Here is a 48,666-nt window from a genome sequence, read left to right on the forward strand (position 1 = left end):
GTCGATCTGGTCGTAAGCCTTGGCTTCGCCGCCGAACTTGGCTGCCAGAACGGTTGCGATCGCAGCCGTCAGGGTGGTCTTGCCGTGGTCAACGTGACCGATGGTGCCGACGTTCACGTGCGGCTTGGTACGTTCAAACTTGCCTTTTGCCATTTTTTCGACTCCGAAAAAAAATACCTAAATCAACACAACAAGGGTCAAAGCGCCCCCTGACAGGGGGCGCCGAAGAACGTGGTGCCCATGGCGGGAATCGGACCCGCGACCTCTCCCTTACCAAGGGAGTGCTCTACCACTGAGCCACATGGGCATCTGAAGGCCACCAGGCACTTCAAAAAAACTACTCAAGCAAACCGATGCTGGAGCGGGAGACGGGAATCGAACCCGCGTCATTAGCTTGGAAGGCTAGGGTTCTACCATTGAACTACTCCCGCCAAACAATGACAGGATCACTCCCGACACTACCGGCGCTTTTGATCGCCACTCACATCAATTCACTCGCTGGTGGAGGAGGCTGGATTCGAACCAGCGTAGGCGTAAGCCAACAGATTTACAGTCTGCCCCCTTTAGCCACTCGGGCACCCCTCCAGCGAATCTCGAACTATAACACAGTTTTTTAGGCCGTTTTACTTTCTTGTTCGAGCCGCATGTCCCTAAGAACCTGCGAGACCACGATTATGAGTTATTTTTTGACCCGTTTTGGGCTTTTTGGACAAATTTCTTCAATTGCCCTCAACTTTTTATGCTGCACCGCACAAATCATGTCAGGATGGCTGAATGTACACCTTCCCCACTCCCACGGAGTCGCCCAAACGTCTGAGTCTTGCCCTCCAGGGCGGAGGGGCACATGGCGCCTTCACCTGGGGTGTCCTTGATGCCCTTCTTGAAGATGAGCACTTCGATTTCGATGGCATCAGCGGCGCGAGCGCCGGTGCCATCAATGCGGTGGCGCTGGCCCAGGGCTACCTGGGTCACGCCCCCGGCAACGGAGAGCGCGCGGCGATCAGAACCTCTGCCCGAAAGACATTGCGGCTGATTTGGGAAGGCGTGGTATCGCTGGGCAGCGTCGGAGCCCTGACACAGAGCGTGATGCACATGATGCTCAACACGGGCATGGGTGGACACATGCTGCAAAGCGCCATGGCCCCCTGGATGTCGCCGTCGCAGATGAATCCGATGGATATCAATCCGTTGCGCAAGCTGCTGGCGGCCCACATCGACTTCGAAGGGATGGCACGGCTGCATTCTCCGCGCGTGTTTGTCTCGGCCACCCACGTGCGCACGGGGCTGGCCAAGGTTTTTTCTGGCCGGCAACTCGATTTGCAAGCCGTCATGGCATCAACTTGCCTGCCCATGGTGTTTAGGACGGTCGAGATCGATGGTGAGCCGTTCTGGGATGGTGGCTACTCCAGCAATCCACCCCTGGTTCCGCTGATCAAGCAGTGCGATGCCCAAGACATTCTGGTCGTGCAGATCAATCCACTGCAGCGCCACGAAACGCCGCACTCACAACAGGACATCCTGGACCGGGTGAACGAGCTGACCTTCAACGCCAGCCTGCTCGACCAGATGCGAAACGTTGAATTCATCAACCACCTGATCGAACGTGGACGGATGCAGGAAGGTGAAGACTACCGCCGCATTCGCCTGCATCGCATCGATGGTGGTCAATCCCTGGACGAACTCCCCGCCTCCAGCAAGGTGGCCGCTGACGGCAACATGATCGAGCACCTCTTCGAGATGGGGCGAGACGCGGCAAGGCACTGGCTGAAGCGCCACACCGAGGATGTGGGCGTGCGCACAACGCTGCGTCTGCCCAAATCCTGAGCAGCAGGCCGCCGAGTATCAGCCCATGCTTGTTTGCTGATCGCGCCAGGCCCGGGCCTGTGAGAAATGCCCGCAACCGATGAAAGGTGCAGGCGGACGCAGCGCAGACAAGGGCGACGGGTGATTGGACAGAAGAACCAGATGGCGCGACGCATCGATCATGGGGCGCTTGCTTTGCGCATGGGCGCCCCACAGCATGAAGACCACGGGGCGGGGACCCTGGGCCACATGCCGAATCACCGCATCGGTCAACAGTTCCCAGCCACGACCGGCATGGCTGGCGGGCTGCCCTTCCTCCACCGTGAGGCAGGTGTTGAGCAACAACACCCCTTGCTGCGCCCAACGAACCAGACTGCCACCCGGCGTGGGAAACGCCGGGAAAGGGGTCCCAAGATCACGCTGCAATTCCTTGAAGATATTGCGCAGCGACGGCGGCAATGGCACACCAGGCGCCACCGAGAAGGCCAAGCCCTCCGCCTGGCCACGTCCATGGTAGGGATCCTGCCCCAAGATGACGACACGCACCGCCTCGGGCGGTGTCAGCAGGAGTGCCCGCAATGGCTGAGGAGGAAACACCGTGGCACCCGCGTGCAGCCGCTGCTGAAGAAAGTCCAGCAATTGCACGCCTGATGGCGCCGCAAAAAACTCATCCACCAGCGCCTGCCACCCGCCTGCCACGGGCCAATCAGCCGGATCGGCCGAGCCCAGTTGGTCTGGCACGGGCAGTTGGGCTGCATCGATCGATTCCGACATTCCGTCCTCCGAATGCAAGTCAGGCAAACAAATGAGCCAGTGCCTCGCCGGGATCCTTGGCACGCATGAAGGCCTCACCGACCAGGAAGGCATGCACTTGCGCCTCGCGCATGCGCTGTACGTCCGCCGGCCCAAGGATGCCCGACTCCGTCACCAGCAATCGGTCTGCCGGCACGTCAGCCAACATGCCCAGCGTGGTGTCCAGACTGACCTCAAAAGTACGAAGGTTGCGATTGTTGATGCCCACCAGCGGTGTTTTGAGGCGCAAGGCTCGCTCCAGTTCCGGGCGATCGTGCACTTCGACCAGCACCGCCATGTCCAGGCTACGAGCCACGGCCTCCAGATCGGCCATCTGGGCGTCGTCCAGACAGGCGGCAATCAGCAGGATGCAGTCGGCACCCATCACCCGGGCCTCGTAGACCTGGTAGGGATCAATCATGAAATCCTTGCGCAGCACCGGCAGCGCACAGGAGGCTCGGGCCTGTTTGAGGTAGTCCACGCTGCCTTGGAAAAACTGCTTGTCCGTCAACACCGACAGACAGGCCGCGCCATGTTCGGCGTAGCTCTGCGCAATATCAGCCGGGATGAAGTCAGCCCGCAGCACGCCTTTGGACGGGCTGGCCTTCTTGATCTCGGCAATCACCGCAGCCTGACCGGCAGCCACCTTGGAGCGCATCGCGCCAATGAAGTCCCGCGTCAGCACACGGCTCTCGGCGTCGGTGCGCATCGCCGCCAAGGACACTTTCTTGAGGCCGGCCGCCACCTCCTCACGCTTGACGGCCACGATCTTGTTCAAAATATCACTCATGTTCTTGCGGGCTCTGAGAGCCGTTTTTCAAAATTTTCAGGAACACCCGGTGCAAGCCCCAACCGACACCTACAAAAAGTGCCGAAACACCGAGTGCGATCCAAGTACCGGGGTCTTGCCACAGGCTCATGGCAGGGGCCTCAAAGTGCAGGCGTGAGGGCCTTGGCCGTGGCCACCAGCTCGTTCAGCCGGGTGCGCGCAGCGCCCGATTCCACGGCAGCACGGGCACGCTGCACCCCCTCGGTCATCGAAGGCACCACGTTGGCGGCATACAGTGCCACACCGGCGTTGAGCAACACGATATCGCGGGCCGCTCGCACCGCTGGATCCGGGCTGTTGTCCAGCACGGCCAAGAGCAATTCACGGGACTGCTCCGGCGTGTCGACTTTCAGGGCACGGTTACTGGCCATGGGCAAGCCGAAGTCTTCGGGATGGATCTCGTACTCACGCACCTCGCCGTCCTTGAGCTCGCCCACCAACGTGGCAGCCCCCAGGCTGACCTCGTCCATGCCATCGCGTCCGTAGACCACCACGGCATGTTCGGCCCCCAGGCGCTGCAAAGCGCGCACCTGGATGCCCACCAGATCAGGATGGAACACCCCCATCAGAATATTGGGCGCTTCAGCCGGGTTGGTCAGCGGCCCGAGGATGTTGAAGATGGTGCGCACCCCCAGTTCCTTGCGCACGGCCGCCACATTCTTCATGGCGGGGTGATGGTTGGGGGCGAACATGAAGCCAATGCCGGTTTGCTGGATGCAGCGGGCAATCGCCTCGGGCGTGAGGTTGATATTGACGCCCAGCGCCTCCAGCACATCGGCACTGCCCGATTTGCTCGACACACTGCGCCCGCCGTGCTTGCTCACCTTGGCCCCAGCGGCGGCAGCCACAAACATCGAGCAGGTGCTGATGTTGAACGTGTGCGAGCCATCCCCCCCGGTCCCGACGATGTCCACCAGGTGCGTCTTGTCGGCCACATGCACCTTGGTTGAAAACTCCCGCATGACCTGTGCGGCCGCAGTGATCTCGCCAATGGTCTCTTTCTTGACACGCAGCCCGGTGATGAGGGCCGCCGTCATCACCGACGACAACTCGCCGCGCATGATGGCACGCATGAGGTCGAGCATTTCGTCGTGAAAAATCTCGCGGTGCTCAATGGTGCGCTGAAGCGCTTCCTGAGGGGTGATAGGCATGGAAATCTCCTGAGAGGTCATGACGTTTCGCGCTCAAGGCGCGGGACGATCCGAAAAAGCCAGCTTGAGGCCGAAGCCGATGAACATCGCCCCAGCCACGCGATCCAGCCAATGCAAGCCGCGCTGCACTGCGCCAAGGCGACGGGCCATCCAGGCGGCGGCCAGCGCCCAGCCCAAATTGACCGGAATGGCGTTGAGGTTGAACAACACCCCGAGCAACACAAACGCCAGCGCCTTGTTGTCGGTCCCCGGCGCGATGAATTGAGGCACAAAGGCGAGAAAGAAAATCGCCACCTTGGGGTTGAGCACATTGGTCCAGAAGCCCCCCACGAAGACACGCTTCAGGCTCTGAGTGGCGGGCCCGGATGGCATCAACTCGGCGTCAGGCACCAGACTCGCACCCGAAGCACGGGCGAGCAACATGCGAAGCCCCATCCAAACCAGATAACCGGCCCCCAGCCACTTGAGCACCGTGAAAGCCGTGGCCGACGTGGCCAACAAGGCGCCGACGCCCACGGAAGCGGCCGCGATGTGAACGAAACAACCCGCGGTGATCCCCAAGCCGGCAACCACCCCGGCGCGCACGCCGGAGCGCAGGGCATGGGAGACGATGTACAACACATCGGGCCCTGGCGTGAGGTTCAGCAACCAGCCAGCCAGCACAAACAACAGCAGGTGATGGGCATCCGGCATGGTCACGGCTCCCGCTTCAACTTTGAACGCGATGGCGCACCGGCAGCCCTGCCGGAACCAGCCGATCGGGCCGCCGGGCCTGCACCGCGGACCTCATGAGCGCACCAGGAAGTTCTTGAGCATGGCGTGCCCATGCTCGGTCAGAATCGACTCAGGGTGGAACTGCACGCCCTCGATGTCCAGTGACTGGTGACGCACGCCCATGATCTCGCCGTCATCTGTCCAGGCGGTCACCTTGAGGTCTGCCGGGCAGGTGCTGCGCTCGATCGCCAGCGAGTGGTAGCGATTCACCGTGAACTGCTCGGGCAAGCCCGCAAAAACACCTTCTTGCGTGGTGGTGATCACACTGGTCTTGCCATGCATGAGCTGCTGTGCCCGGATGATCCGGCCGCCAAAGGCAGCCCCGATGGCCTGATGCCCCAGACACACCCCGAGAATCGGCAGCTTGCCAGCGAAATGCTGGATGGCCGCCACCGAGATACCGGCCTCCGCGGGCGAGCAAGGGCCCGGGGAGATCACCAGGCGATCGGGTGCACGGGCAGCAATGCCCTCAAGGGTGATTTCGTCGTTGCGGAACACCTCGACCTCGGCACCCAATTCGCCAAAATACTGGACGATGTTGAAGGTGAACGAATCGTAGTTGTCCACCATGAGGAGCTTGATCTTGTTCGTCATGGCGTTCACTCCAGGCCTTCTTCAACGAGTTCGGCCGCTCGCAACAGTGCGCGGGCCTTGTGTTCTGTTTCTCTCCACTCCATCTCAGGCACCGAATCGGCCACCACGCCAGCGGCGGCCTGCACATACAGCGTCTGGTCCTTGATCAGGCCGGTGCGGATGGCGATGGCCACGTCCATGTCGCCCGCATAGCTGATGTAGCCGCAGGCGCCACCGTACAAGCCGCGCTTGGTGGGCTCAAGCTGATCGATCAGCTCCATCGCGTGCACCTTGGGTGCCCCCGTGAGAGTGCCTGCCGGAAAGGTCGCCTTCAACACGTCGATGGCGCCCATGCCGTCGTTCAACGTGCCTTCGACGTTGCTCACGATGTGCATCACGTGGCTGTAACGCTCCACCACGAAGGCCTCCGTCACCTTGACCGAACCGATCTTGGCGATGCGGCCGATGTCGTTGCGGGCCAGGTCGATCAGCATCACGTGCTCCGCACGCTCCTTGGGATCGTTGATGAGTTCGACCTCGGCAGCCTTGTCCTTCTCGGGCGTGGCACCCCGTGGACGCGTGCCGGCCAGGGGCCGGATGGTGATCTTCTGCTCTTCGCGGCCATCGATGTCAACGCGCTCCTGGCGCACCAGGATCTCAGGCGACGCCCCCACCACATGGAAATCCCCAAAGTGGTAGTAGTACATGTAAGGCGAGGGATTGAGCGAACGCAGGGCCCGGTACAAGGACAAGGGGCTTTCGGTGTAGCGCTTCTTGATGCGTTGCCCCACCTGCACCTGCATGAAATCACCGGCAGCAATCAGCTCCTTCGCCTTCTCCACGGCCACCAGGTAGTCGGCCTTGGCAAAGTCACGCTCGGCAGGGTAGCCCTGGGTGGCCTTCACCACCGGGGCGCTGACGGAGTACTTGAGTTGATCTTTCAGGTCGCGCAGGCGCTTTTTGGCGTTGGCAAAGGCCTCGGGGGTGGCCGGGTCGGCATAGACAATGAGGTACAGCTTGCCCGACAGGTTGTCGATCACGGCCAACTCTTCGCATTGCAGCAACAGGATGTCGGGCGTGCCCAGGGTGTCGGGGGGGCAGGTCTTCTCAAGCTTTTTCTCGACGTAGCGCACTGCGTCGTAGCCAAAATACCCCGCCAAGCCACCGCAAAAGCGGGGCAAACCAGGACGCAGGGCCACCTTGAAGCGCTTCTGATACGCCGCGATGAAATCCAGAGGATTGCCCTGGTCGGTCTCGATGACCACCCCATCGCGAACCACTTCGGTCTTGGCTTCATCGCCAAAGCCGCTGGCACGCAACAGGGTGCGTGCGGGCAGGCCAATGAAGCTGTAGCGGCCAAAACGCTCCCCCCCTACCACCGACTCCAGCAAAAAGCTGTAGCGGCCACCATCGCGGGCATGGGCCAGCTTCAGGTACAGGGACAAAGGGGTTTCCAGGTCAGCAAACGCCTCTGCAATCAGAGGGATGCGATTGAAGCCCTGCAAGGCAAGGCTCTTGAATTCAAGTTCGGTGATCACGGCAATGAGCCTCCAGCTCTGGCGGCACCGCAGTTCTAAGGAAAGGTGCCGCGTTCATTCATCATCTCAACGGGCCCCGACAAATGGGGCCCCCGGGCGCATGCCGGCGCTGCCCGGACATGCTTGGTCAGTGGTGCACGTGAAATGGCTTGCGCCAGGGCCAAGCTCCCCGGTCGCTGCAACCTGTGATGAACGTGCGGTGAATGAACATGTCGCCAGAGTGTAGCAAACCTGCCAGCCACTCTGGCGCGCCAGTCGCTCAGGCGACGCGCGGCCCCATCGAAAACCCTGTTGCGTCAAACCGACCCACCCGAGGAGACTGCAAACTCAACGATCAAGCCCATCGATCCGGGCCGATCTTCCGTCAACAACACCCATGAGCCTCCGATTCCGCACCATCGCCCTCAGCGCCTGCCTGGCCTGGCCGCTGCTTGTGCAGGCCGCCCCCACCACGGTGCAGGGCGTCAGCTTCGACGACCCCATCGAATTGCAAGGGCGCAAGCTCAGCCTGAACGGCGCAGGGGCCCGCTACAAGGCGGTCTTCAAGGTGTATGCCATGGGCTTGTACCTGGAACGCAAGGCAAGCAGCCCCGAAGACGTGCTGGCCGCGCCTGGCGCCAAGCGCATCAGCATCACCATGCTGCGTGAAATCGATGCCAACGAATTGGGCAAGCTCTTCACCCGGGGCGTGGAGGACAACGCCCCCAAGGGCGAAATGTCCCATCTGATTCCTGGATTGATCCGCATGGGCGAGATCTTTGGCGAGCAGAAGAAGCTGGCTGCCGGCGACACCTTCACCGTCGATTGGCTGCCCGACAGCGGCGCCACCCTCACCGTGCGCGGCAAGGTCCAGGGCGCGCCATTCAAGGAAGCCGCCTTTTTCAACGCCTTGTTGCGCATCTGGCTGGGCCCCAACCCAGCCGACTGGAAGCTCAAGGACGCGCTGTTGGGCAAGCCGTCCTGACCTCGACCGGCCTTCATCCATCCCATTGTTGGCCCCATTGCCTTTCCTTTTGCCCGTCCCTTCGCCCGTTACTGCTGTCAGACCATGAACTACAACAACCTCAGAATCGGCTCCCGCCTGGCCATCGCTTTTGCCACCATCTTGTTGATCACCTTGCTGGTGGCCGGCTTTGGCGTGCAGCGCATCTCGGTGCTGCAACAAGCGGGCGAGCATGTCGCCACGATCGAATTGGAGCAGCAGACCCTGGTCGACGACTGGGCCTCCGACATCCGCATCAATTGGGCCCGTACTGAAGCCCAACTGCGCGCCGTGGACAGCACCTACATTGAACGCCTCAAAAAGGACATTGAAACCACCTCCAGCGGTACGGCCGGCAAGATCAAGCGGCTCGAAGAACTGCTAAAGGACGACGACGGCAAGGCCCAACTGGCCGAAATCCGCCAGGTGCGGGAGGCTTACCGCAACAAGCGGGTCGAACTGGCCAAGCTGCAGTCAATGGGCGAAGACATCAACGGCATGATCGATTCGCAGCTGCACCCGATGGCCGATGGTTACCTGGCCAAACTGGACAGCCTGCGCAAGCGCATGGCCAGTCAACTGGCTCAAGGGCAGGAGCGCAATGCCGCTCTGGCCCAAACCAGCCGCCTCCTGCTGATGGCGGCCGCGGCCCTGGCCGTGGTGCTGGGCGCCTTCATGGCCTGGACCGCCACACGCTCCATCACCCGCCCCGTGCAAGAGGCCGTGGCGGCGGCCACCGCGATTGCCCATGGCGACCTGTCCATCCAGATCCCCACGGGGGCCCAAGACGAAACCGGCCAATTGCTGCGGGCCCTCGCCGACATGCAAGGCCGGCTGGCCGCCCTGGTGGCGGATGTGCGCCGCAACGCAGAGGGTGTGGCCACGGCCAGTGCCGAAATCGCCCAGGGCAACCACGACCTGTCGGCACGCACAGAACACCAGGCCTCGGCCCTGGAGCAAACCGCGGCCTCCATGGAGGAACTGGGCTCCACCGTGCGCCAGAACGCCGACAACGCCCGAGCAGCCAATCAACTGGCGGTGAACGCCTCCACCGTCGCCACGCAGGGTGGCGAAGTGGTGGCCGAGGTGGTCGACACCATGAAAGGCATCAACGAGAGCTCGCGCAAAATTTCAGACATCATTGGCGTGATTGACGGCATTGCCTTCCAGACCAACATCCTGGCCTTGAATGCAGCGGTGGAGGCAGCACGTGCCGGTGAGCAGGGACGAGGCTTTGCCGTGGTGGCCAGCGAAGTGCGCAGCCTGGCCCAACGCAGCGCTGAAGCGGCCAAAGAGATCAAGGGCCTGATCGGCGCCAGTGTCGAGCGGGTGGAGCAAGGCAGCCATCTGGTAGACCGGGCGGGTACCACCATGACCGAAGTGGTCTCTGCCATCCGCCGGGTGACCGACATCGTGGGCGAAATCAGCGCCGCCAGCTCGGAGCAAAGCTCGGGCGTGGCCCAGGTGGGCGAGGCGGTGACGCAGATGGACCAGGCCACTCAGCAAAACGCGGCCCTGGTCGAGCAGTCGGCGGCAGCCGCCGCCAGTCTGCGCAACCAGGCCAGCTTGCTCGTGGATGCGGTGGCCGTGTTCAAACTCAACGCCAGCCAGAGCCGGTCCATCGAGGTCAATACCCCCAGAGCCACCCGGTCGGCCTTGCCACCCAGCACCCCCTACCTGGGCCAGGAGCGCCGCCAGCAACCCGACTCGGACCGTCGCAGCGGAGCCGGAACGGCCAGCCCGGCAGCGCCTGCCTCCAGCAGCGCCAAAGCCACCCACAGCACCAGGTCAGCGTCCAGCGACGCCACCACCACGGCCAAGGCCGCAGCCACCGCCAGCGACGAAGACTGGACCAGTTTCTGAGCCGAGGGCGGGCGCCGCGCAGTGTGCGTCAGCCCAACAGAAGGCGTAACTGATCCAGCGAATCCACAAAACCATCGGCGTCCACCGCCCGGATGGGCTCGCCGTGGTTGTAGCCATAGGTCACCAGCACCACCGGGCAAGCCGCAGCGCGCGCAGCCTGAGCGTCGTTGCTGGAATCGCCCACCATCAAGGTGCGGCCAGGCTCGCTGCGCAGGGCGGCACAGGTTTTCTGCAGTGGCAGAGGGTGCGGCTTCTTGCGCTCAAAAGAGTCGCCACCAAACACTTCGCTGAAGTAGCCCTCCAGGCCCTTGGCCTGCAGCAAGGGCTGTGCAAAAGACAAAGGCTTGTTGGTCAGGCACGCCAGGCGCCAGCCCCGTGCCTGCAGATCCTCCAGGCCCGCCAGAACGCCGGGGTAGACGCTGGAGTAGCCGCCGTTGATGGCCAGGTAGTGCCGCTGGTAGCTGCTCCAGGCGGCGGGGTACAGCGCCTCGACCGCGGCGGGTTCCGTCGCCCCTCCACCCAGCACATGCGCCAATACAGTGCGCAGCAAGTGCTCTGACCCTTTGCCCACCATGTGCTCGATGCGTTGCGGCTTGATGGAGGGCAAGCGCAACTCATCCAGCATGCGGTTGAGGGCCTCGGCAAAGTCGCCCAGGGTGTTCACCAAGGTGCCATCCAGATCCAGGATGGCGGCTTCAAACGGCGTTGAAAGAAGAAAGGAGGAAGAAGACACGGCATCAAGGCGCCCACACGGGCGCAAGCAAAACAGCGATTGTGCGACAGGCCCGGCCCGGCAGCCCGCCCTCGCGCTCGTGTCATCTGCCCGTCAAAGCCATGTCACGCAGACCGACCACAGTCCAGCTCTTTACGCACTGGATACAAAACCCGGAGGGATGCGAGATGTCAAAACCTGTTGTTCATTCGATGCGCCGTGCCTGCACCGCAGGCCTGCTGAGCGCAACGGCCCTGGCGCTGGTCGCCTGCGGCGGCTCCAGCGGTGGCCCCGTGGTGGCGGCCAACACCAAGGCCAGCCTGGCCCTGCTGGAGACCACCGACCTGCACACCAACGTGATGAGCTACGACTACTTCAAGCTGGCCGAGGACACCTCGCTCGGCTATGAACGCGTGGCCACCCTGATCAACAAAGCGCGTGCCGAATTTGCCAACACCGTGCTGCTGGACAACGGAGACACCATCCAGGGCACGGCACTGTCCGACTACCAGGCCTTGATCAACCCGGTGGGCTGCAACCAGTCGTTGGCCATCTACAAGGTCATGAATCAGAGCCAATACGACGGCGGCGGCATCGGCAACCACGAGTTCAATTACGGCCTGCCCTATCTGAACCAGGTCACCGGCAGCGCCTTCCAGGTCGACGGCGTGACCAATGGCGCCACACGCTGTGCGGGTCCGAACTTCCCGCAGGTGCTGGCCAATGTGTACAGCGCCAAGACCAAGGCCCCTCTGTTCAGCCCGTACCAGATCATCACCAAGACGCTGAGGGCCACCGCCCCCGATGGCAGCACGGTGCAGGTCCCGGTCAACATCGGCATCATCGGATTCACCCCCCCCACCATCCTGTCCTGGGACAAGCGCTGGCTGGACGGCAAGGTGTACACCGAAGGGCTGGTGGAAACCGCCCAGAAATACGTGCCCGAGATGCGCAGCAAAGGCGCCGACCTGGTTGTGGCCATCTCGCACGGCGGCCTGGACAACAGCAGCTACGACCCGACCATGGAGAACGGCAACTGGCACCTGTCCAAGGTGCCAGGCATCGACGCCATGCTGATCGGCCACTCGCATCAGATCTTCCCGAACGCCACCAGCACCGTGGCCCAGTTCAACCTGCCCGGGGTGGACAAGGTCAAGGGCACCGTCAATGGCGTCCCCACCGTGATGGCCAACTTCTGGGGCAAGCACCTGGGCGTGATCAAACTGCAATTGGTGCACAACGGCAGCAAGTGGACCGTCGACACCACCGGCACCACCGTCGAAGCCCGCAGCACCCAGAACGCAGACAAGAGCTATGTGGCGGTCGACCCCGCCGTGGCCAGCGCGATTGCCAGCGAACACGCCGCAACCATCCAGTACGTCAAGACGCCGATCGGAAGCACCGACTTCAACATGGCGTCCTACTTCGCCGACGTGGGAGACCCAGGCGCCATCGAGGTGGTGAACCAGGCCCAGGCGTCGTACGTGGCGGCCTACATCGCGGCCAACCTGCCGCAGTACGCCTCGCTGCCGGTGTTGTCGGTCAGCGCGCCTTTCAAAAGCGGCTTTGCCGGCGGCAGTGATTTCACCGATGTGGCCAGCGGGAACGTGGCCATCAACAATGCGGCCGACCTGTACCTGTACCCCAACACCGTGTACGCCGTGCGGGTGCAAGGCAGCGACATCAAGGCCTGGCTCGAAACAGCAGCCACCCGCTTCAACCGCATCGACCCGACCCTGAGCACCGACCAGGCTTTGGTCAGCAGCTACCCCGGCTACAACTTCGACATGTTCACCTCGCCCGACATCCGCTACGAGATTGATGTCACTCAGGCCCAGGGCAGCCGCATCAAGAACCTGAGCTACAAAGGCAAGGCCATCGACCCTGCGGCTTATTTCATCGTGGCCACCAACAACTACCGCGCCAGCGGGGGTGGCAACTTTCCGGGCCTGGATGGCAGCAAGACGATCTACGCGTCGCCGGATGCCAACCGCGACGTGCTGATCAACTACATCAAGACCACCAAGACCCTCACCCGAGCCAGCAATGGCCGTGACCGCAGCTGGCGTTTCACCCAAGTCAGCACGGCCGGCCGGGTCACCTTCAAGTCGGCCCCAGGCAAGCTGGCCCTGGCCACCGCTGCTGGTTTGAACGGCATCAACATGATCAACAACGATGACGGCAGCGGCAAGAACCTGGCTGACTACGCCATCGATCTGAGCCAATGAACGCCGCACTGACTCTGCCGGCCCCCTCCCCGGCGCCCACTTCGTCGCGGCGGGTCTGGCTGGTGGCCGGACTGCCTCTGCTGCTGGCCGCCTGGGGGGTCTGGGGCCTGCACCAACAGATCGATGCGCCCCCGTCAGAGGCCGAGTTGATCCAGTGGGGGGCCCAGGCCCAGGCACGCGACGAACAGGCCACCAGCGTTTTGCGCACATTGGCGCGCAATGGGTTGAAGCCCGCCATGCCCCTGCTGGGCCGGGTGCTCGTGCAACGCGGAGACGCCCGCCTGGTCGCCGAAGGGCGCGACTGGCTGCAGCGCGCCGCCGAGGCCGGAGACGCCACGGCCGCCTTGCAACTGGGCAAGCTGTGGTTCAAAGGGGCGGCCGGCCTGCCCGCCGACACCGACCGCGCGCTGCCCTGGCTGCACCAGGCGGCCGATCAGGGGCAGGATGCGGCGGCCCACTACATTGCCTTGATCCTGAAAAACGGCAGCGCCCAAACCCCGGCGCACCCGCAGGCCGCGGCCCGGTGGATGCGTCGGGCCGCTGAGGCAGGCTGGGCCGATTCCCAGTTTCTGCTCGGGCAGATGCTGCTCCATGGTCAGGGTGTGAAAGCCGACCCGGACCAAGCCCGGGCATGGTTTGAGCGCGCTGCCGAGCAGGATCACCCGGAGGCCAATCTGCAACTGCTGCTGGCGCAAACGCATGCAGAACTGGGCTTGCATCGCCAAGCCGATGTCGAGGCCGAGCGTTGGCGTGAGGCCCAGCACGCGCTGAAGCACCGGCCGGAAGCGCCATGAACGGGGCCGCCTGCGGGTCAGATACCCAGGACGCAGGCCGCCCCTGAGGCTCAGCCCGCCAGTTGAACCCGCATGGCGTCGATGACGGCGCGGTAATCAGGCTTGCCGAAAATGGCGCTGCCTGCCACGAAGGTGTCAGCCCCGGCGGCGGCCACCCGGGCAATGTTGTCGACCTTGATGCCGCCGTCCACTTCGAGGCGGATGTCCTTGCCGCTGGCCTCGATGCGGCGGCGCACGTCTTCGATCTTGCGCAATGCCGAGTCAATGAAGCTCTGGCCACCAAAGCCCGGGTTGACGCTCATGATGAGGATCAGATCCAGGTCTTCGATCACCCAGTCCAGCACGTCCAACGTTTGCGCCGGGTTGAACACCAGCCCGGCCTTCACGCCTTGCGATTTGATGGCCTGGATGCTGCGATGCACATGCCCCGAGGCATCGGGGTGAAAGCTGATGTAGTCGGCACCGGCTTCGGCAAACGCGGCGGCCAGGGCGTCCACGGGTTGCACCATCAAGTGCACGTCGATGGGCACGGCCACGCCTTCGGGCGTGCGCGCATGGGGCTTGAGGGCCTGGCAGATCATGGGCCCGAAGGTCAGATTGGGCACGTAATGGTTGTCCATCACGTCAAAGTGGATCCAGTCGGCGCCGTCGGCGATCACCTGACGGACCTCATCTCCCAGCCGTGCGAAGTCGGCCGACAGGATGGAGGGGGCGATGCGGTAGGGGGTAGGAGCGGAGGTCTTCATGGCGCCAATTGTCGCAGCAGCGCCGGCCCTGGCGCCAACGAGGGCAATGCTCGAAAAAATGCCAAAGACTGCACAAGCGCGTCACGAATGACAGAATGCGGGAACTTCAAAGTCCGACAGCCTTCTTACTGTTTGTCCATCCACCATGCCCAGTTATCGAATTAACGTTCACGTCGAGCCTCAACACCTGCCGGACCAGTCCAATGCGGAGCAGTCCGTGCACGCCTTTGCCTACACCGTGACGGTCACCAACACCGGCGACGTGCCGGCCCAGTTGATCTCGCGCCACTGGCAGATTCATGACGCCACGGGCCACTGCGAAGAAGTCAAAGGCCTGGGGGTGGTGGGCAAGCAACCACTGCTCAAACCGGGTGAGGCCTTCCAGTACACCAGTGGCTGCCGCCTGCGCACCCCCAGCGGAACCATGAACGGCAGTTATTTTTTCGTGGCGGAGGACGGCGAACGCTTTGACGTACCGATCCCGCTGTTTCTGCTGGAGGCCCACTCCAGCGCCCACGCGCCGGCTCGCGTGTTGCACTGAGTTCATTCGGTGCCACGCCTCGGCTTCACCACGTTCACATGAATCAAACACCCCCCGACCTGCCCCAGATCCTCGACGCCCTCAACCCGCACGCATCGTTGGTGCAACGCCACCTGTGGCTGATGAGCCTGCTGCAATGGATACGGGGTCGGGCAGACGATGCGCCAGCCGCGGTAGCACGCCTTCGGCTGATGCTCGATGCGATCCAGCTGCGCCCCACGTGGCAGACCGAGTGGCAACTGTGGTGGGTCAACTTCCTGGGCGCGGTGGATGCCACCTCCTTGCTGGCCGATCATGGTTTTGCCCCGAGACCGGCCTTCATGAGCGAGCTGGGCAACCGCTTGCGCAAGAAGCTGCTGCCACAGACCCCCGAGACCACCGATCTGGGCGAACTGTTCGAGTTGCTGGCCCCCACCACCTTTGATGCCGAGTGGCTGCGCGCCATCGACCCCGAGACCCTGGTGCGCGTGCAGCGCCTGCTGTTTCCCGCCCCCCCGGCCGCCGATGACCCAGAGGGGGCGCCACTGGCCAATGGCACCTTGCTGCTGCTGGATGCTCTGACCTACAGCGTGGGCCAGGTCAGCGCCACGGGCTTTGCCTCCGAGATCCGCCAGCGCATGTCGGACCAGGCACAGAACGAGCGCCCCTTCCATGAACTGCCCGCCCATTTCGAACGCCTGCGCCAAGCCGTGCTGCAGCAAGGGCCACGCAGCGAAGCGGCACTGCAGGCCGCCGATGTGCTGCGCCAGCAGTTGGAGGCCTGCCGGCGCGCGGCCCAGACCGTTTACACCCACCTGGAAGAGCATGGCATCTCAGTGGGCATCGTGTTCCGCCTGCGCCAGTTGCGCGAGCGCGTGCTGCGCATCCGCGATCTGCTGAGTTGCCTGCAAAGCCAAACCCCCTCGGCCGATCTGGCCCAGCTGCTGGCCCGCCTGGTGCAAGTGAACGAAGACGGTCGCAGCATCCGAGCCCTGATTGCCGCCAGTTCGCAGCTCACGGCGGCCAAGGTGGCCGAACGAAGCGCCGAAAGCGGTGAGCACTACATCACCCGCAACGCCACCGAATACCGGGAGATGCTGCGCGCCGCCGCCGGTGGCGGCTCGGTGCTGGCCCTCACCACCTGGGCCAAATTTGCCATCTACGGGCTGGGCCTGTCGGCCTTCTGGAGCGGTTTTGCGGCAGGCCTGAACTACGCCGCCTCGTTCGTGCTGGTGATGCTGATGCACTGGACCGTGGCCACCAAACAACCCGCCGTCACCGCACCGGCCATGGCCGCCAAGCTCAAGGACATGAGCGCACCCGATGCCATCGAGCGCTTCGTCGATGAAGTGGCCCACCTGCTGCGCTCACAGTTTGCCGCCATCGTGGGCAACCTGGGCCTGGTGGTTCCGGGTGTGCTGCTGATCTGTGTCGGTCTGCATGCCGCCGGCCTGGGGCCCATGGTGGACGCCGAACATGCCCACCACACCTTGCACGACCTGAGCCTGTTCGGGCCCACCGCCCTGTTCGCCGCCTTCACGGGGGTGCTGCTGTTTGCCTCCAGCATCATCGCGGGCTGGGTCGAAAACTGGTTCGTGCTGCACCGGCTGGACTCGGCCCTGACCTACAACCCCCGATTCACCCGCTGGCTGGGGCCGTTGCGCGCGCGTCGCTGGGGCCAGTGGTTGCGTCGCAACATCTCTGGTCTGGCCGCCAACATCTCGCTGGGCATGATGCTGGGCTTGATCCCAGCTTTCGCCGCTTTTTTCGGGCTGGGCCTGGAGGTGCGCCACGTCACCCTGTCCACCGGCCAGGTCAGCGCTGCAGCGGCCACCCTGGGGCTGGAGGCCCTGCGCCACGCCGAGTTCTGGTGGGCGATTGCGGGTCTGTGCGCCATCGGGCCCCTGAACCTGGCCGTCAGCTTCTACCTCGCCTTCCGGCTGGCACTGCGTGCCCACAACGTGGGCCAGGTGGAGCGCCAGCGCATCAACCAGGCCATACGCGCCCGTTTGCGCAGCGCGCCGGGCAGCTTTTTCTGGCCGGTGTAACCAAACGTCAAAGGCACAATAGCGTTGGCACAGAAACTGTCACGCTGTGCCCAGCCTCATGTCCGCTCAACCCCATACGCCCACCCGCTCCAACGCCTTGCGACTGCGTGCCGATCAGGTCGATACGCTGGTCACCCACGCGCTGAATGCACCCATGTCTGTGGTGGACAACACGCTGCGTGTCGTCTATGTGAACGCCAGCTTTGCGCGCTGGTTCCAGCGCACGCCCGCCGAAGCCACCGGCCTCATGCTGGCCGACCTGTACGGGGCCGAGGCGCTCGACCAGATTCAAGGTCACATTGACCGGGTGCTGAGCGGCGAAACCGTGCATTACCAGCGCCAGATATCCAACCCGGCGGGCGAGGCCGAATGGCACAACGTCAGCCTGAGTCCCTGGCTGGACGATGAGGGGCAGGTGCTGGGTTTCGTCAGCATCGCGTTGCGCGTGCACGAGCTCAAGATCACGGCCGACGCCCTGCGGGCCGCCAATCAACGCGTGGCGTCCCACATGGAAAACAGCCCCCTGGCCGTGCTGGAGATGGATGCCAGCCTGCGCCTGCTGCATTGCTCCAGCCGCGCCAGCCAGTGGTTTGCCTGGACCCTGGACGAGGTGCGCGGACGCCAACTCCCCAAGGTGCTACCCACCCGCTGGGACAACACCCCTTTGAGCGAGGCCCTGGGCCGGCTGCAAAGCGGCCAGGAACTGCAGAACCGCTCTGAATTGACGTTCCAGCGGGCCGACGGATCTGCCCTGCACACGGTGTGGTTCAACTCGGCCCTGCTCGACCCGCAGGGTCGCGTGGAGTCGGTGATGTCGCAGGTCGAGAACGTGACAGAGCGGGTGATGGCCGCCGAACAACTGTGGCCCGAAGCCCCCCAGGCCTCGATCGCCAGCCTGCTCGATCGCAGCGACCAGATGTCCAAGATCTGCTCGTCGCTCAAGCTCACCCCGGCCGAAGCCCGGGTGGCCATGCTGCTCACCGAAGGCCACCCCCTCAAGCGCATTGCGCAGATGACGCATCTGTCCATCCACACCGTGCGCAGCCAGGTGAAGAGTGCCCTCAACAAGCAGGCCCTGCACCGCCAGGTCGATCTGGTGCGGCGCGTGATGTCGATCCGGTAATTTGAAAACGGGCGCAGACAGTGCACCGTCAAGATGAGGACACGGGCCGCCGGGACCTGGCTTGCGCCAAGCCCCGGGGCCGAGCCTGTGGTTTCCGATGCCAGGAAAGACGCGCCTCTCGAGGCTCCCATCCCTTGCTCATCCCATTCCTGCGGGAAGCGCGTCTTCCTGACCCTGAAACTCTTCTTTCCTCCCTGGCAGCGACCTTGCGGTGTGACAGCTGACAGACGGCTGAACGATTGTTCAACCATGGACGGAATGCTAAAAAAAATCCACACAGTTGACCATCCCGCAAATAGGGTATGAAGCGCACCGGACACGCGTCCAGGGGTCTGGCCAGCCCTTATGCTTGCGGCTTCTTGAGGAATCCGCATGGGTGAATTTGATCTGATTGCCCGTTTTTTCACCCGCGCGCCCCGCGCGGGCGGCCCCGTACGGCTGGGCGTGGGCGATGACTGCGCACTGCTGCAGGCTTCGCCGGGCACGCACTTGGCCATCTCCAGCGACATGCTGGTCGAAGGCCGGCACTTTCTGTCCACAGTCGACCCCGCGCGCCTGGGCCACAAGGCGCTGGCCGTCAACCTGAGCGACCTGGCGGCCTGTGGCGCCACCCCGGTGGCCTTCACCCTGGCCCTGGCCCTGCCGCGCGCCGACGCCCGCTGGCTGGCGCCTTTTGCCCAGGGCCTGCTGGCCCTGGCCGATGCGCACGGCTGCGAGTTGATCGGTGGTGACACCACCCAGGGTCCGTTGAACATCTGCATCACGGTGATGGGTGAGGTGCCAGTGGTCGACGGTCGCAGCCAGGCCCTGCTGCGCAGCGGCGCACGCCCTGGCGACGATCTGTATGTCAGCGGCACGCTGGGCGACGCTCGATTGGCACTCGAGGTGTTCCGAGGCACGCAAAGCCTGCCCGGACCAGCGTTCGAGGCGGCCCGCGCTCGCATGGAAAGCCCCACCCCCCGGGTGGCTCTGGGCCAGTCCCTGCGCGGGATTGCCTCGGCCGCAGCCGACATCAGCGATGGGCTGGTCGGTGACCTGGGCCACATCCTGCGCCGCTCCGGCGTCGGCGCCAGCATGGACGCCGAGCGTGTGCTGAGCCTGCTGGCGGCCCGTTCAGGCCCGCAGCACCTCAATCTGGACGACGACACCGTTCTGGGGCTGGTGCTGGCGGGCGGCGATGATTACGAACTGGTCTTCACCGCCCCCGCCGCAGCCCGCGAAGCGGTGCAGGCGGCCAGCCGCCAAAGCCAGACGCCGGTGACCCGCATCGGGCGCATCGAGAAACAGCCCGGGCTGCGCCTGCTGGATGCCCGTGGCCAGTTGATGGAACGCCGCGACGAGAGCTTCGACCACTTCAAGTGAAGCGCCCTGCCCTGGACATCAGGCCACGCCTTGGGCCTGGGGCGCCGTGGCCTCGCAGCGCCCCCAGTGCTGAGGCGGCACCTCGCGCACGATCACGCCGCTGCCCACCGCCAGCGCCTCGCCGCGGCCCAGTTGGCGCTGCAGCGACCTCAATGCGTGAGCGATGAATTCGGCCTGCTGCCCTTCACTCGCCTGGCCGGCAGGCAGGCAGAGGTGCAACTGGGCGGCAGGCCGGTCCACCGGCTGCCCGGCGACATACCAACGCGCAGCGGGCAGGTCGTCGATCAGCACCACGACCGTCTCCCGCGTCGCACCCAGCCAACGCTCGGCCAGATCGGTCAAGGCCTGGGCCAACAAGGGGTAACGCTCGGGGTTTTGCAAGGGCGCGACCTGAAGGTGCAGGGAAGTCATGGCTTGTCTCTTTCGGCGCTGGCGCGCGGATGCGCGGATGCGGGTGAATTTGAGGTCTGACTTTAGAGAACCCGGGGTGCCAGCGAAACAGCAGCCCGGGCAAACCGGTTTTGCAAACCCTGCAACACGCACGGCGTCTGCCAGCACGGCACGGGCATGCCCAAGCCCCGGCTAACATCGGCGCTGTGAAAGACCTGGACTTTGATGACATGGCCCTGTTCGTGCGCGTGGCAACCCGCGGCACGCTGTCGGCCGTGGCGCGCGAACGCAACGTGCCGGTCAGCCAGGTCTCGCGCTCGCTCAGCCGCATCGAAAAGCAGTGCGGTGTGCGACTGGTGCAGCGCTCCACCCAAGGGCTGTCGCTCACCGCCGAGGGGCAGACCTTCCTGGGTTACTGCCAGCGCATCACCGGCACGCTCGAAGAACTGGAGGCCGAATTTGCCCACCAGACCCGCGAGGTCAGCGGCACCGTGCAGGTGGCGGTGAGCCCGGCGCTGGGCCATTTCATCATCGTGCCCAGCCTGGCCGGCCTGTATGAGCGCCACCCGAGGCTGCAGATCGAGCTGCATTCGGACGACCGCCTGATCGACATGGCGCTGGAGGGCGTGGACCTGACGCTGCGCAGCGGTGCGCCACACACCGAATCGATGATGGCGCGCCAGATCGGCCACCACGGGCGGGCGCTGTACGCCAGCCCGGCCTACCTGGCCCGCTTTGGCGCCCCCAGCCACCCCGATGAACTCCTGAGCCATCGCCTGATCACCAACAGCGCGGCCCAGCACCTGAACCGCTGGCCCTTCATCCTCGATGGCATGGCGATCGAGCGACCGGTGCAGGGCCACTACCGAGCCAACTCCACCGGCATCATGATGACCATGGTGCTCAATGACCTGGGCATCTGCCGCTGCAACACCCTGATTGCGGCCCCGCTGGTGGCGCAGGGCAGGCTGCGGCCCGTGCTGGAAGACTGGGTGGATGTGCAGGATTTCCCCATCTATGCGCTGCTGATGCCCCAGCGCCACCACCTGCCCAAGATCCAGGCCTGCCTGGACTACTGGAGCCAGTGGTTCCAGGCCCTGCTGCCGCCCAAGCCCTGAGAATGGCACCAACGTCACTGGCCCCCATGCCCCTTCGCTGCATTGCCCCATGAACCCATCTCACCCCAACGAACCGACCTGGCCAGAGCCCGGCCCCTCCCCCACCACCCGCCCCGCAGTGCGCCCCACGGCGCGCTTCATGGGGTCGCACCCGGCCCACATCATCGCGCTGGGCCTGGGCTCTGGCCTGAGCCCGGTGGCCCCCGGCACGGTGGGCACGCTGTGGGCCTGGGCGGCCTACCTGCTGCTGCAGCTCTGGCTCACGCCGGGGCAGATCGGCGCCCTGATCGCCGTGTCCATCGCCGTGGGCTGGTGGGCCTGCACCGTCACGGCGCGCCACCTCAACACCCTGGACCCGGGCAACATCGTGTGGGACGAGGTGGTGGCCTTCTGGCTGATCCTTTGGTTGGTCATGCCGGCGAGCCTGGGTGGGCAACTGGTGGCCTTTGCCCTGTTTCGCTTCTTTGATGCGGCCAAGCCCGGCCCTGTCGGCTGGGCTGACAACTTGTGGCACGGCTTTGGCCCCAAAGGGGGCTTTGGCATCCTGTTTGATGACCTGGTGGCAGCGTTCTGCACCTTGCTGGTCATCGCCCTCTGGAGGTTTTTCGCATGACACAGCCGATCACTTTCGACCACAGGGTTGCGACCACCGCACTGGCCCAAGCCTTGCGCCAGCAAGGCCTGAAGCTGGCCACCGCAGAAAGCTGTACCGGTGGCCTGATCGCGGCGGCCTGCACCGAGCTGGCGGGATCCAGCGACTGGTTCGAGCGCGGGATGGTGAGCTACTCGAACGAGGCCAAGATCGAGCTGCTGGGCGTCCCGGCCGAGCTGATCGCCCAGCACGGGGCCGTCAGCGAGCCCGTGGCCCGTGCCATGGCCGAAGGGGCCCTGCGTCATGCCCAGACCCAGGCCCGAGCCCAGGTGTCGGTGGCCGTGACCGGCGTGGCAGGCCCCAGTGGCGGCAGCGCGGCCAAGCCGGTGGGCACGGTGTGGTTCGGCTTTTCAGTGGGCGGCCAGACCCACAGCGAAGTACAGCGCTTTGACGGCGATCGAGCGGCGGTGCGCCTGTCGACCGTCGCCCACGCCCTGCAACGACTGCTGGACCTGCTGGGCAGCAACAAGGGCTGAGGCGCCGGCAGCCCTCCGGCCTCAGGCCGCCAGGACTTCGGGCCCCGAGGCCAGGGGCAGGCGCATCGCCTGCAGCGATTGGCGCACGGCCAGCTCAAAGGGCGTGCGGGGTTCCGCCCCCAGCCTTTGCACCAGGCGGGTGTTGTCCAGTCGGTGCGGGGTGCTGAACAGGTAGCCGGTCTGGGCGATCGTGGCCAGGGTGGGCGAGACCAGGCCGAACAGGCGGAAGAACCACACCGGCACGCGGCGCACTGTCAGCGCCTGCCCAGGCTGCAGCCAGCCCTGCTCCAGCGCCACCTGGCCAAGCACCGCCAGCCACTGGCGAGCCGTGACCTGGTGCCCGGCAAAGTGAAAGGTCTCGAAGGCCGCCAGATCGCTTCGTTCGGCCAACATCACCAGTGTCCGCGCCAGATCGGGCAGGTAGGCCCATGGCGTGCCCACATCGAGGTCACCCATCCAGGACGCCTTGCCCCGCGGCAGTTGCGGGGCCACCATCTTGTCCAGAAAGGTGCCTTCGCTGGCGCCGAAAAAGTTGCCGGCCCGCAGCACCACGGCCCTCATGGCGCCACCGCAACCCTCGACCGCATCGGCCATCTGCTGCTCCAGTGCCACGCGGATTCGCCCCAGTTCATGCCGGGCATGCTGCGGCGTGCTCTCTTGCAGCACCCCAGGCATGTCTTCGCCATAGTTGTAGACATTGCCAGGCAGCATGAGCGTGGCGCGCAAGGCCGTCGCCAACGCCAGCGCCGCAGCCATCAGGCCCGGCGCCTGCTCGCGCCAGGCGGCCACGGTGTAGGCCGGGTTCAGGGCATGGACCACCACCCGGGCACCACGGGCTGCAGCGACCAGGCCTGCGGTGTCTTGCAGATCGTGGGCCAGCCATTCAACCCCCGGCACGGCAGGCGCCGTGGCGCCGGGCCGGATCTGAGCGCGGACACGCCAACCGGCCTGGGCAAAGGCGCGGGCAGCGGCCAGACCCAGACGCCCACGGGCGCCCAGGATGAGAACGGTGGATGTGCAGGTCATGTGAGTGCTCCAGAATCGATGAGGGAATGGAGCGATTGTTGAAAACCATGGAAGATCACACAATTGCCTATCGTTTCATAACAGCAATTCAATTTTGAATACCTCATTCGACTGGAGCCTGGTGCGATCCTTTCTCGCGGCCCTGGAGCACGGCAGTCTGCTGGGTGCCGCACGGGCCTTGCAGGCCAGCCAGCCGACACTGGGGCGGCACATTGCCGAGCTGGAGGCGCAGTTGGGGGTGCTGTTGTTCGAGCGCACCGGGCGCGGCCTGCGCCCGACCGAAGCGGCCTTGGAGCTGGCAGAGTCCGCGAGGTTGATGGAGACCGGGGCCCACCAGCTGGCACGGGCCGCCTCACGCACTGACGAGTTGATCTCGGGGACCGTTCGGATCACTGCCAGCCAGCCGGTGGCCTGCTACCTGTTGCCGCCGGTGTTGGCCCGCCTGCGCTTGCAACACCCCGGGATCCAGGTGGAACTGGTGTCCAGCAACGAGGTGTCCAACCTGTTGCGGCGCGAAGCCGACATCGCACTGCGCATGGTGCGCCCCGACCAGGGCAGCCTGGTGGCCCAGTTGATTGGAGAGGTAACGCTGTGTGCCTGCGCCAGCAACAGCTACCTGCAACGGCGTGGCACGCCGGTCGACCCCATCGACTTGCTCGGCCACGAATTGATCGGCAGCGACCGGCACGACCTGCTGCTCAAGGGCTTTGCGGCCATGGGCCACCCGGTGACGCCCGCCCATTTTGCGTTCCGCACCGACGACCTGATTGCCACCTGGGAGGCCGTGCGCGCGGGGCTGGGCATCGGCTTCACGGCGCAGTACCTGCTGCGCCAGGACGAGCGGGTTCGGCGGGTGCTACCGCAATTACCGATTCCGGCACTGCCCATGTGGCTGGCCGTTCACCAAGAGATTCGTACCAGCCGTCGCATCCGGACGGTGTACGATTTCCTGGCCGCCGAAATGCCTGGGCAGCTCTGAAGCCGCCTGCGCCGGGGTCCACCCACAGGAAAACGCACCATGACCCACCGCAACGCCGAGACGCTGCAGCGCTTCTACACGGCTTTCAGCCAGCTTGATCACGCCAGCATGGCGCAGTGCTACGCACCCGATGCGCGCTTTGACGACGAGGCGTTTTCCTTGCAAGGCCAGGCCCAGATTGCAGGCATGTGGCGCATGCTGTGCAGCGCCGCCCAAAAAAGCCCACCCGGGGCATGGCGAGTCGAATTCAGCAACATCCAGGCGGATGACCGAGGCGGCCAGGCCCATTGGGAGGCGCACTACGTGTTCAGCGCCACCGGCCGCCCGGTGCACAACATCATCGACGCGCGATTCACCTTCACGCCGGAGGGCTTGATCGCCGGCCACCGCGATCGCTTCGGGTTCTGGCGCTGGGCGCGCCAAGCCCTGGGACTGCCCGGCCTGCTGCTGGGATGGTCGCCCTCGCTGAAACGCAAGGTGCGCAGCACGGCGGCAGCCAACCTGAAGAAGTTCCTGGGCTGAAACTGGGCCGGGTGCGGCAAGCCAGCACTCTGAAGCGGCCCCGACAGCGGGGGCGCTTCAGGGCGCCCTCAGGCCCCGTGGCACTTCTTGAACTTCTTGCCGCTGCCACAGGGGCAGGGGTCGTTGCGGCCCGGGCCGGCTTCCTTGCGGATGGTTTCCACCCGCGGACCGAAGCTCTTCCAGAGTTGGCGCAGGTCATACACCGCCCAGATGGCATCCCCGAAGGCATCGAGACGGGCCTGGCTCAGGCTGGGCGGGCCATCTTCGGCAAACATCGACAGCTCGGGCTTGCCGGTGTCGTCTTCGGTCAGGGCCACGATGCGGTTGAGGGCATCGTCCAGCCAATCGGCGGCCTCCTTGTCGCGGGGAGCGGCCCATTCCTCGGGCCAGTTTTCCACGGCGAACATGAAGCCCAGTGCCCAGATCTGGCCGAAGGAAGGCACTTCCTGGTCACCCAGTTCGGCCAGTTCTTCTTCCGACAAGGTGGCCATGGCGCCGCGCATGTCCATCACCTCGGGCTCATAGCAACGCTCGTCGCCCAGGCTGTCCACCTTGGTGTCCAGAGCCGTCTGCACTTCGTGCCAGCGCGCCTGCCACAAACTGATGAAACGGGCCTGCTGAGCCGCATCGGCAAAAGCCGACAGGGCCGGAATACCGTCGGCATCGGTGTCTTCGGCGGTGATGCCATCGCCCAGCAGCATGGGCAGGTACTCGGCCGGTGGCAGGGGGCGGCGATTGCAGATCACCGCGGCCATGAAGCCTTCGCAGAACTCCCACTGGGGAATCTCGTCCTCGCGGCTGCGCAGGTCGTCCAGGATGGCGTCGAGTTCATCAAAGGCCTCGGGGGGCAGGCGCTCGCCGGCGACGGGGTAGACAGGCACGGGCGAGGCGGCGACTTCGATGGCGGTATCGGCTTGGGGATCAGAAGACATGTCGGGGGGCGTCAAAACGCGTCAGGATGAACGGAGCAGGCAAGACCCTGACCACCGGCCGTGGATCGTATGATCGGTCGGCCACAGGTCATGGGCGAAGCGCTGCGGTGGTACAGCAGTTTACCGGCCTCGCCCTTCGGACACGCGTCAACCCCTTCCTGGAGCCCCCATGCTGAAGCAGCTCAACGCCATCTATCCCGTGCGCTACACCGCCTTCGCCCTCTGTGCAGGGGCCCTGGCCCTGAGCCTGTGGGCGGGGCAGCAGCAGGCCCTGGCACCGGAGTGGGCGGTGCTGTCAGGCGCCTTGGTCGCCCTGGGGGTGTATGACCTGCTGCAGAAGCGCCACTCGGTGCTGCGCAATTACCCCGTGATCGGCCACCTGCGCTTTGTGCTGGAGTACATCCGGCCCGAGATTCGCCAATATTTCATCGAGAGTGACAACGAGGCCAGCCCCTTCTCCCGCGCCCAACGCACCCTGGTGTACCAGCGCGCCAAGGGCGATCCCGACAACCGGCCGTTCGGCACCCTGCTCGACGTGGGCCAGCGCGGCTACGAGTGGATCAACCACTCGGTGGCTCCCACCCAGCTGCCCAGCCACGACTTTCGCGTCACCATCGGGGCCGACACGGCCCAGCCCTACAGCGCCAGTGTCTTCAACATCTCGGCCATGAGTTTTGGGGCCCTGTCCGCCCACGCGATCCGGGCGCTCAACCTCGGGGCCCAGCAGGGTGGTTTTGCCCACGACACGGGCGAAGGCTCCATTTCACAACACCACCGCGTCCATGGCGGGGACCTGATCTGGGAGATCGGCTCGGGCTACTTCGGGTGCCGCCATCCTGATGGCAGCTTCGATGCCGAACGCTTTGCCGAGAACGCGCGCAGCCCTCAGGTGCGCATGATTGAACTGAAGATGAGCCAAGGCGCCAAGCCGGGCCATGGCGGCGTGTTGCCCGGCCCGAAGGTCACGGCAGAGATCGCCGAGGCTCGGGGCGTGCCACAGGGCGAGGCCTGCATCTCACCGTCGGCCCACACGGCGTTCTCGACGCCTGTCGAGATGATGCATTTCATCGCCCGCCTGCGTGAGCTCAGCGGCGGCAAGCCCACGGGGTTCAAGCTGTGCATCGGGCATCCCTGGGAATGGTTTGCCATGGTGAAGGCCATGCTGGAGACCGGCATCACCCCCGACTTCATCGTGGTGGACGGGGCCGAAGGTGGCACGGGCGCAGCCCCGGTGGAATTCAGCGACCACGTCGGTACCCCCTTGCAGGAAGGCCTTCTGCTGGTGCACAACACGCTCAAGGGCGTGAAGCTGCGCGATCGCATCCGCCTGGGCTGCGCGGGCAAGGTGGTCACGGCGTTCGACGTGGCCCGCATGATGGCGCTGGGGGCCGACTGGTGCAACTCGGCACGGGGCTTCATGATGGCGCTGGGCTGCATCCAGGCCCAAACCTGCCATTCGGGCCAATGCCCCACCGGTGTGGCCACCCAGGACCCGCTGCGCCAGCAGGCCTTGGTGGTGCCCGACAAGGCCACCCGGGTGAAGAACCTGCACCACAGCACCTTGCACGCCCTGAAAGAGTTGATCCAGGCCGCAGGCCTGCACCATCCGAACGACATCACCGCACACCACATCGTTCGCCGCGTGTCGGACACCGAGGTGCGCCTGCTGAGCCAGTTGGTGATGCAGGTGCCCACCGGGGCCTTGCTGGGCCCACTCGATGGCCTGCCGAACCTGTTCCGCGAGTACTGGCCCCTGGCGACGGCCAACAGTTTTTCATCGCCCTCACAGAAGGCCTGAGCGCCAGCGCCCTGCACCGCCCCCGAGGGCACCGGCCAGACGCTCACGCTGGCCGGTGCACGGGGTGTCAGGCGTAACGCGGGGTCCGATCGGCGGCGCACTCGGCCAGCAGGCTCAGCAAGGCCTCCACCGGCGGGTTGCGCCGCCAGACCTGGTGGCTGTGCAGGCGAACAAAGACGCCGCGCCAGGCACTCAGGTGTTGCAACTCAACGCCGCGGTACTGCAGCCGCACCCAGTTGCCCTGCTCCAGTTGCCCGATGTACTCGGAGAACAAGGTTCGGGACACCCCGCACAAGCGCGCAATCATCTGCTGTGACAAGGGCAGCATGAGGCTGTCCTCCTGGGGTGGAGAGGGCGATACCGAGGTCTCGGCCGCCAAGCACAGGCCCTCGGCGCACAGGGCCAGGCCACCGATCACCCGCAGCGCCGAATTGCTGCATTTGTTGACGATCAGCTGGTTGTTCTGCTGACGGATCTGGGAGGACAACTCGCCCAGCAGATGCTGCGCAAAGCCGGCATCGCTGCGCACCAGGGCCAGATAGGCCGAGGCCGGCAGGGTCAGAAGCTCCACATCGGTGACGGCCAGGTAGTCGACCTGCGCCTTGCCGTCACCCAGCAGATCGTGCTTGGCGAAACAGCTGTTGCGGCTGTGCAGGGTCAGCGGGTAGCTCAAGCCCTGGTCCATGGTGACCTGCTCGGCCACCATGCCTTCAATGATGTGGTGCCAATGGGTGATGGGCGCCCCGGTGCGCCAGATCAGGTCGCCCGCCTTGCGGGAAATGACACGGCTTTGCTTGCCTGCCTCGAATGCGGCAGAGGCGCTCACCCCCATGCTCGAATAGACCTGAAGCGTGAAATCACGCATGCGTTGGGTCACGTCAAACATGGCGTTGATGGGGCGGCAAACCGCCCGTCGGCAACTCAGACGAAGAGACCCCGGAGGGCTGGGCACTGCCTGCCGCAAGACAGGGTGAGGTGTTGTGATTCATTCGCAGCCTTCAGCAACTCGGTGACCGCGCGATGCACTGCGCATCGGGACGGAGTCGGTGCGTCAGCGGGCGGTTCGCTACCGTGCAGGGGAGGCCCACAACACACCAGAAACCTGATCATGAGAAAGGCCTGGGCAACGACCTTGAATGAATGTTCAACCTTGCACAGTGAACACGTAAGAACTGTGATGGCGTGCTGCAAAACGCCGCTCACGGCGCGTCTGTTCAGGCTCCGGCGACGCTGGCCTCAGCCCAGGCGGTGCTGACGATCACATCGGCAGTCGCCAGCCGGCGCCGCATGCAGAGCACGGCCTGGTCTTTGCTCAACAAGGTGCAGTGGCTCAGGGCCACCGCCAGGTCGATGAACTTTTGATCATCGGCGTCCTTGCAGGTCCAGGGCGCCTTGGCGGGTACCGCGCTCACCTGCGCATGGCGATCAAACGCAGCCAGCACCTGCTCGGCCGTGCGGGTGTAGAAATCCAGGCGGCGCACGATCTGGGGGTAGGCCAACACGCGGGCCAGTTCGTCGCGCATGGCGGCTGTGGCATGCCAGTGCAAGGTGCCGGCTTCCAGGCCGGCACGCACCGAGGTGGTGGCCGGATCGGCAAACACGAACAGGTCCAGCACGATGTTGGTGTCCAGCACCACCCGGCCTGCCGCCGGCGTGCAAGGGTCATCCACCTCAGGCCCCTTGTGGCGCATCGCCCGCGGGGCCGTCGGCCTCGGGGCGGGCCGGCTTGTCGCGCACGCTGCCGCGAACCAGGTCGAAGCGGAACAGGCGGCATTCGATGGGTCCGTTCCACATGGGCACCCGGCGCGACTCCTTGAGCCGCATGCGGCCGGGCAGCTTGAGGTCGGGGGTGAGCATCCAGGCCTGCCAGCCGGCGTAGTTCTTCTTCCAATGGCTCGCCAACTGCACGAAGAACTCGCCGCCGTCTTCGGTCTGGGCGGTTTCACGGCCGCCGCGCGGCTCGCGCTGGCTGGCGCGCTGCCCAGCCACACCAGCGGCCTCGATGCGCTCGCCGTAGGGGGGGTTGAGCAGCATCACACCGGGTTGTTCGCAAGGCGGCATGCGCTGCAAGGCATCGCCCCCGCGCAACTGCACAGCATGGGCGACACCAGCGCGTTCGGCATTGCGCTGGGCGAAGTCGACCATGCGGAAAGCCACGTCACTGCCAAACACAGGCACGGTGGGTGCCCGCTCGGCGGCCCGGGCCTCTCCCAGCAAGGCGTTCCAGACATGCGACTGGAAAGGCAGCAGTTTCTCAAAACCGAAGCGACGCTGGGCACCCGCGGCCATGTTGCAGGCCATCTGGGCCGCCTCGATGGCGATGGTGCCGCTGCCGCAGCAGGGGTCGTACAAGGGCAGCGGGACGTCGCCCAGCGGGTCCCAGCCGCTGGCGGCGATCATGGCCGCGGCCAGGGTTTCTTTCAGCGGCGCATCGCCCTTGTCTTCGCGCCAGCCGCGCTTGAACAAAGGCTCGCCCGAGGTGTCGATGTACAGGGTGGCGGTGTCGGTGGTCAGGTGGACGTAGATGCGCACATCGGGCCACTGGGTGTTCACATCGGGGCGCACCCCGGTTTTGTGGCGAAAACGATCGGCGATCGCGTCCTTGACCTTGAGCGCCGCAAAGTTGAGGCTGGTCAGCGGGCTGTGCTGGGCCGTGATTTCAATCTTGAAGGTTTGCCGGGTGGTGAACCAGATTTCCCAGGCCACGTTGCTGGCGGCCTCGTACAGATCCCGCTCGCTGCGGTAGCCGGTGTGGGACAACTGCACGAGCACACGCTGGGTCAGACGGCTGTGCAGGTTGAGCTTCATGGCGTCTCGCCAGGAGGCACGCGCCAGCACCCCACCCCGGCCGGTCAGCAGATCCTCCCCGGTGAGCCCTGTGATGCGGTGGACCTCGTCGGCCAGAAAGCCCTCGACGCCAGCGGCGCAGGGCATGAAAAGTTGCAATTGGTTCACGGTGATTCACTCCGGCACGACCGACGAACGCTGACCCAGGCGCCGCGCCGTGCGCAAGACAGGGTCAGAGGGCTTTTCTCAGGTTGGCAGGGGCGATGCGCAGCGCCTCGCGGTATTTGGCCACGGTGCGGCGCGCACATTCAATGCCCTGCTCCTTGAGCATTTCAGAAATCTGGTTATCGGACAAAGGCTTTTTCGTGCTCTCGGAGGCCACGAATTGCTTGATCAGCGCCCGCACCGCCGTGCTGGAGGCGTTGCCGCCGGTCTCGGTGCCCAGTGCCGAGCCGAAGAAGTACTTCAGCTCGAAGGTGCCGAACGGCGTGCCCATGTACTTGGCGGTGGTGACGCGGCTGATGGTGGACTCATGCAGGCCCAGTTCATCCGCGATCTCTCGCAGGACCAAGGGGCGCATGGCCAGTTCGCCATGCACGAAGAAGTTCTTCTGTCGCTCCACGATGGCGTTGGACACCCGCAAGATGGTGTCGAAGCGCTGCTGGATGTTCTTGATGAACCAGCGCGCCTCCTGCAGTCGCTGCTGCAGCGCCGCATGACCTTCGCCCTTGTGCGAGCGCAGGGCACTGGCATAGATGTCGTGCACCTTGAGGCGGGGCATGACATCGGCATTGAGCTGCACCCGAAAGCGCACCTGGGCCCCGCGCCCGATCTTGGTGACAATGACATCGGGCACGATGATGTTGCGTTCGACGTCGACAAAGCGGCGGCCCGGCTTGGGCTCCAGCCGGGTCAGCAGGCTGAGCGCGGCACGGATGCGCTCATCGCTTTCACCGCACAGTTGCTGCAGGCGCTTGATGTCGCGCCGGGCCAGCAGCTCCAGGGGCTGTCCGCACAGCTTGATGGCCACGTCGAGGGTGTCAGGCAGGATGTCATCGACACCCCCTTCATCGGACTGGAGCTGACGCAGTTGCAAGCTCAGGCATTCGCGCAGGTCGCGGGCACCGACCCCCACCGGCTCCAGGCTTTGCAGCAGACGCAGCGCCACGGTGAAGTGGTGCACCAACTCTTCCACCTGCTCCAGATCGTCGCCCGCCAGGCCACGGGCCAGGTCTTCCAGCGGGTCTTCAAGGTAGCCGTCGTCGTTGAGCGATTCGATCAGAAAGCGCAGCGCCGCCGAATCTTCGGGCGACAGGCGCAGCGCCAGGGCCTGGCGATGCAGGAACTGCTGCAGCGACTCCTGGCTGCGCGCCAGCTCGGTGGCATCCACTTCGCCGTCTTCGCCCAGGTTGTTGCGGCTGGGAGGCGCATCGCCGCCCCATTCGCTGTCATCGGGCGCCATCTCGACCTGGCCGTCGCCGTCCCAGGTGGGCTCGTCTTCGAGGGCACTGGACGCAGGTTCGACCTCTGCCGTGCTGGTTTCGGGGGTCGACGCCAGCTCTTTGGGCGCCGTGGCCGGCAGTTCATCGAAGGACGAGACCTCCTCGTCGCGAGCCGGTACATCGGCCTGCGCCAAACCGAACTCCTCGCGCGGAGCTTCTTCGGTGGAAAGCTCGAGAAAAGGGTTTTCGTCGAGCATCTGATCGACTTCCTGGCTCAGCTCCAGCGTGGAAAGCTGGAGCAGCCGGATCGATTGCTGCAATTGCGGCGTGAGCGCCAGATGCTGCGAAACGCGAAGCGATAAACCCTGTTTCATGCTCACATTCGAAAGTGCTCGCCGAGGTAGACGCGCCGGACATCGGCGTTCTCGACGATCTCGGACGGGGTACCCTTGGCCAGCACATGACCGTCACTGATGATGAAGGCGTGGTCGCAGATGCCCAGGGTTTCGCGCACGTTGTGGTCGGTGATCAATACACCAATGCCGCGCGACTTGAGAAACCCGACAATGCGCTGGATCTCGATCACGGCGATCGGGTCGATCCCGGCAAAGGGCTCATCCAGCAGGATGAAGCGTGGCTGGGTAGCCAGGGCCCGGGCGATTTCCACCCGCCGCCGCTCACCCCCCGACAAAGCCAGCGCAGGGGAGTCGCGCAGGTGGTCGACCCGCAGGTCTTGCAGCAAGGCGTCCAGCCGTTCAGCGATGATGGCCTTGCCCAGCGGGCGGCCTTCCTCGTCCTGCTGCAGCTCCAGCACTGCCTGCACGTTCTCGGCCACCGACAGTTTGCGGAAGATCGAGGCCTCTTGGGGCAGGTAGCTCAGGCCCAGGCGCGAGCGCCGATGGATGGGCATGTGGCCCACTTGCTGGCCATCCATGAGGATTTCGCCAGCATCGGAGCGCACCAGCCCGACGATCATGTAGAAAGAGGTGGTCTTGCCGGCGCCGTTGGGGCCCAGCAGGCCCACCACCTCACCTTTGTCCACCGAGAGAGAGACGTCCTTGACCACCTTGCGACTGCCATAGGCCTTGCGCAGGTGGCGCGCTTCCAGTCGGCTGGTCATACCTTCTGTCCGGTCCACAGCGCTCAAGGCTTGTCCCCCGACAGGGCGCCAGAGGGCCGCAGGGCCGGCGTCGGATTGGCCGGGCTGGCGGGTTCGGGGCGGGCCCCCTCCTGGGCTGCGGCATTGCGTGGCGACAGCATGGCCCGCACGCGGTTGCCCGATGGGGTGGCGGGGCTCACGTTTCGCGTCTGACGGGCACCATCCACATTGAAGACGTCGGTGATGTTGTCGTAGACGATCACGTCACCCGTGACCTGATCATTGAGGGTGGTGCCCTGGTAGCGTCGCAACTCGGCACGCTTGATGAACTTGACGTTGTCGGCTCGACCGTCGTACTCGATGGTCTCACCCTCGCCTTCGATGTACTCCTCGCCGCCATCCCGCTTCTGCCGAAAAAAGGCGCGCAGGCCGGGCTCGGCCGTCACCACCCCGTACTGGTAGCCCTCGGCGTCCTGGCGCACATCCAGGCGGGCACCGCGGATGATGATGGTGCCTTTGGTCATGACCACCCGGCCCGTGAACACGCTCACCTGCTTGAGATCATCGTGGCGCAGGATGTCCGACTCGATGTTCATGGGCTTGCTGCGATCAGCACGCTCGGCCCAGGCCAACGGGGCCAGCCCAAGGGCCAAGGCGATCAGCAATGAGGATACAAAAGCAGGTTTCATAAAGGCATGGTTCTTGCAATCGATTGTACCGATGCAGGTGGCCGGTTCGCTGGCGGGGGCAAGAAAAAGCCCGCACAAGGCGGGCTGCTTCGGCAAACGTTGAGCGATCAGCGCGACTTGCGTGCCTCTGCGATCAAGAAGTCCGTGACCTGCAGAGCCCGGGTCATGCCACCGGCCATGGTGCCGTCGGTGACAAAGCGACCCGCCACCCCCATGGCAGGCACGCCATCGAGCTTGTAGGCGTCCACGAGTTGCTTGGCGCGGGTGGCCTTGCCCGTGACCGAGAAAGACTTGAAGAACTCAGTGAACTTGGCCTTGTCCACGCCTTGCTTGGCCACCCAATCGATGATGGCGGCGTCCCCTACCACCTTGAGGTGCTCGGTGTGGATGGCGTTGAAGGCCTTGAGTTGCAACTCATCGACCTTGCCCATGGCTTCCAGCGCGTAATACATGCGCTGCTTGGGTTCGAAGTCAGCAAGGAAGGGCACCGGCAGGCGGCGGAAGACCACATCTTTGGGGAGCTTCTTGAGCCAGGCTTCCAGTTCGGGCTCGAAATGGGCGCAATGCGGACAGTTGTAGGAGAAGAACTCCAGCACCTCGATGCGATCGGCCGGGGCGTCCACCGGGGCGGCCGTGCTCAAGGCCACAAAGTCCTTGCCGGCCTTGAAGGCTGCCTGAGCCTGGGCCGGGGAACTGCCCAGCAGGCCCAGGGTGGCGGTGGAAGTGGCCGCCAGGGCCAGCGAAAAATCACGACGTTTCATCAGAAAGCCTCTTTCAAAAGGGGGTTCACGTCACTCAGAAGGCACGGACACCAAAAAGTTCACGATTTCATTCGGGACGACGGCGACGTCAGGGCTCAGCGCTGCACCCGCACCATGGTGGTGTCGAGTCCGGCATTGTCGAGTTTGTCCTTGATTCGCTCGGCGTCATCACGCTTGGAGAAGGGCCCCACCCGCACCCGGAACACGGTGCGGCCCGCCTGCTCGCGTTCGGTGACACGGGCCTCCCAACCCATCATGGCCAGCTTGGCCTTCTGGGTTTCGGCATCTTCGTTGGTGCGGTAGGCCCCCGCCTGAACGTAGTAATCAAAGGGATCGACGCCCGAACTGGCACTGGCCGACTTGGCCTTGGCCAGATCACCGAGCGGGTCCGATGAGGTGGCGGCCTTGGTGTCGCTGCCCTTGGTCACGGGTTTGACATCCGTGCGATCGGCCTTGTCAGCGCGTGCATCAGCCTTGTCGGGCTTGGCATCTGCTTTTGCGTCGGCCTTGCTGTCGGGCTTGGCATCCGCCCGGTTGTCAGACCGAGTGGCCTTGTCGTCAGCCTTGGCGGCGTCAGAGGATGCATCGGCCCCGACGGCGCCGCCAGAAGACTGGCGAGCCGGGTTCTTGCCGTACAGCGGCGAGTTGGGATCCCAGTCCTTGTTCTTGCGCGCCTCGGCGGCGTCCTGGTCGGCCGAACGGGTCTGGCCTTTGTTCAGGAAGGGCACCGGCACCTTGGTCACATAGACCGCCACGGCCAACGCCACCCCCAAGCCCAGAACCAACCCGAGCACCAGACCCAGAAAGGTCCCGCCGCCTTGTCTTTTCATGTTGTCGCTCACATTTTCGAAGGTGCCGATACGCCCAGCACAGCCAGGCCATTGTGCAGCACCCGGGCCGTGGCCGCGACCAGCGCCAGACGCGCCAGCTTGACCGGCTCGTCATCCACCAGGATGCGCTCGGCATCGTAGTAGCTGTGATAGCTGGCGGCCAGGTCGCGCAGGTAAAAAGTCACGTCATGGGGTGCAAAATCTTGCGCGGCCGCCGTGAGCATGTCGGGGTACTTGGCCAATTGCAGCATCAGCGCCTGGGCCTGGGGGCCTTGGAGCGGCGACAGGTCGACGCCAGCCAGCGAGGCCGCATCGCCGCCCCAGGCGGTCAGCACCGAACAGATGCGGGCGTGAGCGTACTGCACGTAGTAGACCGGGTTGTCGTTGTTCTGCGCCAGGGCCAGGTCGATGTCGAAGATGTACTCGGTGTCCGGCTTGCGTGACAGCAGGAAAAAGCGGACGGCATCCTTGCTGGTCCATTCGATCAGGTCGCGCAGTGTGACGTAGCTGCCAGCGCGCTTGGAGATCTTGACTTCTTCACCCCCACGCATCACCCGCACCATGGTGTGCAGCACGTAGTCGGGGTAGCCCTGGGGAATGCCCACGTCAGCCGCCTGCAAACCGGCGCGAACCCGGGCAATCGTGCCATGGTGGTCGGTGCCCTGGATGTTGACCACCTTGCCGAAGCCCCGTTCGAACTTGGTGATGTGGTAGGCCACATCGGGCACGAAGTAGGTGTAGGTGCCGTCGGACTTGCGCATCACGCGGTCCTTGTCGTCCCCGTAATCGGTCGACTTGAGCCACAGCGCGCCGTCTTGCTCGTAGGTTTTGCCCGCGGCGATCAGTTTGTTGACCGCGGCCTCCACCCGGCCGCTGGTGTACAGGCTGGACTCGAGGTAATAGTTGTCAAACTTCACCTGGAAGGCCTTGAGATCCAGGTCCTGCTCATGACGCAGGTAGGCCACGGCGAACTGGCGGATGCCGTCCAGATCGTCGGCATCACCGCTGCCGGTGAACTCACGGTCGTCCGACTTGACGGTCTTGCCGGCCAGGAAGTCGGTGGCGATGTCGCCAATGTAGTCGCCGTTGTAGGCCGACTCGGGCCAGCCGGCATCACCGGGCTTGAGGCCCTTGGCACGGCACTGGGTGCTGTTGGCCAGGGTCTGGATCTGCACGCCGGCATCGTTGTAATAGAACTCGCGCCAGACGTCCCAGCCCTGGGTCTGGAACAGGTTGCAGATGGCGTCGCCCAGCGCCGCCTGGCGTCCATGGCCCACATGCAGGGGGCCGGTCGGGTTGGCCGAGACAAACTCGACCAGCACGCGCTCGTTGCGTGCCGCCTGCCAGCCAAACTGATCTCCTGCCTCAAGCACCTCGCGCACCACCTGCTGCTTGGCTGCAGGCTTGAGGCGGACGTTCAGAAAGCCCGGGCCCGCGATCTCGATGGCATCGACCCACTGCGCCCAGGCGGGGGTGGCCATCAAGGCGGACTTGAGGGACTCAGCCACCTGACGCGGGTTGAGCTTGAGGGGCTTGGCCAACTGCATGGCCGCCGTGCAGGCGAAATCGCCATGGGCCGCCACCTTGGGCGACTCGAAGACCGCCTTGGGACCAGCACCGGGGGAAAGTTTCTCGAGCTCGGCCGCCAGCGCAGCGAGCAAATCGTGTTTGACAGAAAGCATGGCGTGATTTTACGGGGCGGTGCCCGAACGGCACGGGCACCTGGGTGCATGGAGACCAGAAGAGCGTGGTTTAAGCGTCGAATTCGGGTCTGGGAGCCGCCGGCATCCCACCAGCCCAAGGGAGATTGCAACATGTTCAAAGTGTTCTCGATGACAGGTGCGGCTCTGCGCCCCGCCCTCCAAGCGGCTGCGCCGTCACCCACTCGAACCCGATGGGCCACCTGGGTGCGCGCCAGCGCCCTTGGCGTCGGGCTGGCGCTGAGCCTGGCAGGCCAGGTGGCGCTGGCCCAGGGCAAGGCCGCCGAAGCAGGCGATGGTGCACAGGCCAAGCCGCAAAACCGGATGTCGCGCTGCAGTGCCGATTTCAAGGCCACCGGCCGCCCGGGCAGCGAGCGCAAAGCCTACATGAGCGAATGCCTGCGCAAGCCCAAAAAGGCCTCCTGACCCCGGAGCCGCCCCCGTGGGGCTGCCGACCGCCACGCCGCTGATCGATAATCGCGGCCATGCTTGATCGAGCCACCACCACCCCGTCCATTTCCTGCGTGATGCCGGCCTACAACGAGGCCGGCAACCTGGGCCGCTTTGTGCCCCAGGTCTTGGAGGCCTTGCGCGCCCTGTCCCCCCAGGTGGAGGTGGTGATCGTGAACGACGGCAGCCGTGACCAGACGGCCGCCGCCGCGATCGAATTGACACGCCAGCACCCGGAAGTGGTGCTGATCGATCTGTCGCGCAATTTTGGCAAGGAAGCCGCTCTGACGGCCGGCATGGAAGCCGCCCGCGGTGAAGTGGTGATCCTGATGGATTCGGATGGCCAGCACCCGGTGTCGCTGATGGCCCAGATGCTGCTTCGCTGGCGCGAGGGCATGGACGTGGTGTACGCCGTGCGCAAGACCCGCGACGACCAGACCCGGCTGCACGCCAACCTGGCCGGTTTGTTCTACACCCTGGTGAACCACAACAACCGGGTGAAAATTCCGCCCAATGCCGGGGATTTTCGACTCATGGACCGGGCCGTGGTCGAAGCCATCAAGACGCTCCCCGAGCGCAACCGCTTCATGAAGGGCCTGTATGCCTGGGTGGGCTTCAACAGCACCGCCCTTGAGTACGAGCCCCTGCCGCGCACTGATGGCCAAAGCAGTTTCGGCCTGCGCAGCGCCGCCTCGCTGGCCCTGACGGGCCTGGTGGCGTTCTCGTCCTTGCCTTTGCGGACTCTGGCGGTGGTCGGGCTGCTGATCTCGCTGGCCTCGCTCAGCTACGGCCTGTGGGTGGTGGTGTCCTATTTTGTGTACGGCATCGACGTGCCGGGCTACGCCACCCTGGCCGCCGGCATGATGCTGCTCAGCGGTATCCAGATCCTGTCGATCGGCGTTCTGGCCGAATACATCGGGCGCATCTACGAAGAGGTGAAGCGCCGCCCCACCTACCTGATGAAGGCCCGCCACGGCCAGGGGCTGCCGCCTCCTCAGGCCTGAGGACTTCTTGGCCTGATCAGCGCCGGCAAGAAGCCAGGCCCTCACCGGCCGCCGTGCTCGGGCTGCGGTACAGAACCCAGGCTTGTCCTTCGAAGACCGTCGTGAAGCCGGTGATCTCGAACCCTCGGGGTGCCACCACCCACTGACCCGGTTTCTGAGTGGCTTGTGCCAGGGCCTCCGGCCCCATGAGCACGCCTGCGGCCTGTTGATCGAAATCAGCCCCCTCAAACAACTCACGGCGCCAGTTGTCACCCGCCTCGCGGCGCTGCAGCGCCCAATCCTGGATCACGACCATGGCCCGTGGCAGGCGCGCCACGAAAGGCAGGTCGTAGGGAAAATCACCCGCAGCCAGCACGGTGTCACCGGGCGCCATTTGGCAGGCCAGCACGGCAGCCACATCGGCGCTGCCCCGGCGCTCGGTGTAACGGGCGGCGGCCACTTCGACCCCACACGCCACCAACAGCGCCAAAGCCAGCAAGCCCCCAAAGTACCGCCCGGCATGGGGTCGCCGGGCCAGCGTCTGCTCAAAGCCCAGGGCGGCCAGGAACGCCAGAGGAGGCATCACGGGCAGGGCATAGCCGATCAATTTGGAATGTGGCACCGAGAAAAATCCGATGATGGCCACCAGCCAGATCCAGGCCAGTGACACCCAGGGGCCCAGGCCTGCGGGCAAGGGCCAGGCCCGGCGCCGCAACCAGGCCAGCACCTGGGGGAGCACCAGGAAGGTCCAGGGAAACATGAGCAGGAACAGGCCTGCCAAGTAGAACCACCAGGGGCGCCCGTTGTTGAATGTGGTGGCGGTGTAACGGTTGAACTGCTGATCGCCGAACAGGTAGGCCAACAGCCCCGGCGCCTGGCGCTCGGCCAGCACAAACCAGGGCACGGCGATCAGCCCGAACAAGGCCAGCCCGCTGACCCAGGGCAATCGGAGCACCTTGTGCCACTGCCGGGTCTGGAACAACCAGATGAACAACACCAGTCCGGGCAACACCAGGCCGATCAAGCCCTTGCTCAGCACCCCCAGGCCGCAGGCGACAAAGCCTGCACGGGCCAACCAGGCATCTGGAACACGCTCACTGGATTGCACAAAGGCCATCGCAAAAGCCCAGATCGCGACGCCGATCCAGCAGGCGACCAGCATGTCGTGGTTGATGTACTGCCCGCCGATCAGAAAAGCCAGGCTGCTGCCCAGCACCCAGGTGGCGCGCTGGGCCAAACGCTCGCTGCTGTGCCCAGGCAGCGCCGGGATGCGGCGTAGCGTCAGGTACATCACCAGCAGCATCAGCCCGGCATGCAGGGCCGGCCCCAGGCGGGCCACCCAGGCGTGCACGCCCAGCACGGCCATCAGGCTGGCGTTGAGCCAATGCAGCAGCGGCGGCTTGTGGAAAAAGGGAATGCCGTTGAGCCGCGGAATGATCCAGTCACCGCTTTGCAGCATCCAGCGCCCGATGTCGCCATAGCGGCCCTCATCAGGCACGGCCAGGGGGCGCAGGGCCGCCAGCACCAGCAGCAAGCCCCACAGAAAGGCCAGCCCGGCCCAGGATTTTTGTCGTTCAGTCACGGTAGGTTCCGGCAGGATGGGGCACCGAGCTCAGGGCACGGACGCCAAAAGAGTTTGACCCCGCGCGAGTTGCACCTGGGCCTGCTGCAGTGCAGCCGCGAAATCAGGACCGGACAGGTAGGTCCATTCGCGCAGTCGAGCGGGCCCGATCTCGTCCCCGGGCTCGGCCGCCCGCGCGGGGTGGCACATGATGAGACACGCTTCGGGGGCGTCGGCCAGCCAGCGCGACATGCTTTGGGCATAGCCGGCCACATCGGACTGGAAATCGTCGATGCCCGACAGAAAAGGCGCCACGGCCAAGCCACGGGCACGGGCCAGGCGCTGCAGGGCGGCAGCGCCCATGCCGGCGATCACACGGCCCTTGAGCCCGCCTTGCCAGGCGACCGGACGCGAGATGCGCAAATAGGGACGCGGGCCGGTGGCATAACGCTGAGCCAGGACATCGACCACCGCCTGGCGAAGGCCAGGGAATTGCTGCACATGTTGATGGCCATCCACATGGTCGGGGGGGGCGCCCCAGTGTTGCTCAAAGCGGTCCAGTTGGCGCAGCACCTCCGCGCGGACCTGCGCAGCAGGCAGCCCGGGCCAGCAACTGCGGCGCATCAAAGCCCCCAGCGGGGCACCGTGGCCGGCGGCCAGGGCGAATTCGCTGGTCCAGTCCAGGTGCAGACCAACGTCGATGCGGCCACGCCAGGCGGCCAGCCCAGCGGCATCCGCGGCCCAGCGCGGAGACAGCGTCATGACGCTGGTGGCGCTGAGGCGACCGGCCTCGACCAGGGCCACGATGCCGCGCGACACGCTCTCGTTGAGGGCGTAATCATCGGCACAGAGGATGACAGACTTCATCGTGGCCTCACCAGCCCCGAGCCCAGAACACCGCAATCACCGGGATGATGGGAAACAGATGCGCCTGCCACATCACCAGACGCCGCACCCGGCGCACTTCGGCCGCGTCGGGCAGCGCCCCAGTGGCGCGGTATTCACGGCGCCACCGGCGGAACGCGAGGCTGGGCGAAATGGACAGCAGGCCCATCAGGGCAAACAGCCCGAGCTTCAGATGCAGCAGGGGCTGCGGCGCATACCAGGCCGCGCCCTTGATGCCCAGGAACACCCTGGCCAGGCCAGTGATCAACACCAACGCGGCGGCCAGCCCGTAAATCAGATCCAGCCGGGGCAGGCGTTCGACCACTGCGGCATTCAGCCATTCGGGGCGGCACAGGGCGGCTTCGCTGGACAGGAACACCACCAGGGTCAGGATGGCCAGCAGATGAAGGCTGGCCAGCAGGGCTTCGAGGGTCATGGAAAGGTCTTTCTCCAGCCCAGGGCCGGCCCACGCCTCAGGGGGCGGCAGGCAGCGGAAAGGTCAGGACACCTTCCAGTAATCGGGCTGGCCGTAATTGTGCTTGAGGAAATCGATCCAAAGGCGGACGCGCAGCGGCAGGTGCTTGCGTTGTGGAAAGACGGCGTAAATACCGTTGGGCGGCGCAGCAAACTCGTCCAGCAAGGTCACCAGGCGGCCTTGGGCAATTTCGGTTTCGACCTCCCAGGTGCTTCGCCAGGCCACGCCGTAGCCGGCCAGACACCAATCGTGCAAAACCTGCCCGTCCGAACAGTCCAGGGGACCGCCCGGCTTGAGGTGCACCAACTCGAAGCCGCTGTCCTTCGGCAATCGGAAGGCCCAGCCGCGGGTCTGTGAGGCATCACTCGACAAGGTCAGGCAGTCAAAGCGGGAGAGTTCAGAGGGGTGCTGCGGGGTGCCGTTGCGCTGCAAGTACTCAGGCGTGGCCACGCACAAGCGCCGGTTGTCGGCCATTCGCACGCTGACAAGAGAGGAGTCGGGCAGATCGCCCACCCGAACCGCACAGTCGTAGCCCTCGCCCGCCAGATCGACCACTCGATCGCTGAGATTGAGGGAGATCGTGACCTCGGCATGCTGAGCGCGAAAGCGCGGCACCAGGGGAGCGACGTGCCGGCGGCCGAAGCCCGCTGGCGCCGTGATGCGCAAATGCCCGCTGGCCTTGACGCCCCCGGCACTGACGCTGGCCTCGGCATTGGCCACGTCAGCCAGCACACGCTGGCAGTCCTCCAAAAAGGCGCTGCCTTCGTGGGTGAGGGTGATGCGGCGAGTGGTCCGCATGAGCAGTTTCACGCCCAGGCGCTCTTCCAGGGCGTCCAACCGGCGCCCCATGATGGCAGGCGCCACTCCCTCGGCATTGGCCGCGGCGGTCAGACTGCCCCGGGTGGCCACCGACACAAAGGATTCCATCTGCTTGAGTTTGTCCATGGGCCTCAGATTACGTTACAAAAAGTCAAAATCTCAGACGAAAAAACCCTCATTACCCTCAAATTCAATTCGAATTTGACACGGCATGCCAGACAAGCTCGCTCGATGGGGATGTGCAGGCCTCTGACGTGGAACGCATCAGCCCCACAGATTACATCTTAATTTGTCACAAATAAATCTATTTTCAAGTTATTAATGTTTACTCAAGTGTGGAATAAAGTCTGGGCATGGACAAACGCCGCGCCCAACCTGCCTCCGCCTTTGGCACGCCCAAGGCGGTGCTGTTTGACGCATTCGGCACTTTGTTTGACGTCTACAGCGTGAGCCTGCTGGCCGAACAACTGTTTGCTGGCCAAGGGGATGCCCTGAGCCGGCTGTGGCGCGACAAGCAAATTGAATACACCCAGTTGCTGACCAGCGATGGTGGTGGCCACTACCAGCCTTTCTGGGCCTTGACCCAGGCGTCGCTGCGCTATGCCGCAGCCCAACTGGGCCTGCTGCTGAGCGACGCACAAGAACTGCAACTGATGAACCAGTATCGCGCCTTGAGCGCCTTTCCTGAGAACCGGGAGGTCCTGCAGGCACTGAAGGCGCAGGGGATCACCACGGGCATCCTCTCCAACGGCGACCCCGAGATGCTGGCCGTGGCCGTGCGCAGCGCCGGGCTGGCAAACTGGCTGGATCACATCATCAGTGTGGACGCGGTACGCCGCTACAAGCCCCACCCCGACACCTATGCCCTGGGCCCCAAGGCCACCGGCGTGGCCGTGCGCGACACGCTGTTTGTCAGTGGCAACAGCTGGGACGCCCTGGGGGCCACCTGGTTCGGCTACAACACGCTGTGGGTGAACCGGCATGACCGGCCCCCGGAGCAGATTGGCCCGCCCCCCAGCCGGACCGGTACCAACCTTCAGGCCGTGCTGTCCTTTTTTCCGTCGGGGTGATGCCCCGCCTGCCCGGAATGCACCGGGGTCGATGGCACCTTCATTTTTGTTTTTTGTTCATTTGCCTGACTTCACTTTCAACTCAAGGACCTCATCATGACCGCACGCACCCACGTTCACGGCCTGCAAGTCGCCACCACGCTTTACGACTTCGTCAACGAACAAGTTCTGCCGGGTACCGGCGTCAGCAGCGAAACGTTCTGGCAAGGCTTTGACGCCATCGTTGCCGATCTGGCCCCCAAGAATGTGGCCCTGTTGGCTGAACGAGACCGCCTGCAGACCGAGCTGGACTCCTGGCATCAGGCTCACCCAGGCCCCATCACCGACATGCCGGCCTACCGCGCCTTCCTGGAAAAGATCGGCTATCTGGCCGCACAACCCGTGCAGGCGCAGGCCACCACCACCAACGTGGACGCTGAGCTGGCCCTGCAGGCAGGGCCTCAGCTGGTGGTGCCCATCCTCAACGCACGCTATGCACTCAACGCCGCCAACGCACGCTGGGGCAGCCTGTATGACGCGCTGTATGGCACCGACGCCATTCCCGAAGCCGATGGTGCCGAAAAGGGCTCGGGCTACAACCCGGTGCGCGGCGCCAAGGTGATTGCCTTTGCGCGCCAGGTGCTGGACACCTCGGCCCCCCTGGCCAACGGCTCCCACAAGGACGCCGTGGCCTATCAGGTGGTGAATGGGCAACTGCTGGTCAAGTTGAGCACCGGCAGCGACAGCCCGTTGCAGGACACCGCGCAATTCGTGGGCTACCAAGGCGACGCAGCCAACCCCAGCTCCATCCTGCTCAAACGCAACGGCAACCATCTGGACATCCAGATCAATCGCAGCACGGCCATTGGCAAGAGCGACGCGGCCGGCGTGAGCGATGTGGTGCTGGAAGCGGCGCTGTCTACCATCCTTGACCTGGAGGACTCGGTGGCCGCAGTGGACGCCGACGACAAGGTGCTGGCCTATAGCAACTGGCTGGGCATCCTGAAAGGCACGCTGACCGAGGAAGTGAGCAAGGGCGGCAAGAGCTTCACCCGCGGCCTGAACCCGGACCGCGTCTACACCGGCGCCAAGGGCGGTGAAGTGCGCCTGCATGGCCGTTCGCTGATGTTCCTTCGCAATGTGGGCCACCTGATGACCAACCCGGCCATCCTGTATGGCAACGGTCAGGAGATCCCGGAAGGCATCATGGACGCCGTGGTGACCACGGCGATCGCGCTGCACGACCTGCAAGGCCATGGCGCCAATGGCATCCGAAACAGCCGCACCGGCAGCGTCTACATCGTGAAGCCGAAGATGCACGGCCCGACAGAAGTGGGTTTCGCCAGCGAATTGTTCAGCCGCGTCGAGAAGTTGCTGGGCCTGCCTGACAGCACCGTGAAGCTGGGCATCATGGACGAGGAGCGCCGCACCAGCGTCAACCTGAAGGCCTGCATTGCGGCCGCCGCCAGCCGTGTCGCGTTCATCAACACCGGCTTCCTGGACCGCACAGGTGACGAGATGCACACGGCCATGCGCGCAGGCCCGATGCTGCGCAAGGGCGACATCAAAGGCAGCGCCTGGATCGCCGCCTACGAACGCCGCAATGTGCTGATCGGCCTGCAATGTGGCCTGCGTGGTCGCGCCCAGATCGGCAAGGGCATGTGGGCCATGCCGGATCTGATGGCTGCCATGCTGGAGCAAAAAGTCGGCCACCCCAAGGCGGGCGCCAACACGGCCTGGGTGCCCTCGCCCACTGCGGCCACCCTGCATGCCCTGCACTATCAGCAGATCAACGTGGCGCAGGTGCAATCGGACATCGAGCAATCGGGACAAGACCCCGAATCGCTGATGAACGACCTGCTGACCATCCCGGTGGCGGCCCAGGCCAACTGGAGCGAAGCCGACAAGCAGCAAGAACTGGACAACAACGTGCAAGGCATTCTGGGCTACGTGGTTCGCTGGGTGGACCAGGGCGTCGGCTGCTCCAAGGTACCCGACATCCACAACGTGGGCCTGATGGAAGACCGTGCCACTCTGCGTATCAGCAGCCAGCACATTGCCAATTGGTTGCTGCATGGCGTGGTCACGGAAGCCCAGGTGCGCGAGACCTTTGCACGCATGGCCGCCGTGGTGGATGCCCAGAACGCAGGCGATCCGCTTTACATCAGCCTGGTGGCCAACCCGCAAGGCGCTGCTTTCCAGGCCGCTCTGGACTTGGTGTTCAAGGGCCTGGTGCAACCCAGCGGCTACACCGAGCCGCTGCTGCATGCCTGGCGCCTCAAGGTGAAAGCAAAAGCTTGAGCCCTTGCCCTTGACGGGGCATGCATCTTGATCGGGGCACCTTGGGGTGCCCCCTTTTTTTGGCGCTCACGCCTGCCAGGCCTGGCACACAGAAGCGCACAATGCGGTGATATGACTGAGAGCCTGCCACCCAAGCCCTTCCGCGCAGATCTGTGCCCTTTGTGCGGTCAGCCGAACGAATGCGGTGCCTGCCAAGGCAATGCCTCTGCCTGTTGGTGCATGAGCACCCCCATTGGGGCTGATGCGCTGGCGCGCCTGCCGGCCGATGAGCAAGGGTTGCGCTGCATCTGCTCGCGATGTGCACAAGGCACGCAAGCAATGGGTGGCGAGCGCATCACATCGGTGGCACATGACGGAGAGCAGATTTAGCCGAATCACCCGGGTGGCGCATTCCTTCTATGATTTGACTCTTTCGAAATCCTAGCGAGTCGCAAGATGCCCACTTATCACGTGGAAATGATGGAAGGCCGTTCCATCGAACACAAAAAGAAGCTTGTGGCAGAGCTCACCCGCGTGAGTGGGAAGGTTCTGGGTGGGGCAACGGAATCGGTCGATGTGATCATCACAGAGGTCCGGCGCGACAACTGGGCCACCGGCGGCAAGCTGTGGTCTGAAGCCCGTATTTGAGCGACCAGGAGCACGGATGTCTTCTCCTCTCGCGAATGCGGGCGAACTGCATACCCAGGCCTTGCGCGAACGCTATGGGGAACGTTACCGCTGGCTGCTGCTGTTGTCCGTGATGATCGGCACGATGGCATCCATCATGTCGTCCACCATCGTCAATGTGGCGATTCCGGCGATGAGCCACCATTTCTCATTGGGGCAAGAACGGGCCCAATGGGTGAGTTCGGGCTTTATGGTGGCGATGACCGTGTCCATGCTGACCACCCCCTGGTTGCTGGCCCGGTATGGCTATCGAAGGACTTACTCAGGTGCTGTGGCACTGCTTCTGCTGGGCGGCGTTGTCGGTGGCTTTGCCCAGGTCTACCCATTGGTGTTGGGCGCCCGCGTGGCGGAAGGCCTGGCAGCGGGCATTGTTCAACCGATCCCAGCCATCATCATCCTGCGTGCCTTCGCGCCCCATGAGCAAGGGCGTGCCAGCGGCATTTTCGGCATGGGGGTGGTGCTGGCACCAGCGATCGGCCCCAGCATCGGTGGGATTCTGGTCGACCTGTTCGGGTGGCGCTCCATTTTCTTCATGGTCGTGCCTTTCTGCCTGGCGTCTTTGTGGATGGCACATCGTTTCGTACCGACCACCGCACCAGGTGGCGTGGCAGCCAACCGCGATGGCGCGGGATTGGACTGGCGTGGCTTGCTGCTGGGCAGCGTGGGCACCTTGTGCCTGCTCAACGGCTTGGTCGATTTACGAGGTGGGTCAGGCTTGCAGGCAGCGATGCTGTTGGTGGCGGCCCTTGCGTCCTTGTTCCTTTTCATTTGGTGGGAACGTCGCATCGCCAAACAGGGGGGAGAGGCGTTGATGAACCTCCATCTGTTCAGTTACAGGCAATTTGCCATGGGCAGTATCGTGGCGGTGATCTACGGTACCGCTTTATTCGGATCCACCTACCTGCTGCCTGTCTACATGCAATTGGCACTTCATATTTCGGCCTCACACGTTGGAACGATCTTGCTGCCCGCCGGCTTTGTGCTCGCGGCGACCATTGCCGTGGTAGGACGCATGGCAGACAAGCAACCAACCTATTTGCTCGTCAGTGTTGGGTTGGCACTACTGGCCGCATCCTTTGCGTTGATGATGGGACTGACCCTTGAGTCCGCCCTGTGGCAACTGGCTCTGCTGGCCGTCCTCGGGCGGATCGGACTGGGCTTCATCCTCCCCTCATTGAACCTGGGAGCCATGCGGCCCTTGTCCAAGGCGCTGATTCCGCAAGGGGCGAGCAGCATCAATTTCTTGCGAATGCTGGGTGGTGCTGCCGGTGTCAGTCTGTGCGGCATCGTGCTCGAATGGCGATTGGCAGCTCACGGAGATTCGTTGAGCAATCCTGTCACCAGCCCCGCCCGCGTGGCGGCCTTCGATGAGGTTTTTATGCTTCTGGCAGCTTTGTGCATGTTGGCCATGGCGGCCGCATGGCAACTGCGTGAAGGCCGCGATGCCATGAACAACAAGATTCCAAAGGACCAATGATCCATGTGTCAATTGCTGGGCATGAACTGCAACGTCCCGACCGACGTGACATTCTCCTTTTCAGGTTTTTCTCAACGAGGCGGACGCACTGATCATCACTCTGACGGATGGGGCATCGCATTTTTTGAAGGGCGTGGGCTGCGTCACTTTGTGGATCACGAGCCCGCAGCAGAGTCCGCCATCGCGCAACTGATTCGACGCTACCCCATCAAAAGTCGCAATGTCATTGCTCATATACGCAAAGCCACGCAAGGTGCGGTGAATCTTCAGAACTGTCATCCTTTCGTGCGAGAGCTATGGGGGAGGTATTGGGTTTTTGCCCACAACGGCGACTTGAAGAACTTCTCACCCAGGTTGCACAGCCATTTTCGTCCGGTTGGGAGCACGGACAGTGAGTTGGCCTTCTGCTGGATCATGCAAGAACTTGCCAAATCACACGCCAACGTCCCCTCTGTGGAAGAACTGACCATCACTTTGCGTGAGTTGGCGCCTCGAATTGCCAAACACGGCACATTCAATTTCCTGTTGTCGAACGGGGAGGCGCTCTGGGCTCACGCCTCGACTCGCCTGCACTACCTCGAGCGTGCGGCGCCCTTCGGACAATCCACGCTGGCAGATGACGACATCAGCATTGATTGGACGACCTGCACATCACCCGACGACCGCGCGGCGATCATCGTGACAGAACCCTTGACCCGAGACGAATCATGGGTCGAGTTCCATCAGGGAGAACTGAAGGTGTTTGTCGAGGGTTTGGCCGTAGCTTAAGGGGCTGTTGAGGCTCCGCGGGGTCAGGAATGACTGCCAAGCGCATTATCAAGAGGCTGATAGGCATCAGAGACGATGACGAAGGGCCTGCAATGCTCCAGAAGTTGTCGTTGCATTCGAAGGGGCGTCCGAATTGCAAACGGTGCCGGCACTGAGGCATCCGAGGCTGAGCAAGGGTTGGACTCATTTCTGC

The 48,666-nt window shown here is 64.4% G+C and carries 49 protein-coding genes and 3 tRNA genes; 23 read left to right on the plus strand and 29 right to left on the minus strand.

From position 1 onward, the window contains the following. From AC07VS_RS27520 to AC07VS_RS27535, 4 genes are all read right to left on the minus strand, one after another. Nucleotides 1–153 (minus strand): GTP-binding protein (locus AC07VS_RS27520; RefSeq protein WP_494752402.1); only part of this gene is annotated, 153 nt, incomplete at its 3' end. A 79-nt stretch (nucleotides 154–232) separates the two neighbouring features. Next, nucleotides 233–307, minus strand: a tRNA-Thr gene (locus tag AC07VS_RS27525). Nucleotides 308–357: 50 nt separating this feature from the next. Next, nucleotides 358–431 (minus strand) — tRNA-Gly (locus tag AC07VS_RS27530). A gap of 68 nt (nucleotides 432–499) precedes the next feature. After that, a tRNA-Tyr gene (locus tag AC07VS_RS27535) sits at nucleotides 500–585 on the minus strand. A gap of 189 nt (nucleotides 586–774) precedes the next feature. On the opposite strand from AC07VS_RS27535, the gene AC07VS_RS27540 reads away from it, so the two are divergent. Further along, nucleotides 775–1,824 (plus strand): patatin-like phospholipase family protein, encoded by a 1,050-nt coding sequence (locus tag AC07VS_RS27540; protein ID WP_494658910.1) that lies wholly within the window; start codon nucleotides 775–777, stop codon nucleotides 1,822–1,824. 18 nt (nucleotides 1,825–1,842) lie between these two features. On the opposite strand, the gene AC07VS_RS27545 is transcribed toward AC07VS_RS27540, so the two are convergent. The 7 genes from AC07VS_RS27545 to trpE form a co-directional block, all read right to left on the minus strand. Next, the gene (locus AC07VS_RS27545) at nucleotides 1,843–2,577 is read right to left on the minus strand and encodes a uracil-DNA glycosylase (RefSeq protein WP_492350439.1); all 735 of its coding nucleotides are present in this window, start codon (nucleotides 2,575–2,577) and stop codon (nucleotides 1,843–1,845) included. Between the two features lie 19 nt (nucleotides 2,578–2,596). After that, complete coding sequence (trpC, locus tag AC07VS_RS27550; RefSeq protein WP_494752559.1) at nucleotides 2,597–3,385, minus strand: indole-3-glycerol phosphate synthase TrpC; 789 nt, start codon at nucleotides 3,383–3,385, stop codon at nucleotides 2,597–2,599. Then, nucleotides 3,378–3,515 carry a hypothetical protein gene (locus AC07VS_RS27555; protein WP_494658909.1) on the minus strand — a complete coding sequence of 46 codons (138 nt, stop codon included), beginning with the start codon at nucleotides 3,513–3,515 and terminating at the stop codon, nucleotides 3,378–3,380. Before AC07VS_RS27555 ends, trpC begins: the two co-directional genes overlap by 8 nt. Nucleotides 3,516–3,525: 10 nt before the next feature. Next, nucleotides 3,526–4,575, minus strand: coding sequence for an anthranilate phosphoribosyltransferase (gene trpD / locus AC07VS_RS27560; protein WP_494658908.1), 1,050 nt, complete (start codon nucleotides 4,573–4,575; stop codon nucleotides 3,526–3,528). A 33-nt stretch (nucleotides 4,576–4,608) separates the two neighbouring features. Further along, entirely contained in the window at nucleotides 4,609–5,268 is a 660-nt protein-coding gene (locus AC07VS_RS27565; protein WP_494658907.1) for a LysE family translocator, read from the minus strand. A gap of 93 nt (nucleotides 5,269–5,361) precedes the next feature. Further along, a complete protein-coding gene (locus AC07VS_RS27570) occupies nucleotides 5,362–5,943 on the minus strand; it encodes an anthranilate synthase component II (protein ID WP_492350434.1) in 582 nt (193 codons plus the stop codon). 5 nt (nucleotides 5,944–5,948) lie between these two features. Next, on the minus strand, nucleotides 5,949–7,460 hold the full coding sequence (gene trpE / locus AC07VS_RS27575; RefSeq protein WP_492350433.1) for an anthranilate synthase component I: 1,512 nt from the start codon (nucleotides 7,458–7,460) through the stop codon (nucleotides 5,949–5,951). A 376-nt stretch (nucleotides 7,461–7,836) separates the two neighbouring features. Between trpE and AC07VS_RS27580 the strand changes: the two genes are divergently transcribed. Together AC07VS_RS27580 and AC07VS_RS27585 are read left to right on the plus strand one after the other, a co-directional pair. Continuing rightward, entirely contained in the window at nucleotides 7,837–8,424 is a 588-nt protein-coding gene (locus AC07VS_RS27580) for a chalcone isomerase family protein (RefSeq protein WP_494658905.1), read from the plus strand. Between the two features lie 84 nt (nucleotides 8,425–8,508). Continuing rightward, complete coding sequence (locus tag AC07VS_RS27585) at nucleotides 8,509–10,305, plus strand: methyl-accepting chemotaxis protein (RefSeq protein ID WP_494658904.1); 1,797 nt, start codon at nucleotides 8,509–8,511, stop codon at nucleotides 10,303–10,305. Nucleotides 10,306–10,333: 28 nt separating this feature from the next. Here the strand turns inward: AC07VS_RS27585 and gph are convergent, their stop codons facing one another. Next, nucleotides 10,334–11,038, minus strand: coding sequence for a phosphoglycolate phosphatase (gene gph, locus AC07VS_RS27590; protein ID WP_494752560.1), 705 nt, complete (start codon nucleotides 11,036–11,038; stop codon nucleotides 10,334–10,336). A 191-nt stretch (nucleotides 11,039–11,229) separates the two neighbouring features. On the opposite strand from gph, the gene AC07VS_RS27595 reads away from it, so the two are divergent. Then, on the plus strand, nucleotides 11,230–13,245 hold the full coding sequence (locus AC07VS_RS27595) for a bifunctional 2',3'-cyclic-nucleotide 2'-phosphodiesterase/3'-nucleotidase (RefSeq protein ID WP_494658911.1): 2,016 nt from the start codon (nucleotides 11,230–11,232) through the stop codon (nucleotides 13,243–13,245). Next, nucleotides 13,242–14,039, plus strand: coding sequence for a tetratricopeptide repeat protein (locus AC07VS_RS27600; RefSeq protein WP_494658902.1), 798 nt, complete (start codon nucleotides 13,242–13,244; stop codon nucleotides 14,037–14,039). The genes AC07VS_RS27595 and AC07VS_RS27600 overlap by 4 nt, the downstream gene beginning before the upstream one ends. A 50-nt stretch (nucleotides 14,040–14,089) precedes the next feature. Here the strand turns inward: AC07VS_RS27600 and rpe are convergent, their stop codons facing one another. Continuing rightward, the gene (rpe, locus tag AC07VS_RS27605; protein ID WP_492350428.1) at nucleotides 14,090–14,785 is read right to left on the minus strand and encodes a ribulose-phosphate 3-epimerase; all 696 of its coding nucleotides are present in this window, start codon (nucleotides 14,783–14,785) and stop codon (nucleotides 14,090–14,092) included. A gap of 145 nt (nucleotides 14,786–14,930) precedes the next feature. Between rpe and apaG the strand changes: the two genes are divergently transcribed. The 4 genes from apaG (at nucleotide 14,931) to thiL (ending at nucleotide 19,838) form a co-directional block, all read left to right on the plus strand. Continuing rightward, on the plus strand, nucleotides 14,931–15,326 hold the full coding sequence (gene apaG / locus AC07VS_RS27610) for a Co2+/Mg2+ efflux facilitator ApaG/CorD (protein ID WP_492350427.1): 396 nt from the start codon (nucleotides 14,931–14,933) through the stop codon (nucleotides 15,324–15,326). 38 nt (nucleotides 15,327–15,364) lie between these two features. After that, entirely contained in the window at nucleotides 15,365–17,353 is a 1,989-nt protein-coding gene (gene tlpB / locus AC07VS_RS27615) for a transporter-like protein TlpB (protein WP_494752561.1), read from the plus strand. Nucleotides 17,354–17,411: 58 nt separating this feature from the next. Then, nucleotides 17,412–18,476, plus strand: coding sequence for a PAS domain-containing protein (locus AC07VS_RS27620; RefSeq protein WP_494658900.1), 1,065 nt, complete (start codon nucleotides 17,412–17,414; stop codon nucleotides 18,474–18,476). A 372-nt stretch (nucleotides 18,477–18,848) separates the two neighbouring features. Then, on the plus strand, nucleotides 18,849–19,838 hold the full coding sequence (thiL, locus tag AC07VS_RS27625; RefSeq protein WP_492350424.1) for a thiamine-phosphate kinase: 990 nt from the start codon (nucleotides 18,849–18,851) through the stop codon (nucleotides 19,836–19,838). 18 nt (nucleotides 19,839–19,856) lie between these two features. On the opposite strand, the gene AC07VS_RS27630 is transcribed toward thiL, so the two are convergent. Next, nucleotides 19,857–20,249: a tautomerase family protein gene (locus AC07VS_RS27630; protein ID WP_492350423.1), complete on the minus strand. Its 393-nt coding sequence runs from the start codon at nucleotides 20,247–20,249 to the stop codon at nucleotides 19,857–19,859. Between the two features lie 209 nt (nucleotides 20,250–20,458). Here AC07VS_RS27630 and AC07VS_RS27635 point away from each other — a divergent pair, with 209 nt between their 5' ends. The 3 genes from AC07VS_RS27635 to AC07VS_RS27645 all read left to right on the plus strand — a co-directional run bounded on the left by AC07VS_RS27635 (nucleotide 20,459) and on the right by AC07VS_RS27645 (nucleotide 22,474). Further along, nucleotides 20,459–21,346 (plus strand): LysR family transcriptional regulator, encoded by an 888-nt coding sequence (locus AC07VS_RS27635; RefSeq protein ID WP_492350422.1) that lies wholly within the window; start codon nucleotides 20,459–20,461, stop codon nucleotides 21,344–21,346. Nucleotides 21,347–21,485: 139 nt separating this feature from the next. Then, nucleotides 21,486–21,959, plus strand: a complete 474-nt coding sequence (locus tag AC07VS_RS27640; RefSeq protein ID WP_494752573.1) for a phosphatidylglycerophosphatase A family protein — start codon at nucleotides 21,486–21,488, stop codon at nucleotides 21,957–21,959. Further along, entirely contained in the window at nucleotides 21,956–22,474 is a 519-nt protein-coding gene (locus AC07VS_RS27645) for a CinA family protein (RefSeq protein WP_494752562.1), read from the plus strand. The genes AC07VS_RS27640 and AC07VS_RS27645 overlap by 4 nt, the downstream gene beginning before the upstream one ends. A gap of 21 nt (nucleotides 22,475–22,495) precedes the next feature. On the opposite strand, the gene AC07VS_RS27650 is transcribed toward AC07VS_RS27645, so the two are convergent. Further along, nucleotides 22,496–23,500: an NAD-dependent epimerase/dehydratase family protein gene (locus AC07VS_RS27650; protein ID WP_494752563.1), complete on the minus strand. Its 1,005-nt coding sequence runs from the start codon at nucleotides 23,498–23,500 to the stop codon at nucleotides 22,496–22,498. A 94-nt stretch (nucleotides 23,501–23,594) separates the two neighbouring features. Between AC07VS_RS27650 and AC07VS_RS27655 the strand changes: the two genes are divergently transcribed. Together AC07VS_RS27655 and AC07VS_RS27660 are read left to right on the plus strand one after the other, a co-directional pair. Next, nucleotides 23,595–24,479, plus strand: a complete 885-nt coding sequence (locus tag AC07VS_RS27655; RefSeq protein ID WP_494752564.1) for a LysR family transcriptional regulator — start codon at nucleotides 23,595–23,597, stop codon at nucleotides 24,477–24,479. Between the two features lie 39 nt (nucleotides 24,480–24,518). Continuing rightward, the gene (locus tag AC07VS_RS27660) at nucleotides 24,519–25,001 is read left to right on the plus strand and encodes a nuclear transport factor 2 family protein (protein WP_494752565.1); all 483 of its coding nucleotides are present in this window, start codon (nucleotides 24,519–24,521) and stop codon (nucleotides 24,999–25,001) included. Nucleotides 25,002–25,069: 68 nt separating this feature from the next. Here AC07VS_RS27660 and AC07VS_RS27665 read toward each other — a convergent pair whose 3' ends face one another. Beyond that, on the minus strand, nucleotides 25,070–25,933 hold the full coding sequence (locus tag AC07VS_RS27665; RefSeq protein WP_492350417.1) for a UPF0149 family protein: 864 nt from the start codon (nucleotides 25,931–25,933) through the stop codon (nucleotides 25,070–25,072). Nucleotides 25,934–26,102: 169 nt separating this feature from the next. Here AC07VS_RS27665 and AC07VS_RS27670 point away from each other — a divergent pair, with 169 nt between their 5' ends. Continuing rightward, nucleotides 26,103–27,731, plus strand: coding sequence for an FMN-binding glutamate synthase family protein (locus tag AC07VS_RS27670; protein WP_494752566.1), 1,629 nt, complete (start codon nucleotides 26,103–26,105; stop codon nucleotides 27,729–27,731). 67 nt (nucleotides 27,732–27,798) lie between these two features. On the opposite strand, the gene AC07VS_RS27675 is transcribed toward AC07VS_RS27670, so the two are convergent. The 9 genes from AC07VS_RS27675 to argS all read right to left on the minus strand — a co-directional run bounded on the left by AC07VS_RS27675 (nucleotide 27,799) and on the right by argS (nucleotide 37,021). Further along, nucleotides 27,799–28,617: a Crp/Fnr family transcriptional regulator gene (locus tag AC07VS_RS27675; protein WP_492350415.1), complete on the minus strand. Its 819-nt coding sequence runs from the start codon at nucleotides 28,615–28,617 to the stop codon at nucleotides 27,799–27,801. A 328-nt stretch (nucleotides 28,618–28,945) separates the two neighbouring features. Beyond that, nucleotides 28,946–29,401 carry a putative toxin-antitoxin system toxin component, PIN family gene (locus AC07VS_RS27680; protein WP_494752567.1) on the minus strand — a complete coding sequence of 152 codons (456 nt, stop codon included), beginning with the start codon at nucleotides 29,399–29,401 and terminating at the stop codon, nucleotides 28,946–28,948. A gap of 1 nt (nucleotide 29,402) precedes the next feature. Continuing rightward, nucleotides 29,403–30,686, minus strand: a complete 1,284-nt coding sequence (locus AC07VS_RS27685) for a THUMP domain-containing class I SAM-dependent RNA methyltransferase (protein ID WP_494752568.1) — start codon at nucleotides 30,684–30,686, stop codon at nucleotides 29,403–29,405. 64 nt (nucleotides 30,687–30,750) lie between these two features. Then, the gene (locus tag AC07VS_RS27690; protein ID WP_494752569.1) at nucleotides 30,751–32,334 is read right to left on the minus strand and encodes an RNA polymerase factor sigma-54; all 1,584 of its coding nucleotides are present in this window, start codon (nucleotides 32,332–32,334) and stop codon (nucleotides 30,751–30,753) included. Between the two features lie 2 nt (nucleotides 32,335–32,336). Beyond that, nucleotides 32,337–33,080: an LPS export ABC transporter ATP-binding protein gene (lptB, locus tag AC07VS_RS27695; RefSeq protein ID WP_492350411.1), complete on the minus strand. Its 744-nt coding sequence runs from the start codon at nucleotides 33,078–33,080 to the stop codon at nucleotides 32,337–32,339. A 23-nt stretch (nucleotides 33,081–33,103) separates the two neighbouring features. Next, nucleotides 33,104–33,748, minus strand: a complete 645-nt coding sequence (gene lptA / locus AC07VS_RS27700; RefSeq protein ID WP_492350410.1) for a lipopolysaccharide transport periplasmic protein LptA — start codon at nucleotides 33,746–33,748, stop codon at nucleotides 33,104–33,106. 107 nt (nucleotides 33,749–33,855) lie between these two features. Further along, nucleotides 33,856–34,509, minus strand: coding sequence for a thiol:disulfide interchange protein DsbA/DsbL (locus AC07VS_RS27705; protein WP_492350409.1), 654 nt, complete (start codon nucleotides 34,507–34,509; stop codon nucleotides 33,856–33,858). 95 nt (nucleotides 34,510–34,604) lie between these two features. Then, nucleotides 34,605–35,339: an SPOR domain-containing protein gene (locus AC07VS_RS27710; RefSeq protein WP_492350408.1), complete on the minus strand. Its 735-nt coding sequence runs from the start codon at nucleotides 35,337–35,339 to the stop codon at nucleotides 34,605–34,607. Nucleotides 35,340–35,347: 8 nt separating this feature from the next. Beyond that, a complete protein-coding gene (gene argS / locus AC07VS_RS27715) occupies nucleotides 35,348–37,021 on the minus strand; it encodes an arginine--tRNA ligase (RefSeq protein ID WP_492350407.1) in 1,674 nt (557 codons plus the stop codon). Between the two features lie 132 nt (nucleotides 37,022–37,153). Here argS and AC07VS_RS27720 point away from each other — a divergent pair, with 132 nt between their 5' ends. Together AC07VS_RS27720 and AC07VS_RS27725 are read left to right on the plus strand one after the other, a co-directional pair. Next, nucleotides 37,154–37,465: a PsiF family protein gene (locus AC07VS_RS27720; protein WP_492350406.1), complete on the plus strand. Its 312-nt coding sequence runs from the start codon at nucleotides 37,154–37,156 to the stop codon at nucleotides 37,463–37,465. 59 nt (nucleotides 37,466–37,524) lie between these two features. Further along, nucleotides 37,525–38,493 (plus strand): glycosyltransferase family 2 protein, encoded by a 969-nt coding sequence (locus tag AC07VS_RS27725; protein ID WP_492350405.1) that lies wholly within the window; start codon nucleotides 37,525–37,527, stop codon nucleotides 38,491–38,493. A 16-nt stretch (nucleotides 38,494–38,509) separates the two neighbouring features. On the opposite strand, the gene AC07VS_RS27730 is transcribed toward AC07VS_RS27725, so the two are convergent. From AC07VS_RS27730 to AC07VS_RS27745, 4 genes are all read right to left on the minus strand, one after another. Beyond that, nucleotides 38,510–40,054: an ArnT family glycosyltransferase gene (locus tag AC07VS_RS27730; RefSeq protein WP_492350404.1), complete on the minus strand. Its 1,545-nt coding sequence runs from the start codon at nucleotides 40,052–40,054 to the stop codon at nucleotides 38,510–38,512. A 30-nt stretch (nucleotides 40,055–40,084) separates the two neighbouring features. Further along, on the minus strand, nucleotides 40,085–40,900 hold the full coding sequence (locus AC07VS_RS27735; protein ID WP_492350403.1) for a ChbG/HpnK family deacetylase: 816 nt from the start codon (nucleotides 40,898–40,900) through the stop codon (nucleotides 40,085–40,087). Between the two features lie 7 nt (nucleotides 40,901–40,907). Continuing rightward, nucleotides 40,908–41,354, minus strand: a complete 447-nt coding sequence (locus tag AC07VS_RS27740) for a DUF2214 family protein (protein WP_492350402.1) — start codon at nucleotides 41,352–41,354, stop codon at nucleotides 40,908–40,910. A gap of 63 nt (nucleotides 41,355–41,417) precedes the next feature. Then, nucleotides 41,418–42,338, minus strand: coding sequence for a LysR family transcriptional regulator (locus AC07VS_RS27745; RefSeq protein WP_492350401.1), 921 nt, complete (start codon nucleotides 42,336–42,338; stop codon nucleotides 41,418–41,420). Nucleotides 42,339–42,565: 227 nt separating this feature from the next. Between AC07VS_RS27745 and AC07VS_RS27750 the strand changes: the two genes are divergently transcribed. The 6 genes from AC07VS_RS27750 to AC07VS_RS27775 all read left to right on the plus strand — a co-directional run bounded on the left by AC07VS_RS27750 (nucleotide 42,566) and on the right by AC07VS_RS27775 (nucleotide 48,473). Then, a complete protein-coding gene (locus tag AC07VS_RS27750; protein WP_492350400.1) occupies nucleotides 42,566–43,282 on the plus strand; it encodes a haloacid dehalogenase type II in 717 nt (238 codons plus the stop codon). A gap of 96 nt (nucleotides 43,283–43,378) precedes the next feature. Further along, a complete protein-coding gene (locus AC07VS_RS27755; protein ID WP_494752570.1) occupies nucleotides 43,379–45,562 on the plus strand; it encodes a malate synthase G in 2,184 nt (727 codons plus the stop codon). A 111-nt stretch (nucleotides 45,563–45,673) separates the two neighbouring features. Then, nucleotides 45,674–45,931 (plus strand): cysteine-rich CWC family protein, encoded by a 258-nt coding sequence (locus AC07VS_RS27760; RefSeq protein WP_494752571.1) that lies wholly within the window; start codon nucleotides 45,674–45,676, stop codon nucleotides 45,929–45,931. A 66-nt stretch (nucleotides 45,932–45,997) separates the two neighbouring features. Continuing rightward, nucleotides 45,998–46,189 (plus strand): 4-oxalocrotonate tautomerase, encoded by a 192-nt coding sequence (locus AC07VS_RS27765; protein ID WP_494752572.1) that lies wholly within the window; start codon nucleotides 45,998–46,000, stop codon nucleotides 46,187–46,189. Between the two features lie 16 nt (nucleotides 46,190–46,205). After that, nucleotides 46,206–47,705, plus strand: a complete 1,500-nt coding sequence (locus tag AC07VS_RS27770) for an MFS transporter (RefSeq protein ID WP_492350396.1) — start codon at nucleotides 46,206–46,208, stop codon at nucleotides 47,703–47,705. A 3-nt stretch (nucleotides 47,706–47,708) separates the two neighbouring features. After that, a complete protein-coding gene (locus AC07VS_RS27775) occupies nucleotides 47,709–48,473 on the plus strand; it encodes a class II glutamine amidotransferase (protein ID WP_492350395.1) in 765 nt (254 codons plus the stop codon). Nucleotides 48,474–48,666: the final 193 nt, after the last annotated feature.

Source organism: Curvibacter sp. GW821-FHT01G03 (assembly GCF_059422285.1).

Excerpts from the sequence above, each read along its gene's own strand:
- AC07VS_RS27765 (WP_494752572.1), top strand. The coding sequence starts at position 45,998 with ATGCCCACTTATCACGTGGAAATGATGGAAGGCCGTTCCATCGAACAC.
- AC07VS_RS27620 (WP_494658900.1), top strand. The coding sequence starts at position 17,412 with ATGTCCGCTCAACCCCATACGCCCACCCGCTCCAACGCCTTGCGACTG.
- AC07VS_RS27710 (WP_492350408.1), bottom strand. The coding sequence starts at position 35,339 with ATGAAAAGACAAGGCGGCGGGACCTTTCTGGGTCTGGTGCTCGGGTTG.
- AC07VS_RS27645 (WP_494752562.1), top strand. The coding sequence starts at position 21,956 with ATGACACAGCCGATCACTTTCGACCACAGGGTTGCGACCACCGCACTG.
- AC07VS_RS27760 (WP_494752571.1), top strand. The coding sequence starts at position 45,674 with ATGACTGAGAGCCTGCCACCCAAGCCCTTCCGCGCAGATCTGTGCCCT.
- AC07VS_RS27720 (WP_492350406.1), top strand. The coding sequence starts at position 37,154 with ATGTTCAAAGTGTTCTCGATGACAGGTGCGGCTCTGCGCCCCGCCCTC.
- trpC (WP_494752559.1), bottom strand. The coding sequence starts at position 3,385 with ATGAGTGATATTTTGAACAAGATCGTGGCCGTCAAGCGTGAGGAGGTG.
- AC07VS_RS27745 (WP_492350401.1), bottom strand. The coding sequence starts at position 42,338 with ATGGACAAACTCAAGCAGATGGAATCCTTTGTGTCGGTGGCCACCCGG.
- AC07VS_RS27555 (WP_494658909.1), bottom strand. The coding sequence starts at position 3,515 with ATGAGCCTGTGGCAAGACCCCGGTACTTGGATCGCACTCGGTGTTTCG.
- AC07VS_RS27545 (WP_492350439.1), bottom strand. The coding sequence starts at position 2,577 with ATGTCGGAATCGATCGATGCAGCCCAACTGCCCGTGCCAGACCAACTG.
- AC07VS_RS27565 (WP_494658907.1), bottom strand. The coding sequence starts at position 5,268 with ATGCCGGATGCCCATCACCTGCTGTTGTTTGTGCTGGCTGGCTGGTTG.
- AC07VS_RS27580 (WP_494658905.1), top strand. The coding sequence starts at position 7,837 with ATGAGCCTCCGATTCCGCACCATCGCCCTCAGCGCCTGCCTGGCCTGG.
- AC07VS_RS27675 (WP_492350415.1), bottom strand. The coding sequence starts at position 28,617 with ATGTTTGACGTGACCCAACGCATGCGTGATTTCACGCTTCAGGTCTAT.
- AC07VS_RS27665 (WP_492350417.1), bottom strand. The coding sequence starts at position 25,933 with ATGTCTTCTGATCCCCAAGCCGATACCGCCATCGAAGTCGCCGCCTCG.
- AC07VS_RS27775 (WP_492350395.1), top strand. The coding sequence starts at position 47,709 with ATGTGTCAATTGCTGGGCATGAACTGCAACGTCCCGACCGACGTGACA.
- tlpB (WP_494752561.1), top strand. The coding sequence starts at position 15,365 with ATGAATCAAACACCCCCCGACCTGCCCCAGATCCTCGACGCCCTCAAC.
- AC07VS_RS27650 (WP_494752563.1), bottom strand. The coding sequence starts at position 23,500 with ATGACCTGCACATCCACCGTTCTCATCCTGGGCGCCCGTGGGCGTCTG.
- thiL (WP_492350424.1), top strand. The coding sequence starts at position 18,849 with ATGGGTGAATTTGATCTGATTGCCCGTTTTTTCACCCGCGCGCCCCGC.
- AC07VS_RS27740 (WP_492350402.1), bottom strand. The coding sequence starts at position 41,354 with ATGACCCTCGAAGCCCTGCTGGCCAGCCTTCATCTGCTGGCCATCCTG.
- AC07VS_RS27540 (WP_494658910.1), top strand. The coding sequence starts at position 775 with ATGTACACCTTCCCCACTCCCACGGAGTCGCCCAAACGTCTGAGTCTT.
- AC07VS_RS27770 (WP_492350396.1), top strand. The coding sequence starts at position 46,206 with ATGTCTTCTCCTCTCGCGAATGCGGGCGAACTGCATACCCAGGCCTTG.
- AC07VS_RS27755 (WP_494752570.1), top strand. The coding sequence starts at position 43,379 with ATGACCGCACGCACCCACGTTCACGGCCTGCAAGTCGCCACCACGCTT.
- AC07VS_RS27635 (WP_492350422.1), top strand. The coding sequence starts at position 20,459 with ATGGCCCTGTTCGTGCGCGTGGCAACCCGCGGCACGCTGTCGGCCGTG.
- lptB (WP_492350411.1), bottom strand. The coding sequence starts at position 33,080 with ATGACCAGCCGACTGGAAGCGCGCCACCTGCGCAAGGCCTATGGCAGT.
- AC07VS_RS27750 (WP_492350400.1), top strand. The coding sequence starts at position 42,566 with ATGGACAAACGCCGCGCCCAACCTGCCTCCGCCTTTGGCACGCCCAAG.
- AC07VS_RS27690 (WP_494752569.1), bottom strand. The coding sequence starts at position 32,334 with ATGAAACAGGGTTTATCGCTTCGCGTTTCGCAGCATCTGGCGCTCACG.
- AC07VS_RS27725 (WP_492350405.1), top strand. The coding sequence starts at position 37,525 with ATGCTTGATCGAGCCACCACCACCCCGTCCATTTCCTGCGTGATGCCG.
- AC07VS_RS27585 (WP_494658904.1), top strand. The coding sequence starts at position 8,509 with ATGAACTACAACAACCTCAGAATCGGCTCCCGCCTGGCCATCGCTTTT.
- trpD (WP_494658908.1), bottom strand. The coding sequence starts at position 4,575 with ATGCCTATCACCCCTCAGGAAGCGCTTCAGCGCACCATTGAGCACCGC.
- AC07VS_RS27660 (WP_494752565.1), top strand. The coding sequence starts at position 24,519 with ATGACCCACCGCAACGCCGAGACGCTGCAGCGCTTCTACACGGCTTTC.
- AC07VS_RS27570 (WP_492350434.1), bottom strand. The coding sequence starts at position 5,943 with ATGACGAACAAGATCAAGCTCCTCATGGTGGACAACTACGATTCGTTC.
- AC07VS_RS27595 (WP_494658911.1), top strand. The coding sequence starts at position 11,230 with ATGCGCCGTGCCTGCACCGCAGGCCTGCTGAGCGCAACGGCCCTGGCG.
- AC07VS_RS27600 (WP_494658902.1), top strand. The coding sequence starts at position 13,242 with ATGAACGCCGCACTGACTCTGCCGGCCCCCTCCCCGGCGCCCACTTCG.
- lptA (WP_492350410.1), bottom strand. The coding sequence starts at position 33,748 with ATGAAACCTGCTTTTGTATCCTCATTGCTGATCGCCTTGGCCCTTGGG.
- AC07VS_RS27705 (WP_492350409.1), bottom strand. The coding sequence starts at position 34,509 with ATGAAACGTCGTGATTTTTCGCTGGCCCTGGCGGCCACTTCCACCGCC.
- rpe (WP_492350428.1), bottom strand. The coding sequence starts at position 14,785 with ATGAAGACCTCCGCTCCTACCCCCTACCGCATCGCCCCCTCCATCCTG.
- AC07VS_RS27640 (WP_494752573.1), top strand. The coding sequence starts at position 21,486 with ATGGGGTCGCACCCGGCCCACATCATCGCGCTGGGCCTGGGCTCTGGC.
- AC07VS_RS27735 (WP_492350403.1), bottom strand. The coding sequence starts at position 40,900 with ATGAAGTCTGTCATCCTCTGTGCCGATGATTACGCCCTCAACGAGAGC.
- AC07VS_RS27630 (WP_492350423.1), bottom strand. The coding sequence starts at position 20,249 with ATGACTTCCCTGCACCTTCAGGTCGCGCCCTTGCAAAACCCCGAGCGT.
- argS (WP_492350407.1), bottom strand. The coding sequence starts at position 37,021 with ATGCTTTCTGTCAAACACGATTTGCTCGCTGCGCTGGCGGCCGAGCTC.
- AC07VS_RS27670 (WP_494752566.1), top strand. The coding sequence starts at position 26,103 with ATGCTGAAGCAGCTCAACGCCATCTATCCCGTGCGCTACACCGCCTTC.
- apaG (WP_492350427.1), top strand. The coding sequence starts at position 14,931 with ATGCCCAGTTATCGAATTAACGTTCACGTCGAGCCTCAACACCTGCCG.